At 69.1% G+C, this 55,901-nt stretch carries 57 protein-coding genes (1 of these 57 running past the window's edge); 32 read left to right on the top strand and 25 right to left on the bottom strand.

Annotated elements, in window-relative coordinates; translation table 11 throughout:
* Positions 1 to 1,137, top strand: the 3' portion of a protein-coding gene (locus AC5592_RS18855; RefSeq protein WP_063920343.1) for a helix-turn-helix domain-containing protein. The gene continues 81 nt to the left of window position 1, outside the view; the window shows 1,137 of its 1,218 coding nt (coding positions 82–1,218); the start codon falls outside the window, past its left edge; its stop codon occupies positions 1,135 to 1,137.
* 12 nt (positions 1,138 to 1,149) lie between these two features.
* On the opposite strand, the gene crcB (AC5592_RS18850) is transcribed toward AC5592_RS18855, so the two are convergent.
* The 3 genes from crcB (AC5592_RS18850) to AC5592_RS18840 form a co-directional block, all read right to left on the bottom strand.
* On the bottom strand, positions 1,150 to 1,512 hold the full coding sequence (crcB, locus tag AC5592_RS18850; protein ID WP_063064986.1) for a fluoride efflux transporter CrcB: 363 nt from the start codon (positions 1,510 to 1,512) through the stop codon (positions 1,150 to 1,152).
* Positions 1,509 to 2,027 carry a fluoride efflux transporter CrcB gene (gene crcB, locus AC5592_RS18845; RefSeq protein WP_036503544.1) on the bottom strand — a complete coding sequence of 173 codons (519 nt, stop codon included), beginning with the start codon at positions 2,025 to 2,027 and terminating at the stop codon, positions 1,509 to 1,511. The genes crcB (AC5592_RS18850) and crcB (AC5592_RS18845) overlap by 4 nt, the downstream gene beginning before the upstream one ends.
* A gap of 147 nt (positions 2,028 to 2,174) precedes the next feature.
* Complete coding sequence (locus tag AC5592_RS18840; RefSeq protein ID WP_063064985.1) at positions 2,175 to 2,822, bottom strand: phosphatase PAP2 family protein; 648 nt, start codon at positions 2,820 to 2,822, stop codon at positions 2,175 to 2,177.
* 194 nt (positions 2,823 to 3,016) lie between these two features.
* Here AC5592_RS18840 and AC5592_RS18835 point away from each other — a divergent pair, with 194 nt between their 5' ends.
* Positions 3,017 to 3,751 (top strand): LysR substrate-binding domain-containing protein, encoded by a 735-nt coding sequence (locus tag AC5592_RS18835; RefSeq protein WP_063064984.1) that lies wholly within the window; start codon positions 3,017 to 3,019, stop codon positions 3,749 to 3,751.
* 47 nt (positions 3,752 to 3,798) lie between these two features.
* Here the strand turns inward: AC5592_RS18835 and AC5592_RS18830 are convergent, their stop codons facing one another.
* Entirely contained in the window at positions 3,799 to 4,083 is a 285-nt protein-coding gene (locus AC5592_RS18830) for a DUF2631 domain-containing protein (RefSeq protein WP_086007267.1), read from the bottom strand.
* A 162-nt stretch (positions 4,084 to 4,245) separates the two neighbouring features.
* On the opposite strand from AC5592_RS18830, the gene dxr reads away from it, so the two are divergent.
* Positions 4,246 to 5,385, top strand: a complete 1,140-nt coding sequence (gene dxr, locus AC5592_RS18825; RefSeq protein ID WP_036503588.1) for a 1-deoxy-D-xylulose-5-phosphate reductoisomerase — start codon at positions 4,246 to 4,248, stop codon at positions 5,383 to 5,385.
* Positions 5,386 to 5,406: 21 nt separating this feature from the next.
* On the top strand, positions 5,407 to 6,630 hold the full coding sequence (locus tag AC5592_RS18820) for a M50 family metallopeptidase (RefSeq protein WP_063064983.1): 1,224 nt from the start codon (positions 5,407 to 5,409) through the stop codon (positions 6,628 to 6,630).
* Here the strand turns inward: AC5592_RS18820 and AC5592_RS18815 are convergent.
* The 5 genes from AC5592_RS18815 to nfi all read right to left on the bottom strand — a co-directional run bounded on the left by AC5592_RS18815 (position 6,614) and on the right by nfi (position 12,561).
* Positions 6,614 to 7,879: a diacylglycerol/lipid kinase family protein gene (locus AC5592_RS18815; RefSeq protein WP_371507259.1), complete on the bottom strand. Its 1,266-nt coding sequence runs from the start codon at positions 7,877 to 7,879 to the stop codon at positions 6,614 to 6,616. The genes AC5592_RS18820 and AC5592_RS18815 overlap by 17 nt on opposite strands.
* Before the next feature lie 173 nt (positions 7,880 to 8,052).
* A complete protein-coding gene (locus AC5592_RS18810) occupies positions 8,053 to 10,848 on the bottom strand; it encodes a cation-translocating P-type ATPase (RefSeq protein WP_084506858.1) in 2,796 nt (931 codons plus the stop codon).
* 32 nt (positions 10,849 to 10,880) lie between these two features.
* Positions 10,881 to 11,111, bottom strand: a complete 231-nt coding sequence (locus AC5592_RS18805; protein WP_157122009.1) for a hypothetical protein — start codon at positions 11,109 to 11,111, stop codon at positions 10,881 to 10,883.
* A 12-nt stretch (positions 11,112 to 11,123) separates the two neighbouring features.
* Positions 11,124 to 11,384 (bottom strand): three-helix bundle dimerization domain-containing protein, encoded by a 261-nt coding sequence (locus AC5592_RS18800; protein ID WP_051024782.1) that lies wholly within the window; start codon positions 11,382 to 11,384, stop codon positions 11,124 to 11,126.
* Between the two features lie 505 nt (positions 11,385 to 11,889).
* The gene (nfi, locus tag AC5592_RS18795; protein ID WP_036503584.1) at positions 11,890 to 12,561 is read right to left on the bottom strand and encodes a deoxyribonuclease V; all 672 of its coding nucleotides are present in this window, start codon (positions 12,559 to 12,561) and stop codon (positions 11,890 to 11,892) included.
* A gap of 368 nt (positions 12,562 to 12,929) precedes the next feature.
* On the opposite strand from nfi, the gene ispG reads away from it, so the two are divergent.
* From ispG to AC5592_RS18780, 3 genes are all read left to right on the top strand, one after another.
* Positions 12,930 to 14,063: a flavodoxin-dependent (E)-4-hydroxy-3-methylbut-2-enyl-diphosphate synthase gene (gene ispG, locus AC5592_RS18790; RefSeq protein ID WP_210743744.1), complete on the top strand. Its 1,134-nt coding sequence runs from the start codon at positions 12,930 to 12,932 to the stop codon at positions 14,061 to 14,063.
* Positions 14,064 to 14,171: 108 nt separating this feature from the next.
* The gene (locus AC5592_RS18785; protein WP_083870899.1) at positions 14,172 to 15,032 is read left to right on the top strand and encodes a GNAT family N-acetyltransferase; all 861 of its coding nucleotides are present in this window, start codon (positions 14,172 to 14,174) and stop codon (positions 15,030 to 15,032) included.
* An 80-nt stretch (positions 15,033 to 15,112) separates the two neighbouring features.
* Positions 15,113 to 16,933: a penicillin-binding transpeptidase domain-containing protein gene (locus AC5592_RS18780; RefSeq protein WP_083870913.1), complete on the top strand. Its 1,821-nt coding sequence runs from the start codon at positions 15,113 to 15,115 to the stop codon at positions 16,931 to 16,933.
* Positions 16,934 to 16,999: 66 nt separating this feature from the next.
* Here the strand turns inward: AC5592_RS18780 and AC5592_RS18775 are convergent, their stop codons facing one another.
* Entirely contained in the window at positions 17,000 to 17,155 is a 156-nt protein-coding gene (locus tag AC5592_RS18775; RefSeq protein WP_157122006.1) for a hypothetical protein, read from the bottom strand.
* 153 nt (positions 17,156 to 17,308) lie between these two features.
* Positions 17,309 to 17,839: a peroxynitrite isomerase gene (locus AC5592_RS18770; protein WP_371507284.1), complete on the bottom strand. Its 531-nt coding sequence runs from the start codon at positions 17,837 to 17,839 to the stop codon at positions 17,309 to 17,311.
* Positions 17,840 to 18,023: 184 nt separating this feature from the next.
* On the opposite strand from AC5592_RS18770, the gene AC5592_RS18765 reads away from it, so the two are divergent.
* Entirely contained in the window at positions 18,024 to 18,857 is an 834-nt protein-coding gene (locus AC5592_RS18765) for an ABC transporter permease (RefSeq protein ID WP_083870892.1), read from the top strand.
* Positions 18,854 to 19,675, top strand: a complete 822-nt coding sequence (locus AC5592_RS18760; protein ID WP_083870890.1) for an ABC transporter permease — start codon at positions 18,854 to 18,856, stop codon at positions 19,673 to 19,675. Before AC5592_RS18765 ends, AC5592_RS18760 begins: the two co-directional genes overlap by 4 nt.
* Positions 19,676 to 19,696: 21 nt before the next feature.
* On the opposite strand, the gene AC5592_RS18755 is transcribed toward AC5592_RS18760, so the two are convergent.
* Positions 19,697 to 20,560 (bottom strand): helix-turn-helix domain-containing protein, encoded by an 864-nt coding sequence (locus tag AC5592_RS18755; protein WP_036503530.1) that lies wholly within the window; start codon positions 20,558 to 20,560, stop codon positions 19,697 to 19,699.
* Positions 20,561 to 20,737: 177 nt separating this feature from the next.
* Here AC5592_RS18755 and AC5592_RS18750 point away from each other — a divergent pair, with 177 nt between their 5' ends.
* Positions 20,738 to 21,499 carry a pirin family protein gene (locus AC5592_RS18750; protein WP_063064982.1) on the top strand — a complete coding sequence of 254 codons (762 nt, stop codon included), beginning with the start codon at positions 20,738 to 20,740 and terminating at the stop codon, positions 21,497 to 21,499.
* Between the two features lie 15 nt (positions 21,500 to 21,514).
* On the opposite strand, the gene AC5592_RS18745 is transcribed toward AC5592_RS18750, so the two are convergent.
* A complete protein-coding gene (locus AC5592_RS18745; RefSeq protein ID WP_063064981.1) occupies positions 21,515 to 22,066 on the bottom strand; it encodes a peroxiredoxin-like family protein in 552 nt (183 codons plus the stop codon).
* A gap of 75 nt (positions 22,067 to 22,141) precedes the next feature.
* Here AC5592_RS18745 and AC5592_RS18740 point away from each other — a divergent pair, with 75 nt between their 5' ends.
* From AC5592_RS18740 to AC5592_RS18720, 5 genes are all read left to right on the top strand, one after another.
* Positions 22,142 to 22,756 carry a TetR/AcrR family transcriptional regulator gene (locus tag AC5592_RS18740; RefSeq protein WP_063064980.1) on the top strand — a complete coding sequence of 205 codons (615 nt, stop codon included), beginning with the start codon at positions 22,142 to 22,144 and terminating at the stop codon, positions 22,754 to 22,756.
* A 281-nt stretch (positions 22,757 to 23,037) separates the two neighbouring features.
* Positions 23,038 to 23,469 carry a hypothetical protein gene (locus AC5592_RS18735; protein WP_083870910.1) on the top strand — a complete coding sequence of 144 codons (432 nt, stop codon included), beginning with the start codon at positions 23,038 to 23,040 and terminating at the stop codon, positions 23,467 to 23,469.
* A 59-nt stretch (positions 23,470 to 23,528) separates the two neighbouring features.
* Complete coding sequence (gene map / locus AC5592_RS18730) at positions 23,529 to 24,392, top strand: type I methionyl aminopeptidase (RefSeq protein ID WP_036503524.1); 864 nt, start codon at positions 23,529 to 23,531, stop codon at positions 24,390 to 24,392.
* 31 nt (positions 24,393 to 24,423) lie between these two features.
* Positions 24,424 to 25,977, top strand: coding sequence for a cobyric acid synthase (locus AC5592_RS18725; RefSeq protein WP_036503521.1), 1,554 nt, complete (start codon positions 24,424 to 24,426; stop codon positions 25,975 to 25,977).
* Positions 25,978 to 26,170: 193 nt separating this feature from the next.
* Positions 26,171 to 26,731 carry a hypothetical protein gene (locus AC5592_RS18720; RefSeq protein WP_036503519.1) on the top strand — a complete coding sequence of 187 codons (561 nt, stop codon included), beginning with the start codon at positions 26,171 to 26,173 and terminating at the stop codon, positions 26,729 to 26,731.
* 50 nt (positions 26,732 to 26,781) lie between these two features.
* On the opposite strand, the gene AC5592_RS18715 is transcribed toward AC5592_RS18720, so the two are convergent.
* A complete protein-coding gene (locus AC5592_RS18715) occupies positions 26,782 to 27,795 on the bottom strand; it encodes an alpha/beta hydrolase (RefSeq protein WP_063064979.1) in 1,014 nt (337 codons plus the stop codon).
* A gap of 191 nt (positions 27,796 to 27,986) precedes the next feature.
* Here AC5592_RS18715 and mqo point away from each other — a divergent pair, with 191 nt between their 5' ends.
* A complete protein-coding gene (mqo, locus tag AC5592_RS18710) occupies positions 27,987 to 29,504 on the top strand; it encodes a malate dehydrogenase (quinone) (protein WP_063065029.1) in 1,518 nt (505 codons plus the stop codon).
* Between the two features lie 21 nt (positions 29,505 to 29,525).
* Positions 29,526 to 29,975: a GNAT family N-acetyltransferase gene (locus AC5592_RS18705; protein WP_030513138.1), complete on the top strand. Its 450-nt coding sequence runs from the start codon at positions 29,526 to 29,528 to the stop codon at positions 29,973 to 29,975.
* Positions 29,976 to 30,054: 79 nt separating this feature from the next.
* Here AC5592_RS18705 and AC5592_RS18700 read toward each other — a convergent pair whose 3' ends face one another.
* Positions 30,055 to 30,831: an EI24 domain-containing protein gene (locus AC5592_RS18700; RefSeq protein WP_063064978.1), complete on the bottom strand. Its 777-nt coding sequence runs from the start codon at positions 30,829 to 30,831 to the stop codon at positions 30,055 to 30,057.
* 68 nt (positions 30,832 to 30,899) lie between these two features.
* Between AC5592_RS18700 and purN the strand changes: the two genes are divergently transcribed.
* The 5 genes from purN to AC5592_RS18675 all read left to right on the top strand — a co-directional run bounded on the left by purN (position 30,900) and on the right by AC5592_RS18675 (position 36,332).
* A complete protein-coding gene (purN, locus tag AC5592_RS18695; protein ID WP_063064977.1) occupies positions 30,900 to 31,496 on the top strand; it encodes a phosphoribosylglycinamide formyltransferase in 597 nt (198 codons plus the stop codon).
* Positions 31,497 to 31,549: 53 nt separating this feature from the next.
* On the top strand, positions 31,550 to 33,601 hold the full coding sequence (locus AC5592_RS18690) for a magnesium chelatase subunit D family protein (protein WP_084506854.1): 2,052 nt from the start codon (positions 31,550 to 31,552) through the stop codon (positions 33,599 to 33,601).
* 119 nt (positions 33,602 to 33,720) lie between these two features.
* The gene (gene cobO / locus AC5592_RS18685; RefSeq protein WP_036503569.1) at positions 33,721 to 34,335 is read left to right on the top strand and encodes a cob(I)yrinic acid a,c-diamide adenosyltransferase; all 615 of its coding nucleotides are present in this window, start codon (positions 33,721 to 33,723) and stop codon (positions 34,333 to 34,335) included.
* A gap of 13 nt (positions 34,336 to 34,348) precedes the next feature.
* Positions 34,349 to 35,887, top strand: a complete 1,539-nt coding sequence (locus AC5592_RS18680; protein WP_063064975.1) for a cobyrinic acid a,c-diamide synthase CobB — start codon at positions 34,349 to 34,351, stop codon at positions 35,885 to 35,887.
* 70 nt (positions 35,888 to 35,957) lie between these two features.
* Positions 35,958 to 36,332, top strand: coding sequence for a cobalamin biosynthesis protein (locus AC5592_RS18675; RefSeq protein ID WP_063064974.1), 375 nt, complete (start codon positions 35,958 to 35,960; stop codon positions 36,330 to 36,332).
* A 187-nt stretch (positions 36,333 to 36,519) separates the two neighbouring features.
* On the opposite strand, the gene AC5592_RS18670 is transcribed toward AC5592_RS18675, so the two are convergent.
* The 3 genes from AC5592_RS18670 to AC5592_RS18660 all read right to left on the bottom strand — a co-directional run bounded on the left by AC5592_RS18670 (position 36,520) and on the right by AC5592_RS18660 (position 39,467).
* Positions 36,520 to 37,029 carry a hypothetical protein gene (locus AC5592_RS18670; protein ID WP_157122003.1) on the bottom strand — a complete coding sequence of 170 codons (510 nt, stop codon included), beginning with the start codon at positions 37,027 to 37,029 and terminating at the stop codon, positions 36,520 to 36,522.
* A 162-nt stretch (positions 37,030 to 37,191) separates the two neighbouring features.
* Positions 37,192 to 38,322, bottom strand: a complete 1,131-nt coding sequence (locus AC5592_RS18665) for an Rv3169 family protein (RefSeq protein WP_051024780.1) — start codon at positions 38,320 to 38,322, stop codon at positions 37,192 to 37,194.
* 8 nt (positions 38,323 to 38,330) lie between these two features.
* Positions 38,331 to 39,467, bottom strand: coding sequence for a phosphotransferase family protein (locus AC5592_RS18660; protein ID WP_063064973.1), 1,137 nt, complete (start codon positions 39,465 to 39,467; stop codon positions 38,331 to 38,333).
* A 357-nt stretch (positions 39,468 to 39,824) separates the two neighbouring features.
* Between AC5592_RS18660 and AC5592_RS18655 the strand changes: the two genes are divergently transcribed.
* Positions 39,825 to 41,165 (top strand): DoxX family protein, encoded by a 1,341-nt coding sequence (locus AC5592_RS18655; RefSeq protein ID WP_083870881.1) that lies wholly within the window; start codon positions 39,825 to 39,827, stop codon positions 41,163 to 41,165.
* Positions 41,166 to 41,167: 2 nt separating this feature from the next.
* Here AC5592_RS18655 and AC5592_RS18650 read toward each other — a convergent pair whose 3' ends face one another.
* Positions 41,168 to 42,136, bottom strand: a complete 969-nt coding sequence (locus tag AC5592_RS18650) for a poly(ethylene terephthalate) hydrolase family protein (protein ID WP_051024779.1) — start codon at positions 42,134 to 42,136, stop codon at positions 41,168 to 41,170.
* An 87-nt stretch (positions 42,137 to 42,223) separates the two neighbouring features.
* On the opposite strand from AC5592_RS18650, the gene AC5592_RS18645 reads away from it, so the two are divergent.
* The 4 genes from AC5592_RS18645 (at position 42,224) to AC5592_RS18630 (ending at position 46,315) form a co-directional block, all read left to right on the top strand.
* Positions 42,224 to 42,631, top strand: coding sequence for a PPOX class F420-dependent oxidoreductase (locus tag AC5592_RS18645; RefSeq protein ID WP_036503502.1), 408 nt, complete (start codon positions 42,224 to 42,226; stop codon positions 42,629 to 42,631).
* A 155-nt stretch (positions 42,632 to 42,786) separates the two neighbouring features.
* Positions 42,787 to 43,392, top strand: a complete 606-nt coding sequence (locus tag AC5592_RS18640) for an LGFP repeat-containing protein (RefSeq protein WP_306304680.1) — start codon at positions 42,787 to 42,789, stop codon at positions 43,390 to 43,392.
* A 70-nt stretch (positions 43,393 to 43,462) separates the two neighbouring features.
* Positions 43,463 to 44,722 carry a uroporphyrinogen-III C-methyltransferase gene (gene cobA / locus AC5592_RS18635; RefSeq protein ID WP_036503499.1) on the top strand — a complete coding sequence of 420 codons (1,260 nt, stop codon included), beginning with the start codon at positions 43,463 to 43,465 and terminating at the stop codon, positions 44,720 to 44,722.
* Between the two features lie 132 nt (positions 44,723 to 44,854).
* The gene (locus AC5592_RS18630; RefSeq protein ID WP_036503497.1) at positions 44,855 to 46,315 is read left to right on the top strand and encodes an MFS transporter; all 1,461 of its coding nucleotides are present in this window, start codon (positions 44,855 to 44,857) and stop codon (positions 46,313 to 46,315) included.
* 22 nt (positions 46,316 to 46,337) lie between these two features.
* On the opposite strand, the gene AC5592_RS18625 is transcribed toward AC5592_RS18630, so the two are convergent.
* The 3 genes from AC5592_RS18625 to yaaA form a co-directional block, all read right to left on the bottom strand.
* The gene (locus tag AC5592_RS18625; RefSeq protein WP_036503495.1) at positions 46,338 to 46,733 is read right to left on the bottom strand and encodes an ankyrin repeat domain-containing protein; all 396 of its coding nucleotides are present in this window, start codon (positions 46,731 to 46,733) and stop codon (positions 46,338 to 46,340) included.
* 68 nt (positions 46,734 to 46,801) lie between these two features.
* Positions 46,802 to 48,472 (bottom strand): three-helix bundle dimerization domain-containing protein, encoded by a 1,671-nt coding sequence (locus AC5592_RS18620; protein ID WP_198163879.1) that lies wholly within the window; start codon positions 48,470 to 48,472, stop codon positions 46,802 to 46,804.
* Between the two features lie 212 nt (positions 48,473 to 48,684).
* Positions 48,685 to 49,449: a peroxide stress protein YaaA gene (gene yaaA / locus AC5592_RS18615; RefSeq protein ID WP_063064972.1), complete on the bottom strand. Its 765-nt coding sequence runs from the start codon at positions 49,447 to 49,449 to the stop codon at positions 48,685 to 48,687.
* A 58-nt stretch (positions 49,450 to 49,507) separates the two neighbouring features.
* Between yaaA and AC5592_RS18610 the strand changes: the two genes are divergently transcribed.
* Positions 49,508 to 51,265, top strand: a complete 1,758-nt coding sequence (locus tag AC5592_RS18610; protein WP_063064971.1) for a proline--tRNA ligase — start codon at positions 49,508 to 49,510, stop codon at positions 51,263 to 51,265.
* Between the two features lie 66 nt (positions 51,266 to 51,331).
* Here the strand turns inward: AC5592_RS18610 and AC5592_RS18605 are convergent, their stop codons facing one another.
* The 3 genes from AC5592_RS18605 to AC5592_RS18595 form a co-directional block, all read right to left on the bottom strand.
* Positions 51,332 to 51,760 (bottom strand): hypothetical protein, encoded by a 429-nt coding sequence (locus AC5592_RS18605; protein WP_063064970.1) that lies wholly within the window; start codon positions 51,758 to 51,760, stop codon positions 51,332 to 51,334.
* Between the two features lie 138 nt (positions 51,761 to 51,898).
* Positions 51,899 to 52,330 carry a ferritin-like domain-containing protein gene (locus AC5592_RS18600; protein ID WP_063064969.1) on the bottom strand — a complete coding sequence of 144 codons (432 nt, stop codon included), beginning with the start codon at positions 52,328 to 52,330 and terminating at the stop codon, positions 51,899 to 51,901.
* 70 nt (positions 52,331 to 52,400) lie between these two features.
* Entirely contained in the window at positions 52,401 to 52,940 is a 540-nt protein-coding gene (locus AC5592_RS18595; protein ID WP_084506851.1) for a hypothetical protein, read from the bottom strand.
* Between the two features lie 402 nt (positions 52,941 to 53,342).
* Here AC5592_RS18595 and rimP point away from each other — a divergent pair, with 402 nt between their 5' ends.
* The 4 genes from rimP to AC5592_RS18575 form a co-directional block, all read left to right on the top strand.
* Positions 53,343 to 53,978, top strand: coding sequence for a ribosome maturation factor RimP (gene rimP, locus AC5592_RS18590; protein ID WP_036503484.1), 636 nt, complete (start codon positions 53,343 to 53,345; stop codon positions 53,976 to 53,978).
* On the top strand, positions 53,975 to 55,003 hold the full coding sequence (nusA, locus tag AC5592_RS18585; RefSeq protein WP_036503481.1) for a transcription termination factor NusA: 1,029 nt from the start codon (positions 53,975 to 53,977) through the stop codon (positions 55,001 to 55,003). Before rimP ends, nusA begins: the two co-directional genes overlap by 4 nt.
* Positions 55,004 to 55,066: 63 nt before the next feature.
* Complete coding sequence (locus tag AC5592_RS18580) at positions 55,067 to 55,447, top strand: YlxR family protein (protein WP_081879203.1); 381 nt, start codon at positions 55,067 to 55,069, stop codon at positions 55,445 to 55,447.
* A 120-nt stretch (positions 55,448 to 55,567) separates the two neighbouring features.
* A partial coding sequence (locus AC5592_RS18575) for a translation initiation factor IF-2 N-terminal domain-containing protein (RefSeq protein WP_232329429.1) occupies positions 55,568 to 55,901 on the top strand: 334 nt, incomplete at its 3' end.

Here is a 55,901-nt window from a genome sequence, read left to right as displayed (position 1 = left end):
GATCTTCTGGACGAGGTCCGTGATCTGCTCGCCGCCGAGTGGCCCGACTACGCGCGCTATCTCGACGACCATCGCCCCGAGGTGGCCGAGGTCGGCGTGCTGTTCGTCCATCGGCTGCTGGACCTGGCCGAACACGGGCCGCGCACAGGCGATTCCGCTGGTGAGGGCGTTCCGCCGCCGACGCAGCTGGTTTTCGAACAGGTCGGCCGCCAGCAACTGCAGGACGGCGCGGACCTGTCCGATCTGCTCGGCGCGTACCAGGTCGGCGCCCGCGCGGCTTGGCATCACGTCGCGGAAACGGCGCTGAAACTCGACCTGGGGCCGGAGGTCCTCGCGGTGCTGGCGGAGGCCGTTTTCGCCTTCGTCGACGAATTCTCCGCGGCCTCCGCACACGGTTATGTGCTCGAACAATCCGCGTCCAGCGCGGCCCGGGAACGCCATCGCGAGGAATTGGCGGAAATGTTGCTCTCCGGGCGTTCCGACACCATCGGAATCCGGCTGGCCGCCGAGCGCGCGGGCTGGCAACTGCCCCCCGAGGTCGCGGTGGTGCTCGCCGATCCGGCCGATGCGCGCTCCTGCGGGGTGGTGGAACATCTCGGCGGTCACTGCCTGCCGATCCGGCGCGACGACGCGGTCGGGGCGATCGTGCCCAGTCCGATGCTGGGCGGGCGGATCACCCGGCTCGTCGCCGCGCTGCGGGGCTGCGACGCGGTGATCGGTCATCCGCTCACGCTGGACCTGCTGCCGACCGGTATGCGGATCGCTCGCACCGCGCTGCGGTTGCGCAAGGCCGGGGTGCTGTCCGGATCGCCGGTCGTGGTCGCCGAGGAACTCGACACCATCATCGCCAATCGCGACGAATGGCTGCTGGAAACGCTGCGAGCCCAAGTGCTGCAACCACTTCGGGAGCTGCCCGACGGGAAGCGCGACCGGCTGGTCGAAACGCTGCGCAGCTGGCTGTGGAACATGGGCGACCGGCACGCGGTCGCCGACGATCTGCACATCCACCCGCAGACCGTGCGTTACCGCATGGACCGGCTGCACGATCTGCTCGGAGAACGCCTGGATTCGCCGCGCGAGCGGGCCCGCATGTATCTGGCGCTGGTCTGGGACCAGCCGCACGGACGAGCCGGTTGAGTACGCGAGTCCTCAGCCGCTCAGCGCGTGCGCGACGGCATAGCCGAGCAGTGCGGCACCGAGTCCGGCGATCACGCTGATCACCACGTTCATCGCGGCGTAGAACACGGCGCGCTGTTCGAGTAGCCGGACCGTCTCATAGCCGAAGGTGCTGTAGGTGGTGAGCGCCCCGCAGAATCCGGTGCCGGCGAACGCCAGCACCGGACTGCCGGCCGCACCACCGGTGAGCGCGCCCAGGATGAGGCAGCCGACGATGTTGACCGTCAGCGTGCCCCACGGAAACAGGCTGTCGTGGCGTGCCTGCACGAACCGATCGGTGAGATAGCGGGCCGGGGCGCCGAGCACCGCACCGGCGAATACCAGGACGACGGTCACCGCGCCTCCCCTCGAATCACCTTGCGAAGCACCGTCATTCGCGTCACCGTCACCCCGGCGAGCACCGCGAGCAGCGCGCTCAGCAACGTCGCGGCCAGATAGACGAACGCCGTCACGGCCGAACCGGGCTGCAGCAGATTGCGGATCTCGACGGCGTAGGTGGAGAAGGTGGTGAACCCGCCCAGAAATCCGACCCCGAGGAACGGCCGCACCAGTCGATGCGCCGACCACACCTCGGTGATCAGCACCATCAGCACGCCGATGGCCAGGCAGCCGAGGACGTTCTCGGTGAAGGTGCCCCACGGGAACTGCCCGGGGCGGGTCGGCAGCAGCTGGGTCAGGCCGTAGCGGGCGAGACCGCCCAATCCGCCACCCAGCCCGATCACCGCCAGTACGGCGCCGTGTTCGCGCAGTAGTTCGCGGCGCTGGGACGGGACATGCAGATCGATATCCGGATCGACCGGCCGGTCGGCGGATGCGCCGGGCCGGGGCTCCTCGCGGCGTAGTTCGGTCAACGACGGACTCCTACTCGAACACGAACATGGCGGTACCTCGAGTAGGGACTGTTGGCGATCGTCCGATCACGGTTGCTCCGGCCGCTGCGCCGAAGTGGCGAGCCCCACCGCCACGTCGGACAGAATAGCGAACCCGGCCGGACTCGCTCACACCCGCGATACCGGCGTACTTCCGGTGTCGGCGACCAGCGGCGCCAGTGCGGAGGACCGCATCCGCGTCACCACCGCGGTGGCCGGGCGGGCCAGCAGCAGACTGACGGCCGCGGCGACCGGAATGGCCAGGATCGCCGAGGCCACGACGTCGTGCGGGTAATGACCGCCGACGTAGACCCGGCTGAAGGCCAGGACGACCGCGAACACCGCCGTGATCCAGCCCAGCCGCCGATTCAGCAGATACAGCGCCGCGACGGTCGCCGCGGCGGTGGTGGTGTGGCCGCTGGGGAACGAATAGTCGCTAGGCACCGGGCACGTCTCGATGATGTAGGCGGTGGGCACGCCCCGGCACGGGCGCGGTTCGGCGACGATCACCTTCACCACCTCGGCGACCAGATAGGCGATCACCACGCTCACCGGAGCCAGCAGCGCCAGCGCCATCGACCGGTCGTCGCGGCGGCGGGCCTGCCACCAGCCGATCACCATCAGCACCGCGAACACCGCCAGGCCGGCATCGGTCAACCACAGCATCGTGTCGTTGAGCCACCGGGTGTGGTCGGCGAAATCGGTGATGGTGGTGAACAGCGGCCGATCGAATCCGGGGCCGCCGGATGCCATCGGGGCCGGGGAGGGGGTCGTCAACGCATATCCGATCTGGTCTGCCCGGGATGCCGGGGGAGGATGGGAAACGTACTGCGATCATTTCTACCGTGTTCGCCCGGTGGGCACGGTTTCGACCACTGCCGTCGACCTCCGTGTCACCTCGATCGCGTACCGGGCCGCTGTGGTTCGCGGCGGATGCCGGGCCGCCCCGCCCGGTGCCATACGCTGGCCGCATGACCGAGTCTGCTCCCACCGCGCTGCGCATCGGCTACGTCCCGGGCGTCACCGTCGCCAAGTGGGCGCGGGTGTGGGCCGAACGCTTCCCCGACGTCCCGCTCGACGTGATCGCGGTGCCGCAGGCCCAGCAGCGCGAGGCCCTGACGCAGGGACGGGTCGACATGTGCTTCGTCCGGTTGCCGATCGAACGCGAAGGGCTGCACGCGATTCCGCTCTACCACGAGGTCGCCGTGGCGGTGGTGCCCAAGGATCATCCGATCGGGCTGTTCGACGAGGTGAGCCTGGCCGATCTGGACGGCGAGCGGATGCAGGACGCGACCGATCTCGACGCCGTGGGCGACACCGTCGAGTTGGTGGCCGCGGTCGGCGGGGCGGCGGTGGTGCCGCAGTCGCTCGCGCGGCTGCATCATCGCCGCGACCTGATCTATCGTCCGCTCACCGATGTCGATCCGACGCAGATCGCCCTGTCCTGGCCGATCGAGGACGCGGTCGAACTCGCCGAGGAATTCATCGGTGTCGTGCGGGGCCGCACCGCGCGCAGTTCCCGGACCACCGGTGAACGGGATCGGCGCGGCCGCCAGGAGTCCGGCACGCGTGCCGAAGGCGGTGCGGCACAGCGCGGTAGGAGCCGGGGCGAGAGCGGTGCGAAACCGGCCGCGCGCCGGGGTGGCGCGGCGAAACCGGGGCGGGCGGGTAAGGCCGGCGGCCCCCGGAAACGACGCGGCCGCTGAGGCGGAACCTCAGCGGCCGGTCGAAACAGGCTGTGCGCGAAGCGGATTCAGCGCGGCTTGCGCTGGATGATCGAATCGCGGATCAGCACGGCCGCCAGCGCGACGGCGAAACCGATCAGGAAGATGTATCCGGTGTAACCGGTGCCGGAGGTGTGGCCCTGCTGGTTCTCGAACAGCATGGCCAGCAGGATCACGACGACGACCCATCCGGCGATACGGAAGGTGCGCCGCGATTCACCACTCCAGCCCCAGGCGGCGGAGGGAACCTCGGCGGGATCGACCTTGGTGACGACGCCGGCGCTCTTGGCGGGTTCCAGTTCCGTGGCGGCCACGTTCGCTCCCATCATTTCCGTGTGCGCTGCGGCTCGCGGGCGCGGAGTACGCCGTGAGGTCCGCAGGTCGTGAAGGTGTCTGTCGAGAATATGTTTGCATACGACCGGCCGTCGTAGCCAGCGGGGTGACGTCCGCGGCGATTCACCGTGGACAATGAGTGCGTGTCCGACATCGTGAAAGTTCTGCTGCTGGGCAGCACCGGCTCCATCGGCACCCAGGCATTGGAGGTCGTCGCCGCCAATCCGGACCGATTCCAGGTGGTCGGACTGGCCGCGCGCGGCGGCAATACCGACCTGCTGGCCGAGCAGATCCGCGCCACCGGCACCGACAACGTGGCCGTCGCCGATCCGGCCGCGGCCGCGAAACTCGGTGTGGCCCTGGCCGGTCCGGACGCGGCGACCGAACTCGTGCGCCGCACCGACGCCGACGTGGTGCTCAACGCCCTGGTCGGCGCGCTGGGGCTGCGGCCGACGCTCGCGACCCTGGAATCGGGACGGCGCCTGGCACTGGCCAACAAGGAATCGCTGGTCGCGGGCGGCAGCCTGGTGACGCGGGCCGCCACTCCCGGGCAGATCGTCCCGGTCGACTCCGAACACTCCGCGATGGCGCAATGCCTGCGTGGCGGGCGCGCCGACGAGGTCGCGCGGCTGGTGCTCACCGCCTCCGGCGGCCCGTTCCGGGGCTGGACCGCGCAGATGCTGGAATCGGTGCGCCCCGAGGAGGCCAAGGCCCATCCCACCTGGTCGATGGGTCTGATGAACACCCTCAATTCGGCCACGCTGGTGAACAAGGGCCTCGAACTGATCGAGGCGCACATGCTGTTCGGCATCGACTACGACAAGATCGACGTCACGGTGCATCCGCAGTCGATCGTGCACTCGATGGCGACCTTCACCGACGGCTCCACCCTCGCCCAGGCCAGCCCGCCGGATATGAAACTGCCGATCGCGCTGGCGCTGGGCTGGCCGGACCGGGTCCCCGGCACCCTCGCCCCGATCGACTTCGGCACGGCGTTCACCTGGGAATTCGAACCGGTCGACACCGAGGTCTTCCCCGCGGTCGAACTGGCTCGCGCGGCGGGTAAGGCCGGCGGCAGCGTGACCGCGGTCTACAACGCGGCCAACGAGATCGCGGTGCAGGCGTTCCTCGACGGTGCGCTCCGATTCCCGGATATCGTGCGCACGGTCGCGCGGGTGGTCGAGTCGGCCGACCGCTGGGCCGCCGAACCCAGTACCTTGGACGAGGTGCTCGCGGCGGATGCGTGGGCGCGACAGCGTGCGCGCACGCTCGTGAGCAACTGATTCAGGAGGGTTCGATACCGCATGGGCTTCGCGATCGGATTCGTGCTGTTCGCCCTCGGCATCACGGTATCGGTGGCGCTACACGAATGTGGCCACATGTGGGCGGCGCAGGCCACCGGCATGCAGGTGCGCCGCTACTTCGTCGGCTTCGGGCCGAAGGTGTTCTCCTTCCGCCGCGGTGAGACCGAATACGGCCTCAAGGCGCTGCCGCTGGGCGGTTTCTGCGATATCGCGGGCATGACCGCGCTGGACGAGGTACCACCCGAGGACCTGCATCGCGCGATGTACCGGCAGGCCACCTGGAAGCGCCTGGTGGTGATGTTCGGCGGCATCGCGATGAACTTCATCCTCGGCTTCCTGCTGATCATGCTCCTCGCGGTGGCCTGGGGGCTGCCGCGGCTGGATTCGCCGCCGGCCACCCAGATCTACCCGGCCGGTTGTGTGCCCGCGCAGAACCCCGACGGGTCGACCCAGAAGTGCACCGGCCCCGGCCCGGCCGAACGCGCCGGACTGCAGCGCGGCGACCTGGTGACCGCGATCGACGGCAAGCCCGTCAAGACCTGGGACGACTTCCGCTCGATCACCGAGAAGGCGAACGGCCCGGTCGTCTACACGGTCAAGCGCGACGATCAGACGCTGCAGATTCCGGTGACCCCGGAGCGCGTGGCGACCTATCCGCTGAAGTCCACGGACAGTTCCGAGCGAGTCACCACGCCGGTGTACGTGAGCAAAGTCGGTGTGGCACAGGACTTCTACCTGCCGGTCAAACACAACATCGTCTCCGCGGTGCCGGCCTCGGTGGCCTTCACCGGGGACATGTTCGGCCGCACCTTCGCCTCGCTGGCGCAGATGCCGAGCAAGGTGGTCAGCCTGTGGCATGCGGTCACCGGCGGTCAGCGCGATGCCGACACTCCGGTCAGCGTGTACGGCGCCAGCAAGATCGGCGGCGAAACCGCCGAACACGGGCTGTGGGGTGCGTTCGTGCTGGTGCTGGCCAGCCTGAACTTCTTCCTCGGCGCGTTCAACCTGCTGCCGCTGCTGCCGCTGGACGGCGGCCATATCGCGGTGGTGATCTTCGAGAAGCTGCGCAACATGTGGCGCAACCGCAAGGGCCTGCCCAACGGCGCTCCGGTCGACTACATGAAGCTGCTACCAGCCACCTACATCGTGGTGGTGATCGGCGGTGCGTACATGATCCTCACCCTGGTCGCCGACATCGTGAACCCGATCAAGCTGTTCCCGTAGCGAATCCGGCGTGCGCGCGGCCGATCGCCAGATCGCGCAGGCGCATCCAATCCAGAGCCGGTGCGGCTGGGCGTATTCCGGGGCGATTACGCGGCACACGCACGCGCAGGGCGCCCGGTTCGACGACGCATCGCACCGGTGTGTCGAGCAGTAGCGATTCTCCGTCGACGCCCACGGGGATCGATGCGCCACCGGCCTCGACGACGACCGCGGACGCGGTCTGCTGCGTCAGGCCGCGGCTGTGCGTGCGGCGGATCAGACCCACGGCCGCGCGGGTATCGGAGACCGAGACCGTGACCGCCCCGAGCACGCCGCGGTCGAGGCGGCCGCGGCGGCTCAGCCCGGCGAGATCGCTGGTGCCGTAAGGGTTGTTGCTCACCAGCACCGCTTGCGGGCCGATCACCGTGGTGGCGCCGATATGAGCGATCAGCCGGGTCCCGCTGTGGCCGGCGAGCAGATCGGGGAGCAGGCGCAGGACGGTCGCGGTCTTGTCGTCGCGGTAGGCGGGGCTGCGCACGATTTCGGCGTAGACGCCGAACGAGGCGTTGTTGACGAACGGTCGGCCGTTGACGCGGCCCAGGTCGACGCGCATCTCCACACCGTCGCGTAAGGCGTCGAGCCCGGTCGCCGGATCGGCGCCGCCGAGCCCGAGGTCCAGCGCGAAATGGTTGCGGGTGCCCGCGCTGAGCACCAGGAACGGCAGGTCGTGCGCCGCCGCGACATCCGCCACGAGGGCTTGGGTTCCGTCGCCGCCCGCGACGCCCAGCAGATCCGCGCCGCGTTCGACGGCCTCGCGGGCCAGGGCGGCCACATCGACGCTGCCCTCCAGCAGGACGACCTCCGCGCCGAGTTCCTCGGCCCGGCGCCGGAGATCGAATTTCGCGACCTTCCCGCCGCCGGATCGCGGATTCATGATCAGGAACGGTCGCCGCGGTGGCGGTGCGGCGTATTCGACTGCGGTTGTGTGCGTGACGAGGGGGCGCAGCGCACGGTGGGCGGACACCACGGCGGCCAGGGCTGCCGCGCCCGTCAGCAATATCACCCACAGCAGGCCGGCGCGCACGAACATCACGAGCACCACGATCGGCGTCGCGACCGCCACCGCCGCCGACACCCAGCGCAGGACGCCCCGCGCGCTCACGAACCAGTACAGCGCCGCCACGGTCACCACCATGCCGCCGGCGCCGACGATCAGCACCACGAGAGTGCCCAGGAGTCCGGCGAACACCACCGGTACCACGACCGTCACCGCGGCGCAGGCGAATGCCGTTCGCGCCCAGCGGGTTCGGCCGCGCAGGTCGTGACGACCGTTCGCGGTGCCGGTCGCTGCACGGTGTGTATCCGGCCGGTCGGGGGTGTGATCCATGGCGTGCCTCGTCCCGGAGTTCAGGTGCCGGCGGGGCGATCGCGCGACGACCGGCCTCAGTAGGTCCGGGCTCGCAGCGGCGCCACCGCGACCGCAGCGTTCAACGGCTCCGGCGGTGTACTGCGGCGAATGTGGTTGCGCCGCAGCGCCTTCTCCGCCTCGACGGCGATCGGGATCAGCAGCGACCAGCCGAGACAGGCCAGCCACTGCCCGCCCGTCAGCGCGGTCGTCATCAGCAGGTCCTGCAGGAAACCCAGCTGCACGGCCAGAACGGTGACCACGACCGGTATCGACAGAATCTTCAGGGCGCCGAGAATCGGTGCGGTGAAACCGGATTCGGGGTCGCGGCGCATCGCCAGCCCGGCGAGGACCGACCCCAGCGACAACACCACGAAGGTCGTCGTCATCGGCACCGAGGCGGTGTCCGTGCTCATCTCGCCGGGCGCCAGCAGCATGGCGGCGAGGGCGACCGCGAACTGCAGCACACCGTAGATCAGCCACTGCGTGAACGCGGTCCGGTTGGCGATCGGCATCGCCGGATCGCGGGGCGGTTTGTTCATCAGATTCGGTGGCGGGGGATCGGTCATGATGACCGCGACCGGGAACAGCGTGATGAAGAAGTGCTGGAACAGCACCATCAGCGGGGTCAGCGCGACGCCGTGGTTGATGTCGAAGATGCTGGCCACCAGGAACAGCAGGACCAGGGAGAACAGTTTCGACATCTGGTACCGGATGTAGGACACGATCTTGTCGTAGATGCTGCGGCCCAGGCGGATCGCGGTGATCAAGGTCCCGAAGTTGTCGTCGGTGAGCACCATCTTGCCCGCCTGTTTGGTGACCTCGCTGCCCGAACCCATCGCGACGCCGATATCGGCCTTCTTCAACGCGGCGGCATCGTTGACCGCGTCACCGGTCATCGCCACCACCGCGCCGCCACGTTGCATCACGCCGGCCAGCCGCAACTTGTCCTGTGGGGTCACCCGGCCGAAGACGTGCAGATTCGGCAGCGCCTCGGCCAGTTGCTCGTCGGTCATGGCTTGCAGTTCGGCGCCGCCGACCGCCCCCGGCCCCAGCCCGAGCTCGGCTCCGATCGCGGCGGCGGTGATCGCGTGGTCGCCGGTGATCATGCGCACGTCGATGCCCGCCTCGTGGGCGATGCGCACCGATTCGACCGCCTCGGGCCGCAGCGGGTCGATGATGCCCGCCATGCCGACGAAGGTGAGATCCTCGACCATCGACATGGGGTCGGCCCGCGCGGCGTCCTCCTGACCGTCGAGGATCCGGGCAGCGAAGGCCAGGACGCGAAGCCCCTGCTCCGACATGGTGCGCATCGCGGCGGTGATCTCGGCGCGCACCTCGTCGATCGGCACCTCGGTGCGGCCCGGGCGGTAGGCGCTCGCGCAGCGGGCCAGGACCATATCGGGTGCGCCCTTGACCAATTCGACGAATCGAGTCTCACCGTCGACGCGCAGATGGTGGAAGGTCGCCATGAATTTGTAGGCCGAGTCGAAGGGCACCGCGGCGACGCGCGGGTAGTCGCGGCGGGTGAGCGGAGCGTCGATGCCGAGCTTGGCCGCCAGGACCACCAGGGCGGCCTCGGTCGGATCGCCGACCACCTCCCCGGTGTCGGCCACGGTGGCATCGCTGTCCAGGCACAGCCCGTAGGCGAGCAGGGTGAAATCCGGGACGCCCGCACCGGCGGCCTCGGTGACGGTTCCGTTCTTGCTGTAGCCCTCTCCGGTCACGCCGTACCACCGGCAGTGGAAGAACAGCGAGCGCACCGTCATCTGGTTCATGGTCAGGGTGCCGGTCTTGTCCGAGTTGATGGCGCTGGTCGCACCCAGCGTCTCGACATCGGTGAGGTTCTTGACCACGGCCTTGGCGTCGGCGAGGCGGCGGGCGCCGTAGGCGAGCATCGCCTGGACGAAGGTCGGCAGCCCGGTGGGAATCGCGGAGACGCCCATCGAAATGCCCAGCAGCAGTACCGCTGTCACATCCTGACCGCGCAGCGCGCCGATCACCACGATGATCGCCACCGCCGTCCACGCGATCACACCCAGCAGTTTCGTCAGCGAATCCAGCTCCCGCTGCAGCGGTGACCGCGACGGGGCGACCGCGGACAGCATGGACGCGATCCGGCCCATCTCGGTGTTCATCCCGGTTTCGGTCACCACCATGGTCGCGGTTCCCCGAGTGATCGAGGTGTTCTGATAGACCATGTCGGCGCGGTCGCCGAGCGGCACGTCCGCAGCGGCGAGGGTGCCGGGATCCTTGGCGACGGGGGCGCTTTCCCCGGTGAGCGCCGCCTCCTGGGTTTCCAGAGTGGCGGAGGTGACGAGCCGGCCGTCGGCGGGGACGATATCGCCGGCTTCGAGCTGGACGATATCGCCGGGCACCAGCTCGAGCGCGTCGAGCTGGATCAGCACTCCGTCGCGCAGCACCCGCGCCTGCGGCGACTGCATCTTCGCCAGGGCGTCCACGCTCGCGCGCGCCACGAGTTCCTGCCGCGTGCCGAGCACCACGTTGAGTACGACCAGCACCGCCACCACGACGGCGGTCGGAATCTCGCCGATGACGACGCTGACCACCACCACCGCGATCAACATCAGGTTCATCGGATCGCGGAGCTGGCGCAGCGCGACGGTCCACGGCGCCGGTGCGGGTTCGGCGGCTATCTCGTTGGGGCCGTAGCGTTGACGCCGCTCCTCGGCCGAGGCGGAGGTGAGTCCGGCGTGCCGGTCCGAGGACAGCGCCGCCACCACGGCGTCGGCGTCGCGGGCGTGCCACTCGGCCGGTTCGGGAGCCGGCGGACCCGCCGACGAACTCTGGGGCACCGCGTGTGTGGCCGCCATAACGCTCGTCCTTTCCCTCGGCGCGCGAATCCTCAGTACGGCGTCGGACTCCAGTGCAGCGGCTGCGGGGGGACGCGATAGCTGTTGGCGCTCTGCCTATCCGGTAGCGCGACCTCCGGCCGGTCGAGCGGCGCGCCGGAGGCTTTCACCCACTCCCGCAGCGCGACCAGTTCGGCCGGCCGGCGCGGACGGTGGGAACGCTCGGTGACCGTGTTCCCCGGTCTGTCGGCCCGGCCCTTGCCGTGGTGGGACTTCTTTCCCAAGAACTCGTCTCCTCAGATGACCGTCACCGGGTGGGTGCCGCGCGCACGGGTGCGAGACGAGGGCGCCGCTGTACCGGCCGGGCGGATGCTGATCGCTTGCCGCGCCGCCTTCTCGACCAGAAGAGGGACGAAGTCGTGTACTCGTGCATCGGAGAACCGCTTGTGGATGCCGCGCACGATGAGTTCTATGTCCCCGGGCGGGACGGCCGGGTGGCTGGCGATCAGCCGCTCGATGACTTGTTCGACCTGAATCAATTCCTCATCGCCGGTCATCGGTCCATCGTCTGCCCGGCGACGGAACTCGTCAAGGCACGAATTGGACGCGAATTTCGACCGCGGCTTGCCTTTTCGTGTTTCGCCCTGTCCGTCGCCGGCATCCGCTCTGCGATTACACGGCTTGATCTGCGATATTCAGCGCGGAAGCGGTGGCGGCGGTGGGCCTCCGGCGGCGTCGCGGATCGGAGGAAAGGAGTCGGATCGCACGGAGACAGGACGAATTGATTTTCGGTTTCCAGCTGCTTCGATTGTGTTCGAGGAACAGATAAACAAATCGATCGGGTTGATCGTGCCGGTAATTCGACAACCAATATTCGGAAGGAGGTGGCATTCGACTCCGGCGCCTCCCGGACGATGATCGCCCGTCGCCTCGGGTGGCGTTGACGCTTCGCGGATCTCGCCGGTGAGCACGTCGAGAACTCCCATTAGCGATGAGATTGCCGAAGCTCGTCTCCGGCATTGTTTCGATGCTGCCGCGCGGCGCTGGTCGCCGGATTCGCGCTCAGCCGCGAGCGGCGGTGTCGCGCAACAGGGTCCGGCACAGCTGATCGGCGCGACGGGTGGTTTCGGGCTGGCGGTACTTCGGCGCCAGCGCGAGAACCTGGGCGCAGGCGGTGTCGAGGGAGATGCGATGGCCCACCGATACGTACACCGGTTTGATCCCGGGCTGGGTGCGCAGCGCCCGCCCGACCACCGCACCGTCCACGGTGATGTCGGCGACCGAACCACGCGCGGCGTCGGGCTCGCCGCAGTCACCCCACACCGTCTTGGCGACGCCGATCGACGGCAGCCCGGTCAGCACGCCCAGGTGGCATGCCAGCCCGAAGCGCCGCGGGTGGGCGATGCCCTGGCCGTCGCACACCAGCAGATCGGGCGTGGTGCCGAGGCGTTCCAGCGCGGCCAGGGTGGTCGGCAGCTCCCGGAACGCGAGCAGGCCGGGGACGTAGGGAAACCGTGTCGTGCCGTGGGCGACGGCGGTGTCGACGGTCTCCATCGTGGCGATATCGAGGACCACGACGGCGGCGACCACCGCGCCGGACTCGTCGTAGGCCGAATCCAGGCCCGCGACGGTGCCGAATCGCGGCGGCCGCGGGTCGTGGGTGAGCACCGAATCGCGCAATCGCTCCTGCAGTGCCGCAGCCGCTTCCGGGTCGGCGGGCAGTTCCGGAGTCATCGCCAGGCGCACGGTCAGCGCCGCCCGACACGTGGTCGTGGGATGTACATCCGGTGAATCCTCCTGAACGCGCCGGTGGGGGTGCGGGCCTTCGGCCGGTCCACGGTAACCACATCGGCCTCCGAGCGGAAAACCCCGGATGACCGGGCACACCAGAGGGCCGCGAGCAGCCCGGCCGCGCAGCGGTGCGGTCCTGGTCACAGTCGTTCCGGGCGGTCGAGGACCCCGGACGCGCCGGCCACCGGCCGGGGTGTCGGTGCTCTCACAGGTCGCTCCCATACCGCCCGCACTAGACTCGGCAACGAACGGGTGCACCAGACGCAGACGAAAGTAGGCAGCCGAACGTGAGCACAGCCATCACCCTGGGGATGCCGGCCGCACCGGCGGCGGTCCTCGCACCGCGGCGTAAGACGCGACAGCTGATGGTGGGCACGGTGGGAGTGGGCAGTGATCACCCCATCTCCGTCCAGTCGATGACCACGACCAAGACCCACGACGTGAACGCCACGCTGCAGCAGATCGCGGAGTTGACCGCATCGGGCTGTGACATCGTGCGCGTGGCCTGCCCGCGGCAGGAGGATGCCGACGCGCTGCCGATGATCGCGAAGAAGTCGCAGATCCCGGTGATCGCGGACATCCACTTCCAGCCGCGCTACATCTTCGCCGCGATCGATGCCGGCTGTGCCGCCGTGCGCGTCAATCCGGGCAACATCAAGGAGTTCGACGGCCGGGTCAAGGAGGTCGCCAAGGCCGCCGGTGCGGCCGGAATCCCGATCCGGATCGGCGTGAACGCCGGCTCCCTGGACAAGCGCATGCTCGAGAAGTACGGCAAGGCCACCCCCGAGGCGCTGGTGGAGTCGGCGCTGTGGGAGGCGAGCCTGTTCGAGGAGCACGGCTTCGGCGACATCAAGATCTCGGTCAAGCACAACGATCCGGTGGTCATGGTCGAGGCCTACCGGCAGCTGGCCGCGCAGTGCGACTACCCGCTGCACTTGGGCGTCACCGAGGCCGGACCGGCCTTCCAGGGCACGATCAAATCGGCGGTGGCCTTCGGCGCCCTGCTCAGCGAGGGCATCGGCGACACCATCCGGGTCTCGCTGTCCGCGCCGCCCGCCGAGGAGGTCAAGGTCGGTGGGCAGATCCTGCAGTCGCTGAATCTGCGGCCGCGCAAACTCGAGATCGTGTCCTGCCCCTCCTGCGGACGTGCGCAGGTCGATGTCTACACCCTCGCCAACGAGGTCACCGCGGGGCTGGAAGGTCTCGAGGTGCCGCTGCGGGTGGCGGTGATGGGTTGTGTGGTCAACGGTCCGGGTGAGGCGCGCGAGGCCGATCTGGGTGTCGCCTCCGGCAACGGCAAGGGCCAGATCTTCGTGAAGGGCGAGGTCGTCAAGACCGTGCCCGAACATCAGATCGTGGAGACTCTGATCGAAGAGGCCATGCGCATCGCCGACGAGATGGGTACCGACGCCGAAACCGGCGAGCCCGTCGTCACCGTCGGATGATCGCCGGACGCGGATAGGGGAGTGGGCGTGTCGCGCGCCGGCCGCATTCTGTCCCTGGAGCCGAGCAAAGCCCCCGCACGCAGGCGACGTTCATGGCAGGCTGGGAGCGTGCGGAGTGTGCTGGAACCGTCGCGCCGGTCACGGATTTCCGGTGCTCGTCAGCTCGCGGATCGCGATCTGGCGCAGGTGCTGGAAGTGCTGGACACCGATCCGGTGGCCGGGTGCATGGTCGCCGCGCGCCTGCAGGAATACGGTCTGGACAATCGCGGCGGCGGGGAACTGTGGACGCGGGGCACCCCGACGGATTCGCTGTGTTTCTCCGGCGCCAATCTGGTGCCGCTGCGTGGGACGACCGACGATATGCGCGCCTTCGCCGACCGGGCGGCCCGCTGGCCGCGGGTGTGCTCCTCGGTGGTGGGCCGCCAGGAATTGGCGTTGCCGCTGTGGGAGACGCTGGAGCAGCGGTGGGGTCCGCCGCGCGAGATCCGCGCCGATCAGCCGCTGCTGGCCCTCGACGGCCGCGCCCAGGCCGTCCCCGATCCGAAGGTGCGCCGCGTGCGCGGTGACGAGCTGGAACGGTATCTGGTCGCCGCGGTCGCCATGTTCACCGAGGAGATCGGCGTCGATCCGCGGGCCGGTGACGGTGGTCGCGGATACCGGCGTCGCGTCGCGAGCCTCATCGAAGCGGGCCGCGCCTGGGCGCGCTTCGAGGACGGTGAGGTCGTCTACAAGGCCGAGGTGGGAGCCATGTCCCGGCGGACCGGCCAGATCCAGGGCGTCTGGGTGCATCCGCAGTGGCGCGGGCGAGGCCTGGGCACCGCCGGGACGGCCGCGGTCGCCGATGCGGTGGTCGCGGCGGGGCGGACCGCGAGCCTGTACGTGAACTCCTACAACGAGGTCGCCCGCCGCGCCTACGCCAAGGTCGGCTTCCATCAGGTCGCGACATTCGCGACGATCCTCGTGGACTGAACGCCCGGTTCCGCCGCGCACCGGGCAAAGCCAGTGTGTCGCAACGTTTACCAGCGACCGGCTGGCTACCATCGGTGGCGATGTCGAAGTCGAGATGTGCGCCGCGCGCGTGGGCGCCCCGCGCGCTGGTGCTGAGTGCGGCCGCCGCCGTGGTGATGACGGCGGGCGCGTGTTCGTCCGGACCGCGGGGGCCGGTCGCCGCCGCCGACTCCTTCCTGGCGGCCTTCGCCCGGCAGGATCCGGCGGACGCCGCCGATCTGACCACGCAGCCCGAGAAGGCCTCGGCGGCACTGGCTTCGGCGTGGCAGAACCTGCAGGCACAGCACCTGACCGCGCACACCGGCTCCGCGCGCGTCACCGGCGATACCGCCACCGTCGACTACACCTACGAGTGGACACTGCCGAAGGACCGCGTCTGGACCTACTCCGGACAGTTGCAGATGGGCCGCAGCGGCGGGCAGTGGAAGGTGCGCTGGAGCGCTTCCGACATACACCCGAAATTGGGTGACACCCAGAATCTGCACCTGCGCACCACCCCGGCGCCCCGCGCCCGGGTCAACGAACGATCCGGCAGCGACGTCCTGGTTCCGGGTGTGGTGCACCGGATATCGTTCACGGTGTCCGACGCCCCGGACCCGGGTTATGTGGCCGGTGCGCTGTCGGCCGCGCTCAAGCAGTTCGACGACACCGTGACCACCGACGCGATCCTGGCCGCCGCCCGCAAACAACGCGGCCCCGCACTCGTGCTGGGCCTGAGCGACTGGGAATTCGATCAGGTCAGCGGACAGTTGCTGGGCCTGCCCGGGGTGACCACCGACCGGCAATGGGACCTCATCCCGACCGACCGGCATTTCGCGCCCGATCTGATGACCCAGATCCGCAAGACCGTCATCGACGAGGTCGACGGCAAGGCCGGCTGGAGCGTGGTCACCGTGAATGCCGACGGTGTCGACACCGATGTGCTGAAAGAGGTTGCGCCGCAACCGGCACCGTCGTTCTCGCTGAGTATCGACCGCACCGTGCAGAACGCCGCGCAGCGGGCCGTCGACCCGCGCCGCGAGCAGACCATGATGGTGGTGATCCAGCCCTCGACCGGAGCGATCCTCGCGGTGGCGCAGAACGAGGCCGCCGACACCGACGGTCCGGTCGCGACGACCGGGCTGTATCCGCCCGGCTCCACCTTCAAAACCGTCACCGCCGCCGCCGCGATGACCGCCGACATCGCGAACCCGGACACCGTCGTCCCATGCCCGAGCCGAATCGTGGTGGGGGAGCGCACGATTCCGAACTACGACGAGTTCTCCCTCGGCGATGTGCCGATGTCGACGGCGTACGAACGTTCCTGCAATACGGCCTTCGCGAAATTGGCCAGCGAACTGCCGGGGACGGCACTGACCGACGCGGCGGCGCGGATGGGAGTCGGCCCGGACTACACCGTGGCCGGGTTGCCGACCGTATCGGGCTCGGTGCCGCACGCCGACGACGAGGTGGTCCGCACCGAGGACGGTATCGGCCAGGGCAAGGTGGTGGTCAGTCCGTTCGGCATGGCGCTGGTGGCGGCGACGGTCGCGCACGGCTCGGCGCCGACGCCGTATCTGATCTCCGGGCACGAGACCGCCGTGCACGGCGATCGGCCGAACCTGTCGCCGCAGGTGGTGGAGGGGTTGCAGGCGATGATGCGCAAGGTGGTCACCGGCGGTACGGCGGAGCGGATCGCCGACCAGGGTGAGGTGTTCGGCAAGACCGGTGAGGCGGAGGTCGACGGCGGATCGCATTCGTGGTTCATCGGCTATCGCGGCGATCTGGCGTGGGCCACCCTGCTGGTGCGCGGCGGAAGTTCCGACAACGCGGTCGCGGTGACCAGGGATATGCTGGCGGCTCTGCCGCCGGGGAGTGCCTGAAACGATCGTGACCGGACGCTCGGCGCGTCCGGTCACGGGGTGAAAGCTGGGTAGTTCGGGTGCCGTTTATTGTCCCTGCACCTCCGTTCCACCGACGGATGCCGAGGTCGCGTGCTCGGTCGGGGGTGACGCCCCGGCCGAACCATCTCCCAGAATCTCCACGGCCCCGGTCCCGGCGAGGATCATCCCCGCGGTGATCAGCGTGAGCGTCGAACGCTTCATGGTCTTCTCCCTTGTCGGTGAGTGAGAGCCACTGGCATCGAACCATCGGGTTCGCCGACTATTAGCCGACCTGGAAAACCGTAAACCGGCGAACCGCGCGCCGACAACCCCCTGCGCCGGAATGCGCAGCGGAAAAGGCCATGAAAAGCCTGGTTACCCCGTCAATTTCTCATTCTGTTCAGCGCGGTGCAAGCTGGCCGACAGATGGTGTTGCTTCGGTTGCCCGACGGCCGCCATCCGCAGCTTGTAATCGATCGTGTCCCCGGACAGATGGATCGAGCGGCCCAGCGCGGTGACCGACTTCGCCGTACTGGAGTTGCCGATATGAGTGGAATCGAGTTCGAGCCGCAGCCCGTCCTCGGCGACGGCGATCCGCCCTTCGCAGATCTCGGTGATCCCGGTGGGATGGGCGAGGATCAGTTCGACCCGGTCCGCGCCGATCGAGCGCAGATAGCCGGTCTCGGCGTGCAGCGAGCGGCCGTCGCCGGCGTGGCGGGTGCGCTGCCGGTAGGTGAGGAACGGCCGGCCGACGTGGCCGAACCGGATTTCCTCGTGATAGTCGAACGGCTCGATGGTCGGGTACTCCCCGTGGCCGGAGCCCCGCCAGGTGCCCAGCAGCGGAGCCAGATGGGCGATATCCGGATGGGGGGCGACGGCGGGTTGGGGTTCGAGCACGGCGCACAGCTTAGTTCCCCGCGCCGCAGAGGGTGGGAGGACCACGCGGCCTGGTCCGGTTCGTCCGGGACGAGAGCCGGTAGGTCGCGACATACATCGCGAATCGGACCGCGCTTTGCGCGGAGATCGCGCCGCGGCGGCCCCGGGTCTGGTGTGATGGACGGATGCCGACCGGGTGCGAACGGAGCAGGCGATGACCGTGCGAATCCAGGCGATGCCGCGGCGGGGCGCGCATGCCGTGCTGCGCGGCTGGTGGCTGCCGTGCTGGGTGCTCACCCGGCGCCAGATCCGGCCGTCGCTGCGCAACGGCGAGGTGCTGACGGCGGTGCTGGCGCCGACGGTGTTCACCCTGGGGTTCTACGTACCGCTGAATCGGGTGATGAGTTTCGCCGGGCACGGGGCGAGCAGCTACGCCCAGTTCCTGATGCCGATGATCGTCATGCAGGCGGTGTCGTTCTGCGCGTCCGCGGCCGCGCTGCGCGCGGCGGTCGATGCCCGCGACGGTCTCGATGCCCGGCTGGCGACCATGCCCATTCCGTCGATCGCACCGTTGACGGCCCGCACCGCCGCCACCGGATACCGCGTCGTGGTCGCATTGGCGGCGGCGCTGCTGGCCGCGCACGTGATCGGTTTTCGATTCGGCGGAAGTAACTGGGAAACCCTGGGTTTCGTCTTGTTCGCGGTGTCGGTCGGGGTGATGCTGGGTCTGTTCGGTGATCTGCTGGGGGCGCTGTCGAAGTCGCCGGAGGCCACCACCCAGGTGCTGATCCTGCCGCAGTTGATTCTCGGCATGGTGTCCACCGGGTTCGCGCCGGCCTCTCAATTCCCGCCGTGGATTCAGGGTTTCGCACGGAACCAGCCGGTGTCGCAGTTCGTCGACGCGATGCGGGCGCTCGCGGGTGACAAGCCGGGTTTCGCGACGGCGGTGGACCGGTCGACGATCGGGCCGGGTGTGGTGTGGACGGTGGCCGGGCTGCTGGTCTTCGGCGCCGGGTCGGTGGTGCTGGCCGTACGGAGGCAGCGATGACGGGGGCGGACACCGCAGTGCGCGAATTGGCCACCGTGCAGGTGGATACCGAGCGCTGGCGGTATCTGCTGCCGCAGACCCTGGTGCAGACCGGCCGGCTGCTGCGGCGGTGGCGCCGCGATCCGCTCACGACGGCGCAAATCCTGGTCTTCCCGGCGCTGCTGCTGGTGATGCTGAATACGGTGCTCGGCCGGCAGATCTCGTCGTTCTCCGGCGTCGACGCGCTCTACGGTTCGGTGCCGATGGTGACCATGGTGTCGGTGATGTCGGGATCGCTGGCCGGGGCGGTGACGCTGGGCCGCGAACGCGACGCGGGTCTGCTGGGCCGGTTCTGGGCGCTGCCGGTACACCGCGCCTCGGGATTGCTGTCGCGGCTGCTCGCCGAGGTCGCCCGGATCGTGCTCTGCACGGTGGTGCTCTTCGCGGTGGGCATGGCGCTCGGTTTCCGGTTCCACCGTCCCGCCGCCGCACTCGCGGTGCTCGGGGTGCCGCTGCTCTACGGAATCGGATTCGCCACCATGGTGACGGCGGTGGCGGTGTATTCGGCCAAAACGTTCGTGGTGGAGGCCATCTCGCTCGGGTCCTCGCTGCTGATGTTCTTCAGCACCGGATTCGTCCCGCTGCCCGCCTATCCCGACTGGGCGCAGCCGATCGTGGCCCATCAGCCGCTGTCCACGGCGATCGACTCGATGAGCGCGCTGGCGCTCGGCGAGTCGGCCCGCGGGCCGCTGTGGGCGACGGTGGGATGGTCGGTCGGTGCGATGGTCGTGTTCGCGGTGCCGGCGGCGGTCGGATTCCGGCGTGCCAGCCGGCAGTGAGCGGGGCCGGGACGGGGTCGCTCAGCGCAGTCCGTCGGCGATCTCGTTGATCATCTCCGCGGAATCACGCGGGCTCAACGCCATCGCGCGCAACTGGTCGAACATCACGCCGAAGCGCCGAATCTCGTTGTGGCCCTCGACGATATCGTCGCCGGCGATGCCTTCGACGTAGACCAGTTCGGGGTCGGCCGGATCGGGGAAGTCGAGGACGACGAAGGAGCCGACCATCGCCGGATGGGCACCGGCGCCGAACGGCAGCACCTGCAGGATGACATTGCGCTTGTCGGTGTCCTCGGTGAGGCGCAGCAACTGCTCGCGCATCACCTCCGGCCCGCCGACGACCCGGCGGATCGCGGCCTCGTCGAGGACCACCCACAATTCCAGCGGATTCCCGTCGCGGGTCAGCACCTTGGAGCGCTCCACCCGGGCCCGCAGGCGCTGTTCGATCACCGAGGTCTCGACCTTGGGCATCGCGGTATCCAGGACCGCCCACGCGTAGCGCTCGGTCTGCAGCAGGCCGGGGATGAACGAGGTCTGGAACAGACGCGCCGACAGCGCCTCGGTCTCGAAGTTGATGTAGGCGGCGTAGACCTCCGAGACAGCCGCCTCGAACGGGCGTGACATACCCGGCTTCTGCGCCTCCATCAGCAACTGCACCGCGTCGGAGCGTTGCGGTTCGCCGATGCCGTACAGGTCGAGCATCGCGGTGAGGGTGCGTCGCTGCGGGCGCGCCTGCGCGGTTTCGATCCGGTAGAGCGTGGTGACGTTGATGCCGGTGCGCGCGCTGACCACCTCCTTGCTGATCCCCGCCTGCTCACGCATCTCCGACAGCAGTGCGGCGAGCCGCCGCAGCTGAACCGTCAGCACCGTGCGTTTACCTGCCATCGCGCGCGTACTCCTTGTGAGATTCGGGACGCTCGAGCACGTTCCACGGATATGGGAACGGTCGGGCGAGCATACCGCCCGCCGCGCAGGTCCCGGCGCGATCCTGCCCGCTGGGAATATCCGCGATTGCCCGCGGATTGCAGCAGGAGAAATACGGTGGAACGGAGGTCGATCGCCATGGCGCCGACGGCAGTGGGGGCGGTGCGGGTCGTACGGTCCGGGCAGCGATACGGCTGGAAGAACGAATGGCTCGATTCCCGGCAGTCGTTTCCCGCGACCGGCAATTTCGATCTCGCCGCCAACGCGCACGGAATGTTGCTGGTGCACAACGAGGATGTCGTCGAGGCCGGTGCCGGTTTCGACACGCATCAGCATCTGAATACCGAGATCGTCACGTGGGTCCTGGAAGGCACTGTGGTGCACCAGGATTCGGCAGGCCACTCGGGCCTGATCCGTCCCGGTCTGGCGCAGCGCATGAGCGCGGGAACCGGCATCCTGCATTCCGAGCGCAACGGCGCGGTGTACGGCGAGCGCGCGAACCTGCACGTGGTGCAGATGTGGATTCCGCCGGACGAGGCCGGTCGGACGCCGAGCTATCAGGAAGCCGATGTCGAGGCCGGCCTGTCGCACAACGAGTTGGTCACCGTCGCATCCGGAATGTCCCGGCACCGCGGCGAGACGGCGATCACCCTCGGCAACCGCTACGCGGCCTTCCATGTCGCACGGCTGGACCCGGGCCGTTCGGTCCTGGTGCCGGAGGCGCCGTTCGGCCACATCTTCCTCGCCCGCGGATCCGTCGTCTTCGAGGGCACGGCCGACGGGCGGACGAGCTTGTCCGCCGGTGACGCGGTTCGCACCACGGCCACCGGCGGGCAACGCATCACGGCCGTGGCGCCGAGCGAGGTGCTGATCTGGGAGATGCACGCGAGCACCGCCTGACCGGCTCGGCCTTCGTCAGCCGGCTTTCCGTGCGCGGGAGAGCACGTCGTCGACCGTCCACTGGTCGTCGGCGTGTGTGCCGTAGTGGGAGGCGGCGAGGGAACCGTCGGAGGCGATGAGGAAATCGGCGGGCAGGCCGAGGCGGCCGCCCTGCGGGGTGCCGCGGGGGGTGGGTTGTTCGCCGCGCGCCATCGGTCCGACGGCGCTGCCGATCGCCAGTGCGATGCCTGGCCACGCCCGCGGATGCAGCAGTGCGCGAGGTGCGGATTCCACGCCGAATTCGCGATACAGCGTCTTGTCCGGATCGGCGATCAGGTCGAACGGGATATCGGCGGCATAGTCGGTCAATTCGGCTGCCGCGGAATGGAAGACGGCGACTTCGCGGATTCCGGCGGCCTCGATCTCGGCATGCCGGGTGACGAAGGTGCGCAGATGGCGATGACAGACGGGGCATCCGGCGAACCGGCGGAATTGCAGATGAATCAGGCGATCGGGATCGGGGACGGGAATCGGTTCGCCGGTGACCGCGGTCAGGGTCCGGCTCGCGACGGTGGTGGGTGCCGACATGCATGCTCCTCGGTAGGTAGGTGTACCTCGTACGCCTACGGACCAGTATGCGCGTATCTTGTACGCTGTCAATCCGTGCCCCGCCCTCGCTCGCTGACCACCGCGGACCTGTCGACGGCGGCCCTCGCCGTGATCGACCGCGCGGGCCTGCCCGGTCTGACCATGCGCGCGGTGGCCGCCGAACTGGGTATGGCCACCATGGCGCTGTATCGCTATGTGGCCGACCGGGAGGCTCTCGAAGTGCTGATCGTCGACCGGCTGCTCGGCGACGTCGATGTGTCCACCCCCGTCGACGCCGACTGGCGGGCGGCGATCGCGGTATTGCTCGAGCGCATGCGGGCGGCGGTCGCGGCCCATCCGGCGGCGGCGCCGCTGGTGCCGCGGCATCGGCACGTCAGTCCGGCCGCACTGCGATGGATGGATGCCACCCTCGCCGCGCTCACCGCGGGCGGTTTCACGGGGCGGGAGCGAGTGATAGCTCAGCGGACGCTGGTGGCCTTCCTGCTCGGCTGTCTGGAGAACGAACACCACGCCGCGATCGGCGGTGCGGGCACCGCGGCGATCACTACGCTGCCGCCGACCGACTATCCGTACCTCATCGAAACCGCCGCGCAGGCCCGCGACATCTCCGCCGAGGAGGAGTTTCGCGGCGGTATGGAGATCGTTTTGCGTGGTTTGTCGCCACACTGAGCGCATCGCATGATCACTGCCGACGCGCCGTCGCGGGTTCCGGCCATGGATGGACGGCCCGTGAAATGATTACCAGCGCAGTCGTTCTCGAGGTATCACCGCACGTCGCGGGCATACTCCGACGCTGGGAAGACTGTGACCACACCGTGATTCCAGCAATGCGGACGCAATCTTGCGTTCTTGCATATGCAAGAGCAGAATCCGATCTACCCTTGAATTCGCCACATTCGATCCGAACGACGGACGAGCGAAATCCGGAGATCAGTGATGACGGTGCGACGATGACGACTTCGATTGCCAGTGCGTTACCCGCAGCCCCGCAATTGTTGTGCGCCTTCCAAGGTCGGCGATTCCCGGACCGCGAACTGTTGCGGTCCGCCCGGGCGCTGGCCGAACTGCACACCCGGCGCGCGCAGATCGCCGACCCGATTCTCATCGCGGAAATCGACTGCCGCCGCGGTGAACTCATCGACGACATCAACGAATGGGTCGAACGCGAATTGCCGGGTTATCGCACCGGTGTCGCGCTGCGCACCGATGTCCTCGGGCCGATGGTGGACCGCATGGCCGGCAGCTGGGTCGCCGCCAACCGTGCCATCGACCGCGACGGCGCCCGCAGCGACACCACCCACAAGCACTGGTATCACCTCGCCGAACTGGTCGACGGCTATACCGACCTCGTCAGCGGCGTCACCGCGCCGCCCGCCCGGTAACCCCAGCGCACAGCGGCGTCGCCGCCGTGGCCCCGTCCCGGGGCGGATAGTCTGGATACATGTCTGTGCGCACCCGCAAGCCACTCGCCCCCGGAACGCTCTCGCCCGTGCGCGAGGTGCCGCGCTCGATCGAGCGGCCGGAGTACGCGTGGAAGAAGACCGTGAACGAGGGCCGCGAACCGTGGGTGCAGACGCCGGAGACCATCGAGAAGATGCGGCTGGCGAGCAAACTGGCCGCCCAGGCGCTGCAGGAGGCCGGTAAAGCCGTCGCCCCGGGCGTCACCACCGATCACCTCGACGCCGTCGTGCACGACTATCTCTGCGATCACGGGGCCTACCCGTCGACCCTGGGTTACAAGGGTTTCCCCAAATCCTGCTGCACCTCGCTGAACGAGGTGATCTGCCACGGCATTCCGGACTCCACGGTGATCGAGGACGGTGACATCGTCAATATCGACGTCACGGCCTACATCAACGGCGTGCACGGCGATACGAACGCCACCTTCCTCGCCGGTGACGTCGACGAGGAGGCCCGGCTGCTGGTGGAGCGCACCCACGAGGCCACCATGCGGGCCATCAAGGCGGTCCGGCCCGGTCGTGCGCTGAACGTGATCGGGCGGGTCATCGAGTCGTATGCGAACCGTTTCGGCTACGGCGTGGTCCGCGACTTCACCGGCCACGGTGTCGGCCCGACCTTCCACAGCGGCCTGGTGATCCTGCACTACGACCAGCCCGCCATCGAATCGGTCATCGAGCCGGGTATGACCTTCACCATCGAGCCGATGATCAACCTCGGCGGTATCGATTACGAGATCTGGGACGACGGCTGGACCGTGGTCACCAAGGACCGCAAGTGGACCGCGCAATTCGAGCACACGCTGGTCGTGACCGAGGAAGGCGCCGAAATCCTCACGCTCCCATGAGGTTCGCCGCTGCGACCGGCGCGGTGACGCGGTGAACGGCGCGCTGTTGATCGCCGGCACCACCTCCGATGCCGGCAAAAGCGTGGTGGTGGCCGGCATCTGCCGGATGCTGGCGCGGCGCGGCGTGCGGGTGGCGCCGTTCAAGGCGCAGAACATGTCCAACAATTCGGTCGTAACCCTGGACGGGGGTGAGATCGGACGGGCACAGGCGTTGCAGGCGCGCGCCTGCGGCCTCGAACCCAGCGTGCGGTTCAATCCGGTACTGCTCAAACCCGGCAGCGATCGCCGCTCGCAGCTGGTGGTGCGCGGTATCGCCGTCGACACCGTGGGCGCCCGCGACTATTTCCGGCACCGGCGGCGGTTGCGAGAGGTGGTGGCCGGTGAACTCGCCGCCCTGCGTGCCGAATTCGACGTGGTGATCTGCGAGGGCGCCGGCTCACCCGCCGAGATCAACCTGCGCGCGACCGATCTGGCGAATATGGGTCTCGCGCGGGCCGCGCGGTTGCCGGTCCTGCTGGTGGGCGATATCGATCGCGGCGGGGTGCTGGCGCACCTGTTCGGCACCGTCGCCATTCTCGATCCCGAGGATCAGCAGTTGATCTCGGGCTACATCGTCAACAAGTTCCGCGGCGACGTGGAATTGCTGCGGCCGGGGCTGGACCAGCTGACCGCGCTCACCGGCCGCCCGACGCTCGGGGTCCTGCCCTACAGCGACGAGTTGTGGATCGACGCGGAGGATTCGCTCGGCACGGTCGCCGACGCCCCGGTCGGCCGCCCGCGCCCGCCGGTGGGCACCGAATGGCTGAGCGTCGGCGCGATCCGGCTGCCACGCATCTCCAACTCCACCGATATCGAGGCGCTGGCGTGCGAGCCGGGGGTTTCGGTGCGCTGGGTGAGCGACCCATCGCGGCTGGCCGGCGCCGACGTGGTCGTCGTTCCGGGGAGCAAATCCACCGTCTCGGATCTGAACTGGTTGCGCCGCACCGGAATCGCGGACGCGATCGTGGCCCACGCCGGCGCCGGAAAACCGGTGCTGGGCATCTGCGGTGGTTATCAGATGCTCGGCCGCCGCATCCACGACGACGTCGAATCCGGGGCGGGCGAGGTCGCCGGTCTCGGCCTGCTGGACCTCGAGATCGAATTCGCCGATCCGAAGGTGCTGCGACGCACTGCCGGCCACGGCGCGGCGAGCGGGGGAGCCGTCGCCGGAATCCCCTTGTCCGGCTATGAGATTCACCACGGCCGGGTGCGGCGCAGCGGTGATCCGGCCTGGGTCGAGACCAGCGGTGTCGAGACGGATCCGGAGAGGCGCGAAGGCAGCGTGCGCGGGGCCGTTCGCGGCACACATCTGCACGGGCTGCTGGAATCCGACGAGTTCCGCCGCGCCTGGCTGCGGGAGGCCGCGCGGCAGGCCGGTCGCACCGGCTTCGCGGTCGCCTCCGATACCTGTGTGGAGGCGGTGCGTACCGCTCAATTGGATCTGCTCGCCGACCTGATCGAGAAACACCTCGACATCGCGGCGCTCGAGCGCCTGATCAGCGACGGCGCACCCGCGGGGTTGCCCACTCTCACCGTCGGCCGGTGAGTGCTGGTCCGGTCGCGCGCGGCGCTCCGGAACCGTTCGCGGACCGATGCCGTACTCGCTCGATGTGCCGCGATCGAGTTTCCGGTGCCGGGGCCACCCACCTCACAGCGGTGCGATCCGCGTCATCACCGGGCGAGGAACGTGGCCGAGGACATGGCGTGCGCCCGTCCGCTCCCGTGTAGCGTTGATCGGCATGGAGACCCGGCGAATCGCGGTCGGTGACCGCGCCTGGACCGTACGAGTCGGCGGGCCGGAGTCCAGGCATACGGTGCTGCTGCTACCCGACGCCGGAGCTCCGGCCGACGTCTACGACCAGGTGTGCGAGCGACTGCACAATTCCGATCTGCGCACCATCACGGTGGAGTCGATCGACGGCCTGGACAAGGCCGCGGTCTACGCCATCCTCGACGATCTCGGCGTGGCCTGGGCCAACCTGGCTGGTTACGGCGCGGGCGCGGAACTGGCCTGGCAGCTGGGCGCGCGCGGCTTCGGCCGATTCGTCGGACTGGTGGTGGCCGGGCGACCGCATCCGGCCGTGGCCGTGGACGGAACCGCCGCCGATGCCACCTGCCCGGCCGTGGAGTTGCCCACCACCGTCATCGCCACCGAGGACCTGCCGCGCGGGGTCGCCGATTCCTGCGGTCGCCACGTCTTCGGCGAATTCCGTGTCACCCAGGTCGACACCGCCGAGGTGCCGATCAAGGCCGATCACGAATTCGCCACCGAGATCGTGCTGCGCTCGGGTCTGTGGTGAGCGCGAGCTCCCGATAGAACTGCGGCGAACACTCTGCGCGGCAACGTGATTCAGTGTGCGTCGCGGAAGTCGCGCAACCAGCTCAGCCACGCGTCCAGCTCGGTGAACGCATGCGAGCGCACCTCCGGCGCCGAGAGGAACACGTCGTGGCGAGCGCCCTCGATCGGCACGATGTTGGTGCGCCCGCCCAGACATCCCGACCAGCGCTGAATCTGGCGCACATCGAGCACCACATCCGACACATCGGCGGCCGGGCCGTACTTGCGCATGAACTTCGTCACCTTCGACCGCAGGATCAGCGCCGGAACGCCGACGTCGAGCCCGCGATGCAGCTCCGCATGGCCCCTGCGGATGGCGCGCAGCCAGCCCAGATGCACCGGGAACCCGGCCAGCGGCTTCCAATCCAGGTTGTAGTCCCACTCGCCGGAGACGCTGGTGTGCAGGCTGTCGCCGTAGGTGCTCAGCTCGCCGCCGGGCAGGCGAGTCATCGCGCGCAACCGGCCCACACCGCCGATCACGGCGGTGCCGACGTGGCGGTAGTAGGCCGGGCCCTGCAGATCGAACCAGGGGCTGTTGAGCACGAGTCCGGTGATGCCCTCGGCGGCGGCGTCGCGGCGGTTGAGCCACAGCGGCAACACCAGACCGCCGGTGGAGTGCGCCATCAGCAACACCGGCAATCCGGTCTCCTCGCGCACGATCTGCACCGCGCGATCCAGTTCCGCGTCGTAGAGCCGCAGGTCGCTGGCGTAGTGCGCGGTCTGGCCGGGCCGGCGCGAACGCCCGCACTTGCGCAGGTCCAGAGCGTAGAAGCGATAGCCGCGCGCACTCATGTGCTCGGCGAGATGCTTCTGGAAGAAGTAGTCGGTGAAGCCGTGCACGTACAGCACGGCGCTGGTGGCCGGCTCGGCGATATCGGGCTCGTGGCGGACCAGGGTGGCGTCGACGACGCCCTCACCGTCGGGATCGGGCCCGAGCGGAATGGTCAGCTGCCGATATCCCTCGCCCAGAACATCGGGCTGCCAGGCGTGGGTGGTCGACGGGGCCAGGGGCGTCTCGTTCGTCACAGCTTCACGATATTCGACCCGCTCAGGGGCGTGCACGGCGAGCCGTGGCGAACGCGCATGTGTGACGGTTTCGGAAACGGGCATGGTGAGGGGCAGAATCAAGTTGAAGTGAACGGCGGGTAACCTCATTACCCGCTCACCAAGTGCCCGCGCTGGACAAGGAAGTCGATCACCCCGTGCCGAACGCTGCGATGACTGAAAAGACCGATGTAGTCCTCATCGGTGCCGGCATCATGAGTGCCACCCTGGGCGCACTGCTTCGCCAGTTGCAGCCCGACTGGTCGATCACCATGTTCGAGCGGCTGGACGCGGCCGCGCCCGAGAGCAGCGACCCGTGGAACAACGCGGGCACCGGCCACTCGGCGCTGTGCGAGCTGAACTACACGCCGCAGGCCGCCGACGGTTCGGTCGACATCACCAAGGCGATCGATATCAACGAGCGCTTCCAGGTGTCGCGCCAGTTCTGGGCCTACGGCGCCGAGAACGGCGTGCTCGCCGACCCGTCGGGCTTCATCAATCCCATTCCGCACGTGAGCTTCTGCCACGGTGCCGACGGTGTGGACTATCTGCGCAAGCGCCACGCGGCGCTGTCGCGGCACCCGTTGTTCGAGGGCATGGAGTTCATCGACAGCCCGGACGAATTCACCCGCCGCCTGCCGCTGATGGCCCGGGGCCGCGACTTCTCCGAGCCGGTCGCGCTGAACTGGACCCAGACCGGCACCGATATCGACTTCGGCGCGCTGACCAAGCAGTTGCTGGCCTACCTCGGTTCCTCGGGCGTGGAGATCGCGTTCGGCAACGAGGTGCGCAACCTGTCCAAGAAGTCCGACGGCAGCTGGACGGTCAAGGTTCGCAACACCCGCACCCGCACCACGCGCACGATCGACGCCAAATTCGTCTTCGTCGGCGCGGGTGGGTACGCGCTGCCGCTGCTGCAGAAGGCCGGCATCAAGGAAATCCAGGGTTTCGCCGGATTCCCGGTCAGCGGCCAGTTCCTGCGCTGCACCAACCCCGAGCTGATCGCCAAGCACAACGCCAAGGTGTACGGCAAGGCCGCCGTCGGTGCGCCGCCGATGTCGGTGCCGCACTTGGACACTCGCGTCATCAACGGCAAGCCGGGCCTGCTGTTCGGCCCCTATGCCGGCTGGACCCCGAAGTTCCTCAAGGACGGCAAGTTCAGCGACCTGTTCAAGTCGGTGCGGGCCGGCAACGTCACCCCGATGCTGGGGGTCGGCGTCACCGAACTCGGCCTGGTCAAGTACCTCGTCAGCGAACTGCTGAAGTCGCCGGCGGGCAAGGTGAACACCATGGAGGAGTTCATCCCGCGCGCCGACGGCCACGACTGGGAGCTGATCACCGCCGGTCAGCGCGTGCAGATCATCCGGCGCAAGGGTGCGGGCGGCGTCCTGGAACTCGGCACCGCGGTGATCGCCGCCGGTGACGGTTCCATCGCCGGACTGCTCGGCGCCTCGCCCGGCGCCTCCACCTGTGTCAGCGCGATGATCGATGTGCTGCAGCGGTGCTTCCCGAGCGAATACGCCGACTGGACACCGAAGCTCAAGGAAATGGTGCCGTCGCTGGGTGTGAAGCTCTCGGAGAATCAGGCGCTGTTCCACGAGGTGTGGGACTGGTCGACCAAGGCCCTCAATCTCAACGGCAGCGGCCGTGTCGACAACACGCCGATCGCCGCTGGGGTCGCGCACAGCTGAATCATGTGATAGCAAGACGCGATGATGTCAACGGTTGCGCTCAAACGGTCGTGGGCCGCGGATCTCGATACCGCGACGCTGTACAAGCTGTTGAAACTGCGCGTCGAAGTGTTCGTCGTGGAGCAGAAATGCGCTTATCCGGAACTGGACGGGCTCGATCTGCTCCCCGAGACACGCCACTTCTGGCTCGACGACGAGGGTGAGATCATCTGCACCCTGCGGCTGCTCGAGGAGCACAACAACGGGGTGAAGTCGTTCCGCATCGGCCGGTTGTGCACCACCCCCGAGGCGCGCGGTCACGGCTACACCACCCGCGTACTGCAGGCGGCCATCGCCGAAGCCGGTTCGGCGACAGTGCGTTTGAACGCCCAGACCTATCTGGTCGACCTCTACACCAAGCACGGGTTCAAACCCGACGGTGAGGAGTACGAGGAAGACGGGATCGCGCACATCCCCATGCGCAGGGGCTGAGTGGCGGGTCCACCACGGAGATGCCGGCCCCGTATCCCGTTCCCGGGTGCGGGGCCCTCTCGTGCCGGGGTGCCGGTTGTCAGTCCCGCAACGGATCCGGTGCCGGATCGCTGTCCGCACCGCACAATTCGCGGGCGAGCATCGTGGCGCCGGCGACCGCACCCGGCATCAGGACGATCGCCACGAACGGCACGAGGAACGCGGCCGCCAGCGGAATGCCGAAGCCCCACACCAGCATTCGATGCGAACGCAGCATAATCAGATGTTCGCGCAACTCGATTCCGCGGCGCAGCATCGCGACCGCGGTCAGTTCCTGCGCCAGGAAGAACCCGGCCACGCAGACCCCGAGCACCGGGACGACGGTCTGCCCGACGAGCGGCAGGAATCCGGCGCAGAACAGCGCCACACCCCACACCGCGGCCCGGATCAGAATGCGCACCCCGTCGCGGACCCCGATCCACACCTCCCGCCACAGCGGCAGTCCCGATTCCGGCGCACGGCCGTCGGCCGACAGCGACCGGTCCACCCGTTCCGACAGGGCCTCGTAGAACGGCTGGCCGATCACCAGCGTCACCGCGGTGAACGTGATCACTGCCAGGAACAGCCCCAGCAGGACCAGCAGCACGGCCAGGCCGCCGCGCACCAGTCCGGGCCACGGCGACGACCAGTGCGCCGCGAACGGCGTCGCCCACGCCACCAGATCCCCCGCGAACCACACCAGCGCCACCAGCAGCCCCAGATACAGCACCATCGAGACCACGCCCGGCAGCAACCCCAGCCCCAGCTCCCGGCGATGCGCCACGGCCCACCGCTGCCCCCGCATCAGATACCCGAAGCCCCGCACCACATCCCGCACCCGCCCAGCGTATTCAGCGGGTGGGACGCGCGCCGAATCCCTCGTACAGCTGTGGGAAACTGCGAGGTGTGGGCAATCTGCGAGTCGGCGTGCTCGTCTCACACCACGGCTCGAATCTTCGCGCCCTCCACCGGTCCTCCGTCGAACCCGGCGCGCGCTTCGAGATCGCGGTCGTCATAGGCAACAACAGCGACGCCGCGGGTCTGGCCTACGCCCGCGAGAATCGCATTCCGACCCGGCATCTCTCGGGCGCGACACATCCGGACCCCGACGCATTGGACGAGGCGATCCGCGCCGCTCTGGCCGAGCACGCGACCGACTGGGTGGTGACGGCGGGCTATATGAAGAAACTCGGACCACGAACGCGCCGGCACTTCGATTCCCGAATACTGAACATCCACCCGGCGCCCCTGCCGCGATTCGGCGGCGCCGGCATGTTCGGCCATCGCGTGCACGACGCGGTGCTGGCGTCCGGCGTCGCGGTCACCGGGCCCACGGTGCATCTGGTGGCCGGCGACTACGACACCGGCCGGGTGATCGCGCATCGCGAGGTTCCGGTGCGCGCGGACGACACCGTCGAAACCCTGGCCGCGCGGGTGCTGGAGGCCGAACATGTGGTGTTGCCACTGGTGGTGCGGCGGATCGCTGCGGGGGAGCGGCTCTAGCGGACAGGGCAGCCCGGTGCGGGGGCGGAACGGGGCGCGCATACAGTGGGGGCGTGTCCGATTTCCGAGGTGAATCCGCATCGGCTGTGTCCCCGCATCACGACGGTGAGGCGGGGTTTCCGTTCTCGGCGGTGGTGGGGCAGGAGCAGCTGCAGCTGGCGCTGATTCTGTGTGCGGTGCATCCGGGGATCGGCGGGGTACTGGTGCGCGGGGAGAAGGGCACCGCGAAATCGACCGTGGTGCGGGCGCTTGCGCAGTTGTTGCCGCCGGTGGCCGACGAGAGTGGGCAGCGGCCCGCCCGGCTGGTGGAATTGCCGGTCGGTGCCACCGAGGACCGGGTCGTGGGATCGCTGGATCTGGAGCGGGTGCTGCGCGACGGGGAGCAGGCGTTCCGGCCGGGGCTGCTGGCGGCCGCCCATCACGGTGTGCTGTACGTCGACGAAGTGAATCTGCTGCACGACCATCTGGTCGACGTTCTGCTCGACGCGGCGGCCATGGGGCGGGTGCACATCGAACGCGACGGGGTGTCGCATTCGCATCCGGCTCGATTCGTCCTGGTCGGCACCATGAACCCGGAGGAGGGTGAACTCCGCCCGCAGCTGCTGGACCGCTTCGGCCTCACCGTCGACGTCGCGGCCTCCCGCGATGTGGACGTGCGGATGGCCGTGGTGCGCCGCCGCCTCGACTACGAGGCCGATCCGGCCGGCTTCGCGACCGCCTACGCCGCCGCCGATCGCGACGTCGCCGAGCGCATTCTGGCCGCACGCGAACGCCTCGTCGAGGTGGCGCTCGACGATATCGAACTGCGCCGGATCGCGGCGCTGTGCGCATCCTTCGACGTCGACGGCATGCGCGCGGATCTGGTGGTGGCGCGGACCGCGACCGCGCACGCGGCGTGGCGCGGAAGTGACCGCGTCACTGCCGACGACGTGCGTATCGCCGCGGAACTGGCACTGCCGCACCGCCGTCGGCGCGACCCGTTCGACGAACCGGGCATCACCGACGAACAACTCGACGATGCCATGCGCGATGCCGAACAGGAGGCCGAACGGGCCCGCGCCGAGCAGAGTCGAGCCGCGGAAGACGAAACACGAAGCGACGCCGCGGAATCGGAGTCCGATCCGCAGCGCGAGTTCGATCACGACCAGCGCGAGCCGGATACGGACGCCGGAGCTGCCGAGAACAACGGCTCCGACGGCGGTCCCGGCGACGAGGGCCCCGACGACGACGGTCCCGGCTCACCGGGCGGCGGCCCGCGCGGCGGCGCCCGCGAGGGCAGTGCGGCGACCCCGGCGAATTCCGTTGCCCGCCCGCCCCACTGGGAGATCCCGGGGGTCGGGGAGGGTGCTCCCGGGCGCCGATCCCGCGCCCACACCCGGCACGGCCGGGTGGTGCGGTCGGTCACCGATACCTCCACCGGCCTGCATCTGCTGGGCACCCTGTTCGCCGCAGCGCCCCATCAGCATGCCCGCGGCCGCGTCGACGGCCCGCTGGCATTGGAGGCGACCGATCTGCGGGGCGCGTATCGCGAAGGGCGCGAAGGCAATCTGGTGGTGTTCGTGGTCGACGCCTCCGGGTCGATGGCCGCCCGCGATCGTCTGTCGGCGGTCACCGGGGCGGTGGTGGCCCTGCTGCGCGATGCCTATCAGCGCCGCGACAAGGTCGCCGTGATCACCGTGCGCGGCAGCGAGGCCGAACTGGTGCTGCCGCCGACCTCCTCGGTGGATATCGCGGTCCGCCGCCTCGCCGATCTGCGCACCGGCGGCAAAACCCCACTGGCACAAGGATTGCTCAAGGCGCGCGAGGTGGTGGCGCGCGAACACGTCCGCGATCCGCAGCGCCGCGCGATGGTCGTACTGCTCACCGACGGCCGCGCCACCGGCGGTGTCGATCCGATTCCGCGTGCCCGCGCCGCCGCCCGCCTGCTCGCCCGCGACGGTGTGGCCGGTGTGGTCGTGGACTGCGAGCGCGGCATGGTCCGGCTGGGTCTGGCCGCCGAATTCGCCCGGGAACTGCGCGCCACCTACCTGCGCCTCGGCGAGCTCACCGGCGATTCGGTCGCCGCCGCGGTCAAGTCCGGGCTGCCGCATCACCTGGCGGCGTGAGCGATCGCGCCACACCGCCCGCGACCGGTCGGACCATGCGACGGCCGGACCCGCGCGGCAAGCCGAGGGCGCGGATGTGGGAATGTGATGCGTAGGTGCTCGACCAGGAGGATGCAGCGATGCCGAAGGGCGTTCCGGAGACGATTCCCGACGACGGACTGACCACTCGCCAGCGGCGTAATCAGCCGGTGCTGGCGGTGCACACCGGTCCCGGCAAGGGCAAGTCGACCGCCGCGTTCGGGATGGCGTTGCGGGCCTGGAATCAGGGATTCGATATCGCGGTCTTCCAGTTCGTGAAGAGCGCGAAATGGAAGGTCGGCGAGGAAGCCGCCTTCCGCACCCTGGGCCGGCTGCACGAGGAGACCGGAACCGGCGGCCCGGTGGAATGGCACAAGATGGGCGAGGGCTGGTCGTGGACCCGCAAACAGGGCAGCGAGGACGATCACGCCGCCGCCGCCCTGGCCGGATGGCGGGAGATCGCGCGCCGGCTGACCGCCGAACAGCACCGCTTCTACGTCCTCGACGAGTTCACCTACCCGCTGAAATGGGGCTGGGTGGACGTCGACGAGGTGGTCGAGACGCTGCGGAACCGGCCCGGCAACCAGCATGTGGTGATCACCGGCCGCGACGCCCCGCAGGCACTGGTCGATGCGGCGGATCTGGTCACCGAGATGAGCAAGGTGAAACATCCGATGGACGCCGGGCGCAAGGGTCAGCGAGGTATCGAGTGGTGACGGCGGGCGGCCGATGAGCACTCCGGCCGTGGTGATCGCCGCGCCCGCCTCGGGCAGCGGAAAGACCACGCTGGCAACCGGTTTGATCGGAGCCCTGCGCCGCGCCGGACACCGGGTCGCGCCGTTCAAGGTGGGACCCGACTACATCGATCCCGGGTATCACGGTCTGGCCGCCGAGCGGCCGGGACGCAATCTGGATCCGGTGCTGGTCGGTACCGAGCAAGTGGTGCCGCTGTACCGGCACGGCAGCGCGGGCTGCGATGTGGCCGTGGTCGAGGGCGTGATGGGCCTGTTCGACGGCCGGATCGACGCCGCGAATCCCGCCCCGATCGCCGAGGGGTCGACCGCACAGGTCGCCGCGCTGCTCGGCGCCCCGGTGCTGCTGGTCGTCGACGCGCGCGGCCACAGCCAGAGCCTGGCCGCCCTGCTGCACGGCTTCGCGACCTTCGACAGCGGGATCCGGCTGGGCGGCGTGATCCTCAACCGTGTCGGCAGCCCGCGCCACGAACAGGTGCTGCGCGCCGCCTGCGCCCGGGTCGGCCTTCCGGTGCTCGGCGCGCTACCTCGGATGGACGAATTATCGGTTCCGGCACGGCATCTCGGCCTCGTTCCGGCGGTCGAGCACGGTTCCGCGGCGCATGCGGCGGTCGAGGCCATGACCGAACTCGTCGGCGCGCACGTCGATGTGGGTGCGGTCGCGCGACTGGCGGCCGCCGACGTGGACGGGCCCGCGTGGGATCCGATCGGTGAGGTCGCGGCAGCGGCCCCGCATTTGCGGTGGCGGGGTCCCGGAGCGCTGCCTCTCGACAGCACGGCGCCTACGATCGGCAGGTCGCGGATCCCGGCGGAGACGGTGGGGCAGCAACAGAACGGCGGGCCGGAGACGCTTGCAACCACTTCCGCCTCGGGTAGTGGGGTGCGAGAGTCGGCGCCGATCATCGCGATGGCGGGCGGTCCGGCGTTCACCTTCGGTTACGCCGAACATCGGGAACTGCTGATGGCGGCCGGAGCGCGGGTGGCGGTCTTCGATCCGTTGCACGAGCAATTGCCCCCGGGGACAGCCGGTTTGATCCTGCCCGGTGGCTTCCCGGAGGAGCATGCGGCCGATCTGGCCGCGAATACGCCACTGCTGATCGCGGTCGCCGAGGCCGCGGCCCGAGGCATGCCGATTCACGCCGAATGCGCGGGCCTGCTCTATCTGACCCGCTCGCTGGACGGGCACCGCATGGCCGGAGTCCTCGATGCCACCGCCGAATTCGGACCGCGCCTGACCCTCGGCTACCGGGATGCGGTGGCGCTGGCCAACTCGGTGCTGTGGCGCACGGGAGAACGTGTGCGCGGCCACGAATTCCACCGCACCCGCTTGGTCACCACGGGATCGCACCTACCCGCCTGGGGATGGCGCAACGACGATGCCGCGGTCCGGGAAGGTGCGGTGGCACGTCAGGTGCATGCGTCCTACCTGCACACCCACCCTGCCGGAAACCCCATGGCCGCAGTGCGTTTCGTCGAGGTAGGCAGACGATTCGCCGCGGCATGCTCCAGCGTATGACGGTGATGAATGTTTCGTCTTCGGGGCCGATCGACAGACACCTTTACCGTAGCCGGACGAGGAGACCCCGATGAGCGGGGCGGTGATCGTGGGACTGGGGGCGCGGCCGGATCCCGCGCCGGAAGCCATCGTGGCGGCTGTGCGGAAAGTGGTGGGGGAGGGCGTGATCCGGTGTTTGGCGACGATCGATCGGCGGGCACAGGAGCCGGGAGTGGTGGCGGCTGCGGCCGCGTTCGAGGTGCCGGTGACCGGGTTCGGTGCGGACGAACTGGCTCACGTCGACGTTCCTCATCCGGGCGACCGTGCGGCCGTCGCGGTCGGCACGCCGAGTGTCGCCGAAGCGGCCGCGCTGCTCGCCTGGGCGCGCTGGGGTCGGCGCGGGCGGTTGATCGTGCCGAAGAGGGCGTTCGGCACCATCACGGTCGCCGTCGCGGAGGAGGAATGACGCGGGACGCCCGCCATACTCGCCGGCTCTGTTTCGCAGGCGGTGCCACGAGCGCCCGTCTCTGATCGAATCGTGGTCCGGCCGCCGTGACGAACCCGGCGGATAGGCGGCCCGAACGAAACCCGGCCGGATCCGCGGTGGTGCGGACTCGGCCGGTCGGATATGAAAGTTGTTTCCCCGCACCGCCTTATACGCAGGCACCGCCGAGGCTCGCGGTCGTCACGATGGTGTATCCGGCGACCGGTGAGAGTTCCGGGAGTCCGTCGTAGTACACCGCGCTGACGACGTGTTCGCCCGCCCGGTCGGGCATCCATCCGATGCTGGCGACCCCGTTGACCACGGGCGCGGTGCCGACGATATTGCCGCTGATCCCCGAGAGGTGACTGAAGAAGTCGACCGTGCCGTGGGTGACGGGGCTGCCGTCCGGGTTGCGCACCGTCGCCACCGCGTTCTGTGCACAGCCGACCAGCGCCCCGCTGACCGGGCTCAGTGCCGAACCGGACATCGAGACCGCGATCGTGGGGGCCACCGTCGCTTCGGCCGGAGCCGCCCCGACGATCGGGAGGATTGCGCCCGCCAGCGTCCCGGCCGCAAGGACGAACCCGGCCCGGGTGCGGCCGCGCCACGCCCGCCCGGACGACAGCGCCGGGCTTGGGAGAACCTGGGAGGTACCACGCGAAACACGGAAACCGCTCATCGTGCCTGCCTCTCGCTGTGCCGTCCCGGGCCGGCGGCCCGGCGTCGATCCCGTCGCAGGCTACCCGAGATCCAGCTCACATCGGGCACGGCTCGCGGAGCGGCCCCGGCAATGCTGCTCGCGGAGCGGCCCCGGCAATGCTGCTCGCGGAGCGGGCTCGGGTTACGGTGCGACCGAGGTCCAATCGGCGAAGCCGGTCGGGTCGTGACGACCGAGGCTGCCGTGTTCGAACAACCCCCAGCCCTCGGCGTCGCCGCACCGCGCCTGTCCGACGTGGTCGATCACGCCCCACGGAATTCGCCCGGCCACCGCCGGATCCGTCAGGTCGTAGCTGCTGCTCGACGACCAGTCGCGCCCCTTCCACTGCCCGTGCAGCCAATCCGGATCGCCGCCGTAACCACAGCCGATATGCAGCGGAATGCAGGTGTGCGCACGCACCTCGACGGTCAGCGGGGAGCCGTCACCGGCGGTCATCTCCAGCCGCGCGGAGACGGGAATCCGCGTGCCGGAACGATAGTCGAGGTGAATGCGCGGCCAGCCGAGCTGTTCGACGCGCCCGTCCGGCCACACCCGCACGGCGTCGTTGAGGGTGCGGAAGCCGTCCGGATTCTCCTGCACGATGACCACGATCGCGAAGTCGTCGAACCGCAGCGGCACGTAGAGCCACCAGAATCCCGCCGCCGGTTCGCTCGCGTCGCGGCCGGGTGGTTCGGTCTCGCCGACCGGCCGGATACCCCAGGACCGGTCTCGGGTCCCCATCCAGATGTCCGGATCGACGGCGATGTCGTCACCGTCGACGTGCAGGGTCCCCGACCAGGAGCCGACCTGGGCGAACCGGGACGCGTCGATGATCGGCCGGCTGCCGGTGTGGATGAGATGCGGCTGCTCCTGGACGGCGGGAAACGACCCGTCCCAGGTGAGGTCGAACGACAGATCGTCGTGCTCGCAGATCACCCGGACGCGCCGCAGCGGTTCGATCACCTCGATGCGATAGCCGCCGACGCTCATATTCAGATCGCGTGGTGGCAGCGCGTCCGAGAATCGGACCGTGCGCTGGATATCGCCGCGCCGGACCGCGGCGTAGGCGTCGATCACGCCGAGATTCGGATAGACGCCGAAGCCGGTGACCAGCATCGTTCCGCCGCTGCGGTCGTGCGCGTTGAAGTAGCTGCGGTCGTAGAAGTTTCGGTCGGTGGTGGCCGCGCGCGCCAGCGACAGCGGCGTCTGGTGCACCGGATATTCGTCCAGCGGAACCGGCGCCTGGTGGGCCGGATGTCCGTCGATGCCTGCCATCAATCTCCTCAATCCCACTGGTAGGTGCCGTCGAGCAGGGCCTCGAGGGCCGCCCGGTGCATCACGTAGTCGTCGCGGTCGTCGGTGTCGGTGTCCTCACCGAAGTGGATCATCCGCCGCTTGATGCGCGCCATCACGATGCCGTGGCGCAGCGCGGCGTAGACGAGATACCACTCCAGATCGCGCGGCCGATGGCCGGTGAGCTCTTCGTAGCGCGCGACCACGTCGTCGCGGCGCAGATAGTCCGGCAGGCCGGGCTGATCGAAACGGGTGGCGATGTCCTGGAAGAAGCGGTGGATGAAGATCAGCCAGGCCACGTCGAGTTCGCGCGGGCCGAGGGTGGCCATCTCCCAGTCCAGCACCGCGACCGGGTCGAATTCGTCGAAGATGATGTTGCCGGGCCGGGCGTCGCCCCAGTTCAGTACGTCGGGTCCCGGATCGGCGGGCCAGTGCCGTTCGAGCCAGTCGAAACCGCGCTCCAGCAACGGGATTCGGTAGCCGTCGTCGGCGAGCGCCCACCGGTACCAGTGGCGCTGGGCGTCGAAGTGGCGGCGCAGTGACGATCCTTCGCCGGCCAGGGCGGGGAATTTCGCCGCCGGGTCGGCGATGGCGTGGACTGTCGCGATGATGTCGACAGTGGCGCGGGTGATCCGCATGCGCTGCTGTGGCGTGGCGTCGAATACCCAGCCGACGAAGACGTACGGCGGATTGTCCTCCGGGATCCGGCCGTGGATCCGTTCCATCACGAAAAACGGTGTGCCGAGGACGGATTCGTCCGGCTCGAACCAGCACAGCCGCGGCACCGGCACATCGCTGTGCGCGCCGACGCCGGCCATCACCGCGTACTGGGTGTCGAGGTCGTAGTTCTCGAAGACCGGGAACGAGCCCTCCTCGGGCGGCATGCGTGCCACATACGAGCCGCCCTCCGTGCGGCCGTCGCGCTCCCAGCTCGCCTCGAACATCACCGAGGAACTGGACATACCACCTGCCTGTGGCCGCGACAGCCCCGTGATCACCGGCGCGGTGGTGCCGGTGAGCTTGCCGGCCAGCCACTGGGTGAGTCGCTCGGCGAGTTCGCCGAGATCGCGAGCGCTGGTGGTCAGTTGCCGCCGCTGCCCGGGGTCGGTATCGGATTCGCCCGACATATCGGACCTCCTGACGGGATGAAAACGTCTGTGCGCCAACTCATTACGCTCGGGCACGGCGGTATCCGGCCCGGCGCGGGTGGCGTGTGGATGAAATGTAACGCGTTCTAGTGCGCGGTGGCACGGAATCGGCGGCGAATTTTCCGCCGTTCCGCTCACCGGGATCCGGTTTGCCCGCGAGATTCGTGCTGCCACGTACGCCGCGCGGAGTAGCGCGGAATCGGGGTCCGGCCCTGAGGACTTTCGCCGCGGGCCCTCGTAACGTCGTGCACCGATCCGCGCACCCCGTTCGCCTCGGCGTTCGGCGACGCAGCCGTGCGCCGGATCCGTCGGGGAGAGGAGTGGGTAGTGAGTGTCATGGTGGCGCAGGCCGAAACGCCGCGGCTGGAACCCGAATCCGAGACAGCGGTGGGCTGGAACCCCCTGACCCGCGTGGCCTTCCGGTTCACGTTCCTGTATTTCGGGTTGTTCTGTCTGATCTATCCGCAGATCGTGTTCGCCTTCACCGGCTGGTTCGGCCGCTGGCTCGACGCCGACGCGGTGCTGTGGCAACCGCGGTTGCTGCGCCCGGTGCTGGAGTGGGTCGGGCGCACGGTCTTCGGCGTGCATCCGGTGCTCAGTCCCAACGGCAGCGGCGACCAGACGATTCTGTGGGTGCTGGTGTTCTGCATCCTGGTCGTCGCCGTCGTCGGCACGCTGATCTGGACCCTGTTCGACCGCCGTCGCGCCGATTACCGGCGGCCGGCCGGGTGGTTTCTGCTGTTGCTCCGGCTGTGTGTGGCCGGTCAGATGCTCAACTACGGTTTCGCCAAGGTCATCCCCACCCAGATGCCCGAACCGATGCTGTCGACGCTGTTGGAGCCCTACGGCAACCTGACGCCGATGGGGGTGCTGTGGAATCAGGTCGGGATGAGCCCGGCCTACGAGATCCTGCTCGGCGCCGCGGAACTGCTGGCCGGGATCCTGCTGTTCATTCCGCGCACGGCGACGGTGGGCGCGATGCTGACGCTGGTGAGCATGGCGCAGGTCTTCATCCTGAACATGACCTTCGACGTGCCGGTCAAGATCCTGTCCGGCCACCTGATGCTGATGTCGATGGTGCTGCTCGCTCCGCAGGCGCGACGGCTGCTGGACGTGCTGGTGCTCGATCGCCCGGTCGGACGCTCGACGGCGCCGTACCCGTTCCGCACCCGCCGGGCCCGCCGGTTCGCGGCGCTGGTGCAGATCGGAATCGGGGTCTGGGTGGCGGTGGCTCTGACCCACGTGAGCCTGCAGTTGTGGGACGAGGGCCCGGGCCGGACGAAACCGCCGCTGTACGGGATCTGGCAGGTCGACGAATTCAGCCGCGACGGGCAGCCGGTCGCGCCGCTGCTCACGGACCGGGACCGCTGGCAGCGCGCGGTATTCGACGTCGACGGGGTCATGCAGTATCAGCGGATGGACGGGACGTTCGTGCCCGTACAGGTGCGGGTCGATACCGGCGCCCATCGCCTGGACCTGCACGCCGTGCCCGGTGCCGAGGGGCAATCCGTGACCGCCGGCGGCTTCGCCTACGAACAGCAGGGACCGGACCGGCTGCGGTTCACCGGCGACCTGGACGGGCATCCGGTGACGGTGACCTTCCGGCGCCAGGATCCGGACGCCTTCCCGCAACGCAGCCGCGGCTTCCACTGGATCCAGGACGCACCCGAGGGGTGAGGTCAGCCGGCCGTCGCACCGATCTGGTTGCCCCAGTGTGGATTCGGAGCATAGAACTCCCCGGTGCCGGGGGCGAAGGCGGCCGCCGCCGCGGCACATCTCCACAGCCGGGCCGCCAGCCACGCGGTCGGATAGCCGAGGTAGCCGTACACGCCGTCGGTGCACGGCGACGAGGCCCGGGCGCAGTCGGGCTGACCTTGGACGTCGTTGTGGTTGGGGCCGACCAGTGTGCCCCACGCCTTCGTCACCGATGCCGGCGTGGCCTCGTAGTAATCCTGGTTGGACTGCAGTCCCGGAAGCGCCCACAGCTTCTGCGAGGGGGAGATCAGCGCGTCGTCGGAGCCGTTGACGAAGAACACCGAACCGCCCGCCAGGCGACGAGTGTCGGTGCAGCTCAACCGGTTCGAGCAGAACGACTGGGCGGGCAATTCGATCGGCACGGCGGTGCGAATCAGCCCGCCGGATTCGATCATCGCGTTGAGCGCCCCGGTGGCGCCCTGGGAATGTCCGACGGCGCCGATCGCCGAGGTGTCGAGCCGATCGTGGAAGACACTCGCCGGATCGGCGGCTCGATCGATGAGATACCGTGCCGCTCCGGCGATGTCGACGCCGGAGCCGGTACTGCGATTCTCGGTCGCGATCACCACGAAACCCCAGGACGCCAGATGCCGCAGCAGATGGGCGTACTGCCGGGGTTGCGCGTTCGTGCCGTCGCCCCAGGTGATGATCGGATGGCGAGGACCGCGCGCGGCCACATCGGTCGGATACCAGATGTCGTAGGCGGCGCCGGTGCTGTCGCAGCAGCCGAATCCGTAGTGCTCGGTGACCTGCCACGGCCCCGGCTCCGAGTAGCGGGCCTCGGTCGGGCCGCTCGCGCGATAGGGGTCCTGGGCATACGCGGTGGCGGCCACCGCGGCGGCGACCGCCACCGTCACCAGCACGGTCAGAACCTGCAACACCGCTCGGCGCATGTTCGCAGCATAGAACGCGCCGAGCGCACCGTGACGTACCGGCGGCGAGCGGGAATGAGCGTGCGCGGCACCCGGTTGTGTCGTGGCATGGGTGCTGAACTCTCCGACGACCTGAAGAAGATCCTCGACGACACAAAGGTTTTCGCCACGCTGGCGACGATCGGCCGCGACGGGCAGCCGCATCTGACCGTCACCTGGCTCCTGCGCGAGGGCGAGGACCTGCTGTACTCCACCACCGTCTCGCGTCAGCAGTACAAGAACGTGGTGCGCGACCCGCGGGTGACGATCATGATCAACCCGCCGGACAATCCGTACGTCTACGCGGAGATCCGCGGTACCGCCACCGTCACGCCCGACCCCGACAAGGCCCTGCCCGACCGGCTGTCGGCGAAATACACCGGCCTGCCGTACGTGGAATTCAATCCCGCCTCCGTCGCCGACGCCGAGCGAGTGATCGTGCGGGTGACCCCGGAACGGGTCAACGGCCGCCTCTGAGCCGACTTCCGATGCGACCGAATTCACCTCGTGTAATTCTGTGAGATGAGTCTCGACTGTGATACGGCGAGCGTTGCAGAGCCGGTGTAACCCCTGCAGGATGACGGGGGCGGCAGCTTCCGTCGCACCAACTTCGCAGGTAAAGGGAGTTTCACTTGGCTTCGTCAGGTCGCAGACAGAGTAGACGCAGCACGCGCCGGACCGGGCTGCGCACGGCAGCCGCGGCCGCCGCCGCACTGGCCGCGCTCACCGGCACGGGCGCCGGAATCGCGGCCGCCCGACCGGTCGGCGCGTTCGACGTCGGCGGGGCGATCGAGAAGGAATACGACCGCGCCGGCGGTACCGCGGTCCTCGGCAACCCGACCGGACCGGAGTCCGACGCGAACGGCGGCAAATTTCAGGTCTTCGACCGCGGCTGCTCGATCTACTGGTCCGTGGGCACCGACGCCCATGCGATCTGCGGCCTGATCCGCGACAAGTGGGGCTCGATGGGCTGGGAGAACAGCCCGCTGGGCTTCCCGCTCACCGACGAGGCCAAGGCCGGCAAGGACGGCAAGGGCCGCTTCACCCGATTCCCCGGCGGCGTCATCGTGTGGTCGGCGAACACCGGCGCGCACCCGGTGTGGGGATCGATTCTCGGCATGTGGGAAGGCAGCAACGCCGACGGCGGCCGCTACGGCCTGCCGACCAGCGACGAATACGACTACAACGGCGGCAAGGCCCAGGATTTCCAGGGCGGCCGGATCACCTGGAAGCCCTGATAATCCCAGCCTGCGGCGTCGCGACGGGTGATTGCGGAGTTCGCCCGGCCACGCCGTAGGCTGAAACCTTGTGCCGAATACGACAGACGACCAGCAATCCGGTGACCCGAACTATGTCGTCGGGCTCGATCTGGCCGGCCGCCGCGTCGTCGTCGTGGGTGGCGGCTCGGTAGCCCAGCGCCGACTCGGACTGCTCATCGCCAGCGGGGCCGATATCGAGGTGATCAGCCGGACGGTCACCCCCGCGGTGGAGGGGATGGCCGCCTCCGGTCAACTGCGCATCTCCCAGCGGGCCTACGCCGACGGTGATCTCGACGGCGCCTGGTACGCGATCGCTTGCACCGACGAGCCCGAGACCAATGCCGCCGTGGTCGAGGAGGCCACCCGCCGCCGCATCTTCTGCGTGCGCGCCGACAACGCCCGCCTCGGCACCGCCGTCACGCCCGCCAGCGCCCGCTACGACGGGCTGACGCTCGCGGTGCTGGCCAGTGGGCGGCACCGCCGATCGGCCGCGGTGCGCACCGCACTGCTGGAGGCGCTGCAATCGGGTGTGATCGCCGACGACTCCGAACCCGTGACACCCGGTGTCGCGCTGGTCGGCGGCGGGCCGGGCGACCCCGATCTGATCACCGTGCGGGGCCGCCGGCTGCTCGCCCGCGCCGATCTGGTCGTCGCCGACCGGCTGGCGCCGCCGGAGCTGCTCGCCGAACTCGGACCGCATGTGGAGGTCGTCGACGCGGCGAAGATCCCGTACGGCCGCGCGATGGCGCAGGAGGCGATCAACACCGCCCTCGTCGAGGGTGCCAAGGCCGGCAAATTCGTGGTCCGGCTCAAGGGCGGCGATCCGTACGTCTTCGGCCGCGGCTACGAGGAACTCGAGGCGTGCGTGGACGCCGGCGTACCGGTGACCGTGGTTCCGGGCGTCACCTCCGCGATCTCGGTGCCCGCCCTGGCCGGTATTCCGGTGACCCACCGCGGCGTCACCCACGAATTCGTGGTGGTGAGCGGGCACATCCCGCCCGATCACCCGGATTCGCTGGTGGACTGGCCCGCACTGGCCCGGCTGCGCGGCACCCTGGTGCTGCTCATGGGGGTGGAACGCATCGAGAAGTTCGCCGCCGCGCTCGTCGACGGTGGCCGCGCCGCCGCCACGCCAGTCACCGTCGTTCAGGAAGGCAGCCTGCGCACCCAGCGGATCGTGCGCGCGGATCTGTCCACGGTCGCCGAACGTGTGCGCGCCGAGGGCATCCGGCCCCCGGCGATCATCGTCATCGGCCCGACCGCCGGTTTCACCGCGGGCGCGCCGGATGCCGACGAGCAGGCCGGTTAGGTCCGCGGTGCGTGCCCGGGACAGGGGTACAGCCGTGTCGAGTGTCGCGTGGACAGCGCGAGTACGCATTCGGCTGGCCGGTGCCGATATCCGTTACAGTGAGTCACTGTGCTCGATAACCCCGCTGCGACGATGCAATATCCGGTGACGAAGCGGGCCTTCGGGTTGCCGATCCTGGTCCTGTCCGGCCTGCAGTTGATGGTCGTACTGGACGGCACGGTCGTGATCCTGGCGCTGCCCGCCCTGCAACGTCACCTGGGCCTGACCAGTTCGGGCAGTGCGTGGACGGTGACCGCCTACGGTCTCACCTACGGCGGGCTGATGCTGCTGGGTGGCCGTCTCGGCGACTCGTTCGGGCGCAAAAAGATGCTGCTGCTTGGTGTTTCGTTCTTCACGCTGGCCTCACTGCTGTGTGGGCTGGCGCAGAACGAGGCCATGTTGATCTTCGCGCGGGCCCTGCAGGGCACCGGCGCGGCCATCGCCGCACCCGTGGCGATGGCGCTGGTGGTCAGCACCTTCGCACCCGGGCCGCCGCGCAACCAGGCGATCGCCATCTTCGGTTCGATGATGGGTGTGGGCTCGGTCGGCGGACTCGTCGTCGGCGGCGCTCTGGCCGAATGGAACTGGCGGCTGATCTTCCTGATCAATGTCCCGATCGGGCTCCTGATCATCCTCGGCGCGGCCTTCCAGCTGCACGATTCGACCCACCACCGGCTGCCCCTGGACGTGCGCGGCGCCTTCCTCGGCACCCTCGGCTGTGTGGGAGTGGTGTTCGGTGCGACCGAGGGCCCCGATCTCGGCTGGACCAGCCCGTATGTCATCGGCGCGCTGATCGCCGGTTTGCTGCTGCTGGTGGCGTTCGTGCTGGCCGAACGGTCCGCCGTCAATCCGCTGCTGCCGCTCACACTCTTCCGCGATCGCGACCGCTCGATCACGTTCATCGCGCTGCTGCTGGGCTCCGGTGTCCTCGGTGCGATGACCTACTTCGTCGCGCAGTTCCTGCAGAACGTCGTCGGCTACAGCCCCCTCGTCGCCGGTCTGGCCTCGATCCCGTTCACGATCGGCGCCGGCATCGGTACCGGCGTGGCGTCCAAGGCCGCGCTGATGATCCGGCCGCGCTGGCTGCTCGCGGGTGCCGCGGCCGTCCTGGCGGGGGCGCTGTTCTTCGGCTCCACGCTGGACCGCTCCGTCGAATATCTGCCGACCCTGCTGGTGCTGCTGGCGGTGGTCGGTATGGCGATCGGTTTCGTGATCGTGGTCGGGCCGCTGTGCCTGCTGGTGGGCGTGCCGGTGAACGAGGTCGGTCCGCTGTCGGCGATCGGCCAGATGATTCTCACCCTCGGCACCCCCTTCGCGGTCGGCCTGCTGACCCCGCTGGCGGCCTCGCGCACGCTCTCGCTCGGCGGCCGGACCGACCGGACGTCGAATCTGACGCCCACCGAGGTCGCGGCGCTGTCCAGCGGTTACACGTTCGTCCTGCTCATCTGCGCGATCGGTGCCGTGATCATCGGACTGCTGGTGCTCACGCTGCGCTACACCCCCCAGCAACTCGCCGAGGCCCAGCACGCGCAGGAGGAAGCGCAGCAGGTGTAACGCCTGCGGCCGATCGAGCGGCTCAGCGGCGATCGAACAGTTCCAGCAGCTCCGTTCTGCCGAAGACGGTCGCCGATTCCCGAGCCGACGGGGTGCCGGCGTCCGGGTCGGCCCCGGCCGCCAGCAGGGCCTTCAGAATGTCGTCCTCACCCTTGAATACCGCTCCCGCGGCCGGCGTCTGGCCGCGATCGTTCGCTCTATCGGGATCGGCGCCGCGCTCGAGCAGTGCGGTCACGGCCGCCCGATGCCCGTGGTAGGCGGCCAGCATCAGCAGCGTGTCGCCGTTGTCGTTGGTCAGATTCACCGGAACGCCCGCGTCGATATACGCCGCGAGCGTCGCGGCCTCGCCCGTGCGGGCCAGCTCGAAGACCTTGGTCGCCAGTTCGACCAGGTCCGGATCCACGCCGTCGGTAGCCACGGGCCATTACTACCACGGCGGGGCGGGGAGCCGGGGAACCGTCGACCTGTCCGTCGACCTGTGCTCGATCAGTTGTAGGAACGCGCGACCCCGTCGAGAAGGTGTTCCAGGGTGTCGTAGGTCGGCGGGTCGACGATGTCGACCACATCCGGGGCGACCGGAATGTGGTGTTCGGCGGTCACCGCGGTGAACTGGGAAGGATCGGCGGTGCGGAAGCCGTGTTCGGCGGCCAGACGCTGCAATTCGGGATCGGTGCTCAGCAACTGCCCGACCCGATCGCCGGTGGCGGTCAGCGGGACCAGCGTGTGCCGGGACAGCACCGTCGGGGACGGGTACAGCATCACCGCGTCGGCGGGCAGCTTGCCGGCGACGGCGGCCTCCACGAACTGAGATTCGTATCCCCACACCATGGGCGTGGGACCCATTCCGGCGGCGAGATATTCGCCGAACGGTCCCGCGCTGGAGTTCTCGGTGTACCCCTGTCTGGTGAACAGTCGCGACACCTTCGAGAGGACGAAATTCTCGGCGGCCGGGCCCTGCACGATCGCATCGTCGTTGGCGACGTAGGCGGCCACCGCCAGATACATCGCCGCCGAATTGGAGGTCCGCGGGTCGGTGGTCGAGATCAACACGTTCTTGCGCACCGGATACGCGGTGTTGCCCTCCAGCTGATCCCACTGCGTGCCCTGCTGCGTGAGATCGAGATACCGCCGCATATCGAACGCCGGCACCGGCCCCTGCCGGACGATTCCCGCGCGGGTGAGCAGATCCACGATCGGCCGGAAACTCGCGACCACCATCGGCGAGGAGAACGGCGTGTATTTCGCGGTGATCCCGCGCTCGCGCTGAATCCGTTCGGCGGCGAGGCTGCTCGACGGGAAGGCGAAGTCGTCACCGTCCAGCTTCACCGACGTCGCGATCTGCCGAGATCCGGCCGGATCGACCTCCAGTCGAATCCCCTTACGCGCCAGGGCATCCACTACGCGCTGGTCGGTGAAGAAGCCCATCTTCTCCGACCCGACCACGCCGTGCGCGACGGTCAGCGCGGGAGCCGGGGCCGGGGCGGCGCCGTCGCCGCCGCGGAAGCCGAAGGCCACCACCAGTGCCACGACCACGACGACCACCGCGGCCGCTACGGCCAGGATCCGCGGCTGTCGCAGCGCGGTCACGAGGCTCGGTGTGGACGTAGTCGCGGAGGCCGGGCTCGGCGCGGTCTCGCGGTCCGGTTCCGGCGGAGCGTCACTGGTGGGCGAAATCTCCGCCACGGTCTCCGGTTTCGTCGGTTCGGCGGGGGAGTGGCCGGACGAGACCGCGACGGTGGATGCCGCGGAAACCGCCGGCGATTCGAGGTGTTGCCGCTCGTCCGCCGTGGTCTCGACGGGGGCCTCGGCGGCAGAGTCGATAATCGAATTACGTTGAGGTGCAGTGCTTTCGGCGGTGTCCTCCTCGATCGAGGGCGCCGTGACCCGTTCCGGAACAACCGGCGCGGCAGCGTATTCGAGCTCGTGCGAGGGGTCCTCGGCCTTGGGTGGCGGTGGGGTGTGCTGCAATTCGCGGCGCACGATGCGTTCCACCAGAATCGGCACGAAATCGCGCACGGCGTGGCCGTCGAAGCGCCGGCGCACCTGGCCGACCAATTCCTGTACCAATTCCGGGGAATGGCTGCTGCCGTAATGGCCGACCAGTCGATCGGTCAACTGACGCAGTGCCTTTTCTTCACGGTCGGTGGCGTCACCCACGCCGAACTCCTCGCCCAATCGCATCCCAACGGCAGCGGTCGGCCGGCCGCGCCGAAGTTACGATAGCGAGCCGGAATACCCGTTCCGTGCGGCCATGTTTGGGCCCGGACGCCTTGAAATATGCTGGTGGAGACGCATTTTTCGGCGATTGTTCCCGTGGTTGGGCAGGTCGCATTCGGCTCGAATTACGTCGGCGGTCACCGAGAATTCACTCACGTGAGGACCAGCAGTTCGCTCGACGACGCGATTTCCACACGCAGCCCGGCCTTTTCGGCTATCCGAGCCAGCGCCCGGATATCGCCGGGTTCGGCGCGGGTCGATACCAGGGCCCGCGCCAGCAGCCCCTTGTGATGTTTGTTGAAATGGCTCACCACCGTGCGGCTGCCGTCCGGGCGTTCGGTCAGTACGGTCGCGGTCACCGCGCCGGGCAACCGCCCCAATTGCTGATAGGTCCCCGAACGCAGGTCGACGACCAGCTGACCGGCCGTCGCTTCCCGCAATGCCGGGGCCAGCACCGGTTTCCACAGCGAAGCCAGCGTCGGCAGGCCCGGCAGTTTCGAACCGCCGGAGAGCCGATATCCCGGAATCGCGTCTCCCGCGCGGACGACCCCGAACAGCGCCGAACCTATCGCCAGCCGCTCCTCGGCGCGAGCGCGCTGTGGCTTGGTCAGCGAACCGGCGTCGAGTGCGTCGTAGAGCACACCGGTGTAGCGCCGCAGCGCGGGTGCGGTCGCGGCGGTCCGCAGTGACGCGTTGCGGGCGAGCGCGGTCTGCAAACCCTCCGCGCCCGCGCCGGTCGCCTTCCCCAGCCCCAATGCCACCCGCGCCGCCTCCGGGTCCGCGGCCAATTCGATCAGCTCGGTGATCAGTTTGTCCCGCACGGCGGTGAGCTGCGGTAACCACAGGGAATCCAGATCGAGCGGACCGAGAGTTCCGCCGTCGGACTTGGTTTCGGAAGGAGGCAGAATCACCAGCACGAGCCGATACGGTAATGCCCTGCAGGCATCCACGCAGCAGCGGCTAGTCTGTGCATCCGTGATCACCCGTCTCTCGCACCTGTTCCTGCGCACCCTGCGCGACGATCCCGCCGACGCCGAGGTGCCCAGCCACAAACTTCTGGTCCGTGCCGGATATGTGCGCCGGATCGCGCCGGGCGTCTATTCGTGGTTGCCGCTGGGTTTGAAGGTGCTGCGCAAGGTCGAGGACGTGGTGCGTCAGGAGATGGACGCGATCGGCGGCCAGGAGATTTCGCTGCCCGCGCTGCTGCCGCGCGAGCCGTACGAAACCACCAATCGCTGGACCGAATACGGCGACAGCCTTTTCCGCCTGCAGGACCGCAAGGGCACCGACATGCTGCTCGGACCCACCCACGAGGAATTGTTCGCCCTGACGGTCAAGGGTGAATACAACTCCTACAAAGATCTGCCGGTCACGCTGTACCAGATTCAGACCAAGTACCGCGACGAGGAACGGCCGCGTGCCGGAATTCTGCGCGGGCGCGAATTCGTCATGAAGGACTCCTATTCCTTCGATCTCGACGAGGACGGCCTGAAGGCCAGCTATGCCGCCCACCGCCAGGCATATCAGCGCATCTTCGCCCGGCTCGGGGTCGAATACGTGATCGTCGCCGCCACCTCCGGCGCGATGGGCGGCAGCGCCTCCGAGGAATTCCTGGCCAGCAGCCCGATCGGCGAGGACACCTATGTGACCTGCCGCGAGTCGGGGTACGCGGCCAATGTGGAGGCCGTGGTGACCCCCGCGCCGCCGGAGATCCCGATCGAGGGGCAGCCGGCCGCCGTCGTGCACGACACCCCGGGCACGCCGACCATCGCGTCGCTCGTCGACTGGGCCAACGACGCCGGGATCGCCGAACAGTTCGGCCGCCCGGTGACCGCCGCCGACACGTTGAAGAACGTCATGGTGAAGTTGCGCCACCCCGACGGCAAGTCCGAGATCGTCGGCATCGGCGTGCCCGGTGATCGCGAGGTCGACGCCAAGCGGCTCGGCGCGAGCCTCGAGCCCGCCGAGGTGGAGTTGCTCACCGACGAGGACTTCGCCGCCAACCCGTTCCTGGTGAAGGGGTACATCGGTCCGAAGGCGCTGCTGGACAACGGCGTTCGCTATCTGGTCGACCCGCGCGTGGTGACCGGCACGTCGTGGATCACCGGCGCCGACGCCTCCGGCAAGCATGTCGTCGGACTCGTCGCGGGCCGCGATTTCACCCCCGACGGCACGATCGAGGCCGCCGAGGTCCGCGACGGCGACCCCTCACCCGACGGCCGCGGGGTGCTGCACTCGGCGCGCGGTATCGAGATCGCCCACATCTTCCAGCTCGGCTACAAGTACACCGATGCGTTCGAGGTGGACGTGCTCGGTGAGAACGGCAAACCGGTCCGGCTCGTCCAGGGTTCCTACGGGGTCGGCGTCTCCCGGATGGTCGCGGTGATCGCCGAGCAGATGCACGACGAGAAGGGCCTGCGCTGGCCCGCCGAGGTCGCCCCCTTCGATGTGCACGTCGTCATCGCCAACAAGGACGAGGCGGCCCGCGCCGGCGCCGAGGAGGTCGTCGCCGGTCTGGACGCCCAGGGCCTCGAGGTGCTGTTCGACGACCGGACCGCCTCGCCCGGCGTCAAGTTCAAGGATGCCGAATTGCTCGGCATGCCTTGGGTTCTCGTCATCGGGCGGGGCTGGGCCGACGGCAAGGTGGAACTGCGGAACCGTTTCACCGGGGAATCCGAGGACATTGCGGCGGCCGCGGCCGTCGACACCGTGCTCGCGAAGATTCGCGGCTGATCGCTCGCGGGCACCCGGTCGTCCGGACCGGGTGCACCCGCGCGGTCCCGGTGCCGGCGACGCGCGCTACCGCAGCGGAAGGCAGGAGCTGCCGGTGTTCAGGCCGCTGCCCACGACGTCGACGGTGATATAGCTGCTCGACGTGTAACTTCCGGGCTTGAACTGCTGCGCCGTGATGTTCTGCCGCCCGGTGTATTTCGGCGTCCACGCCACGGTCACCGTGCCGTTCTCGGGGTGATAGACCGGAGTGCCGGCGATGGGTTCGCCGTTACCCGGGACCGACCCGCCACTGTTGATGAACGTCACCGTGCCGCCGTCCGGCACCGGGGTGTCGACCGTCGCGGTCAGCGTGGCGGAACATCCGGTGCGCAGCCCACTCGCCCCGACGTCGACACGCACGCCCGTGACGTCGGCGCCCGCTACGCTCACGGCGAGCAGCGATCCGAGTGCCCCCGCGGCCGCCGCCGCACCGATCCGTCGCATTCCCACGGCCATCCCCGTTCTCCTTCGACGTATCCGCGCGGCACCGGCCGCATACCGGAGCACGCTACCGGTGTTTCGGCTCCACGAGTGATGCGCGGACACCGGGCGCGATGTGTGCGGCGGGACAGTCGTCGAGGGGCCGCCCGAGGCTCAGGGCTGGCCCGGGAACGGTGTGGTCGCGGGATTCACGCCGAGGATCGACTGCCAGGTGGCCAGGCGGATGGTGCATTCGGTGAGGGCCTCGGTGCCGGTGCGGCGGCGATCCGGGGTCGTGGAGTGTTCCACGACCGCACGCCAGGCGACCGCGGTGTCGGTTTCCACGGTGACGGCGAGTTTGGCCGCGGGGATGGGATCGTCGACCGGGAAGGGCGGGGTGTAGGCCGCGGCGGGGGCCGGGACGCTCGCGCCGGCCGCCTTCAGCGCATCGGCGGTGGCATCGCGGCGGGCACGGTGGGTCGCGGTGAATTCGGCGACGATCTTCGCCCGCTCCGGGGACGCGTAGGCCGCGATGAGGCCGTAGGCGTAGACCGCGGTGTATTCGGCGTTCAGCGCGTCCAGCAGCGCCTGCTGATCGGTACTCACGCGGTGTCCTTTCTGGCGTGTGCGGGGCGCTGCGTGGTGACGCTGCGCTGCCGCCTCCGCGCCTGACCGCTCACGCCAGCACCACCGCCACGTGGGCGCCGCAGCAGGCGCTGATCGAGGCGAGCAGGCCGGCGCGGTATCCGGTCTGGGCCGCGGCCAATTCGGCCGCTGAGTGCTGGGAGTCGGTGAGCCGGGCCCGCAGCGCGGCGACGGTCGGCGGCGGGGTCGGAGCGGGCGGTTCGGTGACGGGTGGCGTCGCGGATTTCGGTTTCGTGCCGTCGCCGTACACCCCTACCGCGCGGTCGATCTCGGTGCGCAGCGCATCGGCGTGCTGGGCGCGCTGTGCGGCGACGACGGTCAGCGCGGCGGTGTGTTCCGGCGCGGCGGCGATCGCCGCCTTCGCCCACACGGCGTCGGTACGCGCCGATTCCTCCTGCGACACAAGCACATCCGGTGCGGACGGCTTGTCGTCCGAACAGGCCGCGACCGCGCTCACGGCGACGAGCGCGACCACGCCGCCGCCGGCCGAGCGCAACAGCGAGCGGCGGTCGAGGCGCGGGGGGACGGTCCGATCCGGCGGCACCGGAATCACATCGAGACGGCTGGGCACGCCTACATCGTGCCAGTGATCATCATCGGCCCCCGCGCCCAGCCCGCCGGCATGCCTCGCTCGCGTCCGTTCGCCCCGGCGCCGCTTTCCGTCCGCGCAGCTGAGCCTGGGTGCCGCCATCGGTGCGCGGCCCGGCCCCGCCCCACCGGCCCCGCGAAGGAATGCTCCCGTCCGGAAGGGACGTGGCCCGTCAGCCGGTCGTTCGGTCAGCCTCGGGCAATCTCCGACCCGAGGGCACGCAGCAGAACCCGACCCGGGCCGACTCGACCGGGTTGGCTGGTCCTTTACACTCTTGCAGCGCGTTACGCTAGACCTCCGGCGGAACAATCCGCGGGACATGCGCGCCGACCATGCCGGACCAGGACCAATACCGCGTCACAACTGAACCAGGAGCCGCCCCATATGCCGATGCCGACCGAGGAAAGGGTGAGCCAGCTCGTTGCTGGGCTCGTCGAACGCCGAGGGCTCGACCTCGAGGGCGTGCACATCACGGCCGCGGGCGGGCCGCAGGCGCGGGTGACGGTGACCGTCGACGGCGACGAGACCGTCGATCTGGACACGATCGCGGAAGTGAGTTCCGAGATCTCCGAAGCGCTCGACGAGGCCGCCGATCTGGGCGAAACCCCCTATCTGCTGGAAGTCACCACCCCGGGTGTCGAGCGCCCGCTGACGGCCCCGCGTCATTGGCGACGGGCTCGCGGTCGCAAGGTGCGAGTGCGGATGCGGCCGGGTGCGCAGACCCCCGACGGTCCCTCCAGCTTCGACGCCCGGGTCGGCGCGAGCACCGATACCGAGGTGGCCCTGGTGCTCGGCGGTAAACGAGCGCCCCACCGGGTGAGCGTGCCGCTGGCCGATATCGAGTCCGCGGTCGTCCAGGTGGAGTTCTCACCGCCCGGTGCGGCGGAGATGGAACTCGCCGGGGGCGTGGCCACGGGCCGCCCGGAACCGGGCGCCGCCGATCAGGCCGTCGATCCGGCCGCACCCGCCGTCCGGGAAGAACACTCAGTAGTTGCGCCGACCGAAGGGATCGTGGAATGAACATCGAAATCGAAGCCCTGCGTGCGATCGTCGCCGATAAGGGAATCTCGATGGAGACAGTGCTCTCCGCGATCGAGTCGGCTCTGCTGACCGCCTATCGGCACACCGAGGGCCACGAGCCCAACGCACGCATCGACATCAATCAGAAGACCGGCGTGGTGCGCGTGATGGCCACCGAGACCGACGCCGACGGCAACGTCGTCTCCGAATGGGACGACACTCCCGAGGGCTTCGGCCGCATCGCCGCCACCACGGCGCGCCAAGTGGTGCTGCAGCGGCTGCGCGACGCCGAGAACGAGAAATCCTTCGGTGAGTTCTCGACGCACGAGGGCGATATCGTCGGCGGCGTCGTCCAGCGCGACGCCCGGATGAACGCCCGCGGCACCGTCGTGGTGCGCATCGGCAGCGAGGCCAACGGCGCCGAGGGAGTGATCCCGCCGGCCGAGCAGGTTCCCGGCGAGACCTACGAGCACGGCGACCGCATCAAGTGCTACGTCTACGGCGTCTCCCGCGGCGCGCGCGGCCCGCAGATCACGCTGTCGCGCACGCATCCGAATCTGGTGCGCCGGCTGTTCGCGCTCGAGGTGCCCGAGATCGCCGACGGATCGGTGGAGATCGTCGCCGTGGCCCGCGAGGCCGGCCACCGCTCCAAGATCGCGGTGCGCTCCACCGTGCCCGGCGTGAACGCCAAGGGCGCCTGTATCGGCCCGATGGGGCAGCGCGTGCGCAATGTGATGAGCGAGCTGGCGGGCGAGAAGATCGACATCATCGACTGGGCCGAGGATCCGGCCGCCTTCGTCGGGAATGCGCTGAGTCCGTCGAAGGTTGTCTCGGTCACGATCGTCGATCCGGAGGCCCGTGCCGCCCGGGTCGTGGTCCCCGATTTCCAGCTGTCGCTGGCGATCGGCAAGGAAGGTCAGAACGCCCGGTTGGCCGCGCGATTGACCGGTTGGCGCATCGATATCCGCTCCGATGCCGCCCCCGACGTGGCCGGATCGCCGCGACCGCACGCCCAGCACGGGTAGGCCGCGCCGGGACGGCAACGCGAGTGCGGAAGTCAACCAGGGGCTGGATGCGGAGATCGGGACATGGCAGCGGTACAGTGGACACAGGCTCAGCGCGAGTCTTCGGTATCCGCACTTTCCGCCCAGGTCGGTGCTCGGGTGAGAACCCGGACTCCCGGCCCGGTCCGGACCTGTGTCGGATGCCGGAAACGCGAGCTGGCCGCCGATCTGTTGCGGGTCGTGGCGCAATCGCCCGGCAGCGCTCCCGACAGGGACGCCGTCGTCGCGATAGTTCCCGATCCGCGGCGCAGACTTCCCGGGAGGGGTGCCTGGTTGCACCCCGTTTCGGCTTGTCTGAGCATGGCAGAGCGGCGCCGAGCGTTCGGCAGAGCGCTACGAGTGTCCGGAAAACTGGATATCTCAGCCCTGGAGCACTACGTCGAGAACAGGCACGAGCACTCATGAGCACACCGTGAAGTACCAACGATGAACGGCCATCGAAGATAACCCGAGGTCGTGCGGGCGTCCTGACCCCTGAACGGGGAGCAAGAGACTGTCGCGCTCGACCTCTCAGTGAGGAGAGCAGTGGCAGGCAAGGCCCGCGTGCACGAGTTGGCTAAAGAACTCGGTGTCACGAGCAAAGAACTACTCGCAACGCTCAAGGAGCAGGGCGAGTTCGTGAAGTCGGCGTCGTCGACGGTGGAGGCACCCGTCGCGCGTCGGCTCCGGGAGTCGTTCGCGGCGAAGTCCGCCCCGTCCAACGGCTCCGCGAAATCCTCCGCGAAACCCGGTCCCGCCCAGGCACGTCCGGCCGCCAAGCCGGCCGCCGGTGCGACCCCGGGTCCGCGTCCCGGCCCGCGTCCGGCTCCGACTCCGGCTGCGGCTCAGGCGGATTCGGCCCCCGCGGCCGAAACCCCCG

Source organism: Nocardia violaceofusca NBRC 14427 (assembly GCF_963869435.1).
GTDB classification, from domain to species: domain Bacteria; phylum Actinomycetota; class Actinomycetes; order Mycobacteriales; family Mycobacteriaceae; genus Nocardia; species Nocardia aobensis.
This window is presented reverse-complemented; position numbering and strand designations above follow the sequence as displayed.

What these genes read in the sequence shown, in the direction of transcription:
- AC5592_RS18580 (WP_081879203.1), top strand. Translation starts at nt 55,067, where the DNA reads ATGGCAGCGGTACAGTGGACACAGGCTCAGCGCGAGTCTTCGGTATCC.
- AC5592_RS18645 (WP_036503502.1), top strand. Translation starts at nt 42,224, where the DNA reads ATGGGTGCTGAACTCTCCGACGACCTGAAGAAGATCCTCGACGACACA.
- AC5592_RS18835 (WP_063064984.1), top strand. Translation starts at nt 3,017, where the DNA reads ATGACCGAGTCTGCTCCCACCGCGCTGCGCATCGGCTACGTCCCGGGC.
- AC5592_RS18720 (WP_036503519.1), top strand. Translation starts at nt 26,171, where the DNA reads ATGGAGACCCGGCGAATCGCGGTCGGTGACCGCGCCTGGACCGTACGA.
- ispG (WP_210743744.1), top strand. Translation starts at nt 12,930, where the DNA reads ATGCCGGCCGCACCGGCGGCGGTCCTCGCACCGCGGCGTAAGACGCGA.
- rimP (WP_036503484.1), top strand. Translation starts at nt 53,343, where the DNA reads ATGCCGATGCCGACCGAGGAAAGGGTGAGCCAGCTCGTTGCTGGGCTC.
- AC5592_RS18775 (WP_157122006.1), bottom strand. Translation starts at nt 17,155, where the DNA reads ATGAAGCGTTCGACGCTCACGCTGATCACCGCGGGGATGATCCTCGCC.
- AC5592_RS18765 (WP_083870892.1), top strand. Translation starts at nt 18,024, where the DNA reads ATGACCGTGCGAATCCAGGCGATGCCGCGGCGGGGCGCGCATGCCGTG.
- AC5592_RS18750 (WP_063064982.1), top strand. Translation starts at nt 20,738, where the DNA reads ATGGCGCCGACGGCAGTGGGGGCGGTGCGGGTCGTACGGTCCGGGCAG.
- AC5592_RS18820 (WP_063064983.1), top strand. Translation starts at nt 5,407, where the DNA reads ATGGGCTTCGCGATCGGATTCGTGCTGTTCGCCCTCGGCATCACGGTA.
- AC5592_RS18670 (WP_157122003.1), bottom strand. Translation starts at nt 37,029, where the DNA reads ATGAGCGGTTTCCGTGTTTCGCGTGGTACCTCCCAGGTTCTCCCAAGC.
- AC5592_RS18780 (WP_083870913.1), top strand. Translation starts at nt 15,113, where the DNA reads ATGTCGAAGTCGAGATGTGCGCCGCGCGCGTGGGCGCCCCGCGCGCTG.
- AC5592_RS18650 (WP_051024779.1), bottom strand. Translation starts at nt 42,136, where the DNA reads ATGCGCCGAGCGGTGTTGCAGGTTCTGACCGTGCTGGTGACGGTGGCG.
- AC5592_RS18665 (WP_051024780.1), bottom strand. Translation starts at nt 38,322, where the DNA reads ATGGCAGGCATCGACGGACATCCGGCCCACCAGGCGCCGGTTCCGCTG.
- AC5592_RS18735 (WP_083870910.1), top strand. Translation starts at nt 23,038, where the DNA reads ATGACGACTTCGATTGCCAGTGCGTTACCCGCAGCCCCGCAATTGTTG.
- AC5592_RS18755 (WP_036503530.1), bottom strand. Translation starts at nt 20,560, where the DNA reads ATGGCAGGTAAACGCACGGTGCTGACGGTTCAGCTGCGGCGGCTCGCC.
- nusA (WP_036503481.1), top strand. Translation starts at nt 53,975, where the DNA reads ATGAACATCGAAATCGAAGCCCTGCGTGCGATCGTCGCCGATAAGGGA.
- AC5592_RS18760 (WP_083870890.1), top strand. Translation starts at nt 18,854, where the DNA reads ATGACGGGGGCGGACACCGCAGTGCGCGAATTGGCCACCGTGCAGGTG.
- AC5592_RS18680 (WP_063064975.1), top strand. Translation starts at nt 34,349, where the DNA reads ATGAGCACTCCGGCCGTGGTGATCGCCGCGCCCGCCTCGGGCAGCGGA.
- AC5592_RS18705 (WP_030513138.1), top strand. Translation starts at nt 29,526, where the DNA reads ATGATGTCAACGGTTGCGCTCAAACGGTCGTGGGCCGCGGATCTCGAT.
- AC5592_RS18675 (WP_063064974.1), top strand. Translation starts at nt 35,958, where the DNA reads ATGAGCGGGGCGGTGATCGTGGGACTGGGGGCGCGGCCGGATCCCGCG.
- mqo (WP_063065029.1), top strand. Translation starts at nt 27,987, where the DNA reads ATGACTGAAAAGACCGATGTAGTCCTCATCGGTGCCGGCATCATGAGT.
- AC5592_RS18630 (WP_036503497.1), top strand. Translation starts at nt 44,855, where the DNA reads ATGCAATATCCGGTGACGAAGCGGGCCTTCGGGTTGCCGATCCTGGTC.
- AC5592_RS18605 (WP_063064970.1), bottom strand. Translation starts at nt 51,760, where the DNA reads ATGGCCGTGGGAATGCGACGGATCGGTGCGGCGGCGGCCGCGGGGGCA.
- nfi (WP_036503584.1), bottom strand. Translation starts at nt 12,561, where the DNA reads ATGACTCCGGAACTGCCCGCCGACCCGGAAGCGGCTGCGGCACTGCAG.
- AC5592_RS18810 (WP_084506858.1), bottom strand. Translation starts at nt 10,848, where the DNA reads ATGGCGGCCACACACGCGGTGCCCCAGAGTTCGTCGGCGGGTCCGCCG.
- AC5592_RS18745 (WP_063064981.1), bottom strand. Translation starts at nt 22,066, where the DNA reads ATGTCGGCACCCACCACCGTCGCGAGCCGGACCCTGACCGCGGTCACC.
- AC5592_RS18655 (WP_083870881.1), top strand. Translation starts at nt 39,825, where the DNA reads ATGGTGGCGCAGGCCGAAACGCCGCGGCTGGAACCCGAATCCGAGACA.
- AC5592_RS18660 (WP_063064973.1), bottom strand. Translation starts at nt 39,467, where the DNA reads ATGTCGGGCGAATCCGATACCGACCCCGGGCAGCGGCGGCAACTGACC.
- AC5592_RS18800 (WP_051024782.1), bottom strand. Translation starts at nt 11,384, where the DNA reads ATGACCGGCGATGAGGAATTGATTCAGGTCGAACAAGTCATCGAGCGG.
- map (WP_036503524.1), top strand. Translation starts at nt 23,529, where the DNA reads ATGTCTGTGCGCACCCGCAAGCCACTCGCCCCCGGAACGCTCTCGCCC.
- cobO (WP_036503569.1), top strand. Translation starts at nt 33,721, where the DNA reads ATGCCGAAGGGCGTTCCGGAGACGATTCCCGACGACGGACTGACCACT.